Raw genomic sequence first — 52,523 nt, 5'->3', positions numbered from 1 at the left:
TGGTGCAGGTCGGCAACGCTGTAGATCAGGCGCGCACCCCGCTGCGTATCGCGCACGAGCTGGCTGTAGCGCCCAGCGGTATCGACCCGGTGCAGGTACACGAGCGCGAAGGCTCCGGCGTTCCAGCGCAGCACCTCCTCGACCGTGGCGTACCAGGGGTGCAGGCAGCAGGTGATGCCTTCCGCTTCCAAGGCGGCGCCGTTAGCCCAGAGATCGGCCGGCACGAACGTCACCGCGTAGCCGAGCCGCTGCAGCGAGCGCATATGCGACAGGATCGCGTTCGAGCCGGCGTCGCGACCCGCGTCCGGCATCACGGTGTCGACGACGAGTGCGCGCGGCTGATTTTGGCTGGCGGCCAGCGATCCGTGCTGCCCAGCGCGAGCCCGGCGTAGCACCTGAGCTTGGTCCATCAGGAAGGCGAGGCGTCGGTCCGCCTCAGCGTCGTCGACGGGCTCGGCCAGAGCGTGCGCCAGCCGCGCCTGCAGGTCATTGTCGAACGCCGTGATCGGGTCCAGGGCCCGGGGGGAGCCTGGGACCACCGCACCGTCCCCCTCACGTCGGACAGCCACCGTGCATCGGGCCAACGCCGGCAGCGCGCCGTCGGGGAAGGCGAAATCGAAGCCGTGCCGGCCGTGACCAATACCCTCCCGCACGAGGTCGTCACGGGGTCGGTCAGCGAGGCAACGACCCACCACCCGTCCGTCGACCGAAACGAATAGGCTGACGGGGGTGTCGGGCGCAGTGGTATCCTGCGCCCAACCGATCATCTGCCGGCGGGACAGCCAGTCGACGTGCCCGCGTAGCGCCATGGATCAGGCGGCTGCGGCGATCGCGGTCTCAAGCCGCAGCGTGCCGACCACGGCACCGTCGGCCGAGCGACGGACCTCGACCATGTGAGCGGCCTCGAGCGTCAGCGGCTGCAGCAGCTCCAGGTCGAAGGCGTGGCAGCCGTCGCCGATGCCGGCAGCCTCGAGGTCAGCCCGGTAGGTCTCCGCACAGGCCAGAGCGACCACGGCGCCGTCGACGACGATGTCGAGGCAGACCGGGCCATCCGGATGGGCGAGGTCCTGGGCCCAGCCAGAGACGCGCAGGCCGTCGCACAGGTCGAGGTGGCCGAGTAGCTCGCCGAACACCCGGGCAGGTGCCACCGGCAGGCCAGCGCGCAGGGCGAGGCGACGGCGCACGGCCTCCAGGGCATAGCCGTCCTTGACCCGCTCGGCGCAGTAGACTGCCGCGACCGGCCATGCCGGCTGGTTCGGGTATAGGGCGCCGTAGCTGGCAGCGTTGTGGAAGATGGCTCGGCCGTGATCGTCGACGAAGCTCTCGGCTGGCGCACCCTCGGCCAGCAGCACGTCGTGGCTGTCGAGTTCGATGTGCCAGTAGGTGAGGCTCTCGACGCGATCGGCCTTCACGATGGTGGCGCCGTTGACGAGGTGCTCGGCCGGGATGAGCACGCCATCGAGGTAGAGCGCGTGATCGGGCGAAACCCACAGGTCGCGGCTCGGCACGCCGTCGGCGAGCGCTCCAGCCTTCACGCACACGGGCAGGACAGTAGGGTTCGTATTGGCGAAGCGGCCAATATAGCTGCGGTTGCCGATCCAGCGGATCGGGCGGTGCTGGCCCGAGGCGGTCACGACCACGTCGCCGATTGCAAGGGCCTCAACGGCGACCTCGCCGCGGTCGGTGAGGATGCGAGTGCCGGTGCAGTAGCACGGGGCGTTGTTGGCTGGCGGCGCAGCAGCAACTAGGCTTACCCGCGCGCTGCCGTCGCCCGTGCTGATCCCTGCCCCATCGCGGGTCTCTGCGGCATTCACTCTGCCAGCTGCGGCTAAGTATGAGGTTCCGCCGCCCCCACCGTAACCGCCATATATGTTTGCATTGGCACTGCCATCGTAAGAGTTGCCGCCTGCTCCGCCAGTGTTTCCGCCACCGCCGCCGCCAGCACCGTAGTAGAAGCCGCCGCCGCCGCCGCCGCCAAAGCCACCATTACTGTTACCTATGAGTAGGTTCTGACCGCCTGTATAGCTTGGGCCCGTCAAGCCGCCGCTAGCGGTCAGACTGCTTCCACCACCGCTTGTGGCACCTGCTCCACCACCGCCGCCGCCGCCAGGAAAGATAGTGCTTTCGCTAGTGCCCGCAGCACCGCCGACGCCGAGAATGCCTCCCACAGGGTTGGCTTGAGCATTCAGACCGTTGGATGTCGACTGGTTGCTGAAATTCGCTCCCCCGCCGCCGCCGCCGCCCGCAATTAGGAGAGTGGAATAGGGTGTTCCGGCTCCGGAATTAGCCAGAAACGCCGTGAAACCGCCACCGCCGCCACCCTCTTGGCCTTGGCTGCCAACACCACCGACGATGATCTGAAGCTGCTGGCCCTGCACGAAGTTGAAGGTAGCGCCGACCTGCGCGCCGCTGCCGCCGGTAGAGGCAGCACTGGCCCCGCCGCCAGCTCCGAACCCTGACAGGTCATAGGTACCGCTCAACGGCACGGTGTAATTCTGGATAGCGCCAGTGAAATTGAACGTGATCGGGTTCATGGCGTGCCCTGCAGCCGGTGGCCACCGGCGATCTAATCTCTGCCGCCAGCCTGATGCGTCCGAGGGTACCGCGTCGAGAGCAGTTGCAATCACAAATTGCCCAGCTCAAACCAAAAACTGTTTTTGGATCGGCGCCGTGCTGTCTCCGCAACAGAAACGTCGCGTGCCTGATCAGTATAGAACCAGACATATATAAAGAGAGGGAACAGCGGGGATTAGGTTCACGCCTGCTCCAGCAGTTCGACGAGGAAGGATCCGGCGGCCGCCACGACGTTCCCGCGGCCGCCCCAGCGCAGAGGCTCTACCTCGATCAGCGTCGTCACCTCTGGCAGCACGGCCTCGGGCGCCTCGGCCTCTCGGTCCTGATCGTTGCCGCGCAGCCATGTGACTTGGCTACCGGTGTGGTTCTCGGGCGCCGCCAGCGAAGGCTCAGCGTCCCCGCCATCCTCGTCGTCGGCATCCCCGTCCATGCGGTCGAGCACGGCGATGATACGGTCCGCGGCGTCGAGGGCATAGGTGGCTGAGAAGCGGATACGCGACCGGCGCCACTTGAGTGACCGCCGGTCGCCCCCGCCGCAGGGAGGGATCAGAGAGTTCAGGCTGCCGCAGAGGCTTCGACCTGCGCCCATTCAGGGAGGCGGCTAGGACGAGCGAGCAACGCTGTTTCACGGCCCTCGAACCCGGGCTCGTCGCCGAAACCGAGAAAGCCGGCCGGCAGGGTCGTCCCCGTCAGGAGGACGAGGGCGCGGGCGGCGCGAGCATACTCACGGTCGCTGTCACCGCGGAACTGCATCCTGCCCTCGGCATCGATCGCCATGGCGAGCGCCAGGGTCGCCAGCCCATCACGGGTGATCGGTGTGGGCGCCTCGACCACCGACGACACGAGGCGACGCAGCCGGATCTCGACCTTGAGGGCAGCGCGATAGCGCAGAGTGCTGTGGTCGTCCTCCTGCTCGAAGATCGGACGCACGTCCTGCGCCTCAACGTAAGCCACCAGCAGGGCGGCGCGGGTGTCGGACTGGGGTGCGACCGGGGTTCGACGGACCCGCGTCAGGGCGGCGCTCAGCGCGGCGGTACGCTCGGCGAGCGAGATGCGCAGGGACGGGGTGGGGCGAGCGGTGGCGAAGGCATGAGACATCGATCGAACTCCTGTGCAGGTTCGTGAAGGGCAGAGACGGGGGGTGAAAGGGGTCGAGGGCTCAGGGCACCGTGAGGCAGCCGACCCGCTCGGGTGCGGGTCGGTTCAGAGCAGGGAGGCGAGGCCGGTCAGCACCATGCCGCCGCCGATGATGAAGGCCGCGGCCAGCAGCTCGCCGGCCGTGTCGAGGAAGCGGAGGCTGCGGCTGTGCGCGGTGTCCGGGCGGACCGGGGTCACGGCCTGCCAGGGCTCGATCACGCCCAGGACCGGCTCGTTCGGCAGGTTGAGGAAGCGGCCGTCGACCGGGATCCGTCGGCGCGTGGCTACGGGGGCGGCGGTGCTTCGGACCGGGGCGGGCTGGCTGAAATCGGGGATGCGGGCGTGCGTCATCGTTCGGGCTCCTGATGGGGCTCGTGGCAGTGGGTCGGCTGTGGCGAAGGGGAGGTGCGCCGCGGTGGTGCGGGTCAGGTCGGCGCGGTCAGGGGGTCAGTGCGCGGCCATGTGGCGGGCCATCTTGGCGGCGCGCCACGCGGCGGTGAGGCAGACCGACATGGCCTCGCCCCAGGTGCAGCCGAACCGCTCCTGATGGGCGCGGGCGGCAGAGGCGGCGGCCGACATGATGGCCCCGCGATCGAACTGGCCGGCCGCGAACAGCGGGCGGCGCGTGGTGCGCACCGTCATGTCGATGCGGGCCTTCGCAGACAGGAGGCCGGTGGGGATGGCCGGGCGGCTATCGCGGCCAGCGCGGTCGATGGTGGTCCAGGAGACGGGGCGGTGGGACATGGGGTGCAGTCCACGTTGCAGCGGTTGCGACCGCCGATGGACTTGTTATAATACCCATGCCTTGGTGCAGTCAACAGGGCATTGTGTATAAAACCAATTGAGGGTGTGATGTTGTCGACCGGCAATCAGCTTCGAGCGGCTCGCGGGCTCGTCGCTATGGATCAGGTCACGTTGGCCGAGCGGTCGAAGGTAAGCGCCAACACCATCCGAGCGATGGAGGGTAAGGGTGCGAACACGCTGACCAGCGGACTTGATACGGTGCGGGCAGTTCAATCCGCCCTTGAAGCGGCAGGCGTCGAGTTCCTGAACCACGGGCGGCCTGGCGTGCGCCTGAAGGGCGAGGATCAGACGTGACCCCTTCTCACGAACGATTGTCCGAGGTCCTGCGCCTTTGCACCGTGCTCTCGGATCGTGCGCTCGACGCGCTGATCACGGGGGGGGCTGTGCCTGCGGAGCAGACCATTGCACTGGCGAAGGCTGCACGCCTTCTGCAGGATCTTGATGTGGAGTGGCCGCCGCTGCTGACCCACGTGATGCACGAGCTCGCGGACAAGGATGGTCGGTCGGTGCCAGAGCCAGCGGCAGAGCCATCAGACGGCGTTGACCTGCAAGGCTTGACCCGCTTCTTCGCCGGTTTCCGCACCAAGGAACAACAGTGACCTACACCGTGGAGCAACTGGCGCTTGGCAGCTACGACGTGCTGCTCGACGGAGCGCTGATCGCCAGCCTCGTCCGGAATGTCCACCGGGATGGACCGACAGACACGTGGGTGGTCGAGCTGCTCGACGAGGTCCCAGCGATCAAGCGGCCCGAGCCGTTCACGAACCAGCGGCACATCTTCAAATCGCGTCCGGCCGCGCTGGAATGGCTCGGCATCCCGCAGGCCCCTGCAGAGAATGTTGGGCTGGCACCATGAAGGGTACGGTGGAGGCCGGGGCCCGGAGTCGAACCGGACGTGCGGAGCTTTGCAGGCTCCTGGCTGGACACTCACCCACCTGGCCATCGCCTTTTGACCATGACGCCTGTGCAGCCTCAAGGTCGCGCGATGAGGGATCCTCAGATGGCTGCTAAGAAGCTTAGCGAGCTCCTACCGACCATGACCCCCGGCCTGGAATTCATCCCCGAGAACGGCGGCGGGGCCGGGATCCGGTTCCGGGAGCGGAAGGGGTAGGCATTGGAGCGAGCAGGCCGTACCACCGAGCACCTGAGGGCGACGGGCTACCTGAAATAGCCCACCCACATGCGGAGTATGTAGGCCGTGAAGCACATCTACACCTTCGCCGAGGTCGACGGTTCGCGGCTGGCGGCCACCGCAGACCGTGACGGAGCGAACCTGCCTGGCAGCCCGCAGCTGTGGCGGCGCTTGGACAAGCTTGATGTCGAGGAGATGATCGGTAGCTCCGGCATCACTACGATGGGCAACGCCGAGGAGATCCTACGCGACGTGCAGGACCACGGCCTCTATCTCACCCCAAGCCAATCGGTCTGACCTATGCTCGCCAGCCAGCGCTACGTGCGACACTACGAGGATCCAGAAAGCGCGAACTGATACCCTTGCTGAGCACTTGATTACCAAAGGCGGCCTCGCACGAGGCTGATGTCCGTTGGCAAGCACGGAGTGGCCAGATGCGAGCCATCCTCATTGCTGCGGTAGTAGCGATCGCGATTGTCACCGTCTTGGTCCTCGGTGGACTGACGGGTCGCGGCATCGGCTGATCTTTGATTCCTGTGGCCTGGCGATCACGCAAATTCTGAATTGACGAAACCTTAACTTTTGCCGCTAGCGACCGATCCCGGTCTATGGGCAACGATGGATGCGCTTCTGCGGGCCTCCTTCGATGCCGCTCCCTCTGTACGACCGCCTGCATCGCTACATCGTGGTAGCATTGCTGTGCGGCGGCCTGGCGATGATGGGAGCGGTCTGGATGTGGGACGCAATGTGATGAGCCAGCACAACAGTCAGGGCCGATAGGGCAGCTGAGGTGAAGTCGCCGATCACGACGGGCTTAGGCGTCTTCATCGTGGCTGCGGTTTCCTCGAACGTGCTGGACCAGCTCGGAGTCGAGAATGCTCCATTATTGGTTGTGGCGGCTGGGCTCATAGCTATCGGCGCCGTCATGATGCTCAAATGACGCCATCTGGCGCCCTTTAGAAAAGGCGCCAAAGGCGTGACGGTCGAAGCCGAACTCAGGCGCTCTATGTCGTCTACATGCCTACGCTCGGTCTCACGCTCCCACTCCGCATCTGCATCCTTGACGACGCGGCTTGCGTCGAGGATGCCAATGGTCGGCGTACCGGCTTCGTCGCTTGGTCAGATGGTGGTGATGACGCAGGCGATGAACCGTTCACGCGCGCCGAGGCCATTGAGCAGGTCCGTCTGATCGCAAGCGCCTGGGCTGCCGCTTTGGTTAGCGGAGGCACTCTTGATACCGGCCCCTCCCCCGAAGCTGGTGCTGCAGCTGCCGAGCCTTCGCCGGAAGGTTGAAGCCGCCCTCGAAGCCGTCGGCGTCATCTTCATTGAGGAGAACGGCGAGGGGCCGGGCGTGCGGCTACGGAAATCCTGAGGCCCCGCTGTGGCCCGTGAACCACGCGAATTTTGAATTAGCGCAGGGTCAGGTTTTGGACCTAGCGGCCCAACTCAGTTCTCAGGCATCAAAGAGCCGAACTTGGTAGGCGACTGACAATGACCATCGAGCTTTACGATCGCTTTCACCGGTACATCGTGATCGCTCTGGTAAGCGGCGGAAGCGCGATGATGGCGGCCGCCTGGCTCTGGGATGGGCTATGACGGACTGGCTCACTGGCCAGGGCTACGTGAGGCACCGTGAGGATCCTAAGGGAGCGAACTAATGGGATCCCACGTAAGTCGAGTCAACAAAAATAAAGTTATAGCAAGCGATGTAATTATTGCCAAATCTTATGACGACGTTCTCATCGAACTGCCGTCTGTATTTGATAGGCCAATCAAGTTTTTTATAGAGTACGATGCGAAAGAACCGACCTACACTGAATACGAAGATAAAGATTTTGAAAATCTATATGTGAAAGTTGTTACAAAACTCAGGGAGGGCCCGCTAGTATTCGATGCAACCGGCACAGTTGGAGATATCAAGCTGAATTCGCCTTATGGCGGATCAGTGTATTTCAACTATGTCGTAAACTTTGTTGGAAAACTTGACGATTTCGTCTATATTCTGACGTATAATATTGTGCGGGTCGAGAATGAATAAGAAGGCGGCACCAACCCTAGGCGCCGCTGGGAGTGCGGGCCATTCTGAGCGCATCCCGAACGTTCGAGGCGCTAATTCAACAGCTCGCAGAGCGCTTGCGATTACATCCCAGTATGGGGGTAAGGGGCCTCCGGGTCCGCCCTCCATACCGTCGGATCCGACGGACGATCGTGCTAAATTAGTCGAAAACGAGCGCTGGAAGTACTTGGCTACGTGGCTGAACACGATGGCTGCGGGAACCATCGTGGTAGGAGTTCTTACTCCGGTCTTTCATGTGTTATCTGAAGGAGTTGATAAATCGCCACCCATTGATGTGCTGACCGTCGGGGGCTACTTTTGCATCGTACTGGCCATCGCCGTTGTGTTCCATGTGGGAGCACTCGGGGCCCTCGGAAACCTCAGGCCATGACGATCAGCGCTGTGAATTTTGTCGTCTTTGCCGTTCCAGCATTCTTGGCTGTCTCAGGCCTGGTCGTTGCTGCTGCCTCGATCCTTGTCATCCGTTCTGGACGCCCCAAGCCGACTGCGATCTCGGCGGATGCGGAGCCGGTTCGGCAACGCGCCTAAGCCAAGCTAAGCCTCCCGCCATGCGCACAGCCCTCGCCGCCCTCGCCTTCGTCGTCGCTGCCGGCGAGAGCTGAAGCGCCAGGATCAATGTCTCTTCACAAGCCGTAAACGGGCCAGCGCTATCACGGGACTGTGAGCCTTGAGCGGCGCAGGATCCCAGTGATGCCTAAGGTGCTGCAGCGGTTCCTCCGCGACGAGACCGGCGCCACCGCGATCGAGTACGGCATGATCGCGGCCCTGATCGCCGTCGTCATCATCGGCTCGCTCAGGCTCGTAGGTTCGCGGCTCGGCGCCAAGTTCAGCGCGATTGCCGGCAACTTGAACTGATCCGAGTCGAGGGACTGGGGTAGGCAACTAGCCTGGAACGCCCCTTCCGCTCGGCCCCGCTCCGATCTGCTCATGGGGCGGGGCGGAAGTCTGCCGATCAAAAGCGGCGCATGTAATCGCCGAGTTCGAGGCTCATCCCCGCTTGGAAACCGATGTGCCATGCCCGAACTTCATCAGTTCGCATGCCGGCTTCCTGATGCCCCCGGGCCACAATGATCCCGACCTGCTCGATCCGGCGCACGACGCCCTCAACGCTGCCCGTCTCCGGGCTGAGCGTCTTGATCATCTCGCTCGTTGCAAGCCGACCAGCTTTTTCGCCTCGCGCGATGGGTGCTAGCGGCTTGCTATGCGGCGGCATAGATCTCGATTGCCTCACCGGTGTGAGCCGATACGCAACTTGGCTCGGGGGTAGGATGGCCGACGGCGGTTACCGAGGCGTGATGGTTTGCGAACTTAAGCGTCCCAAGCCGGGATTAGGCATGAAAAAGCCCGCGCCGGCGAACCGGGCGGGCTGAGTTCAGGGTCGCTCGGTGCGTTACGCCGAGCGACTGTCGCGACCGTACCAGAGTCGCGAGCACAGGAAAGGCCGTCGTGATGACAGATCGGGCGGCCTGAATGAGTTGAGAGACTAGAACTACTTCCCGCTTGTCGCGGCGTAGCTGCCAGTCGTCCCGTTGCCGCCGCTGCTTCCGGCCGGTGCACCAGGGGTGGTGTTCCGGACGAAGCTAGCCCCGGGGTACTTCCGCTGTGTCCGCATCATCGAGCGTTGGCGCATGCGGTGACGCCTCATCCGAACATTGGTCAGCATATTGGAAGGCGAACTGACGCCAGCTACGGGGCCAGCCGGCACAGCTGAGGCGGGAAGAGCCAGACCGGCAAAGCCACAACCAGCAAGCGCGGCGAGAACAAACAGTCGCATGGAGTTCCTCCTTGCCTCAGCGCAGGAGGATCGCGTCGGCCTACAAGGAAGCGCTGAAGGCGGCTTCCAGTTCAGTAGCCGCGTTCACCCACGACATCGTCCGATGCAGTTCCGCACTGCGTCCATTGCCCCCCCCTCGGGCGGACAGCGTGGCGATGCAGAAATTTATAGATGCAAACACGACAGACCTCGTCGGCTCGTGATTGCATGAGAAATTATGACTGCGCTAATCATACAATTCTAATTGTTGATCGCCTGCTTGTCCGTCAGGATCGGTCATGTCCTGTATTTAGTGGCTAGACGTATAACGATGAATACAACCCGCGAATAAAAGCGATACACCCAGGGCGTGTGCTGATATGCCTAATCGTCGTGCTAAGCTCCGGGTCGAAGCTACTATCGAAGGCCGTGTCGCATTCCCGGGGATCGATGCCGAGGTACGCTGCATCGTGACAAACCACTCGCCCGCAGGCGCATGCCTCGTCTTCACGCCCGGGCTAGCAGTACCCCGCTACTTCGACCTTGCGATTGGCCAAGAGCCGGTTTCGTCGGGTGTTCGTGTGATCTGGCGTCGCGAGGACTCGGTGGGCGTGGCCTATGCTGCCCCACGGGTGGGGGTACCGGACGTCATTCCGGGCTAGCTTGAAGCTTCACAGTCTAGCCGTTTTCGAAGCGCCTCCTGAGGGGAATGGCGGGGGCGGCCCGCCGGGTATCACGCCGCTTGGAGTACCCCGCGTGTTGAACACCCTGTTGGCTCTATTGGCCGTCGTCGTCGTCATGGCCGCTCACGGCGTGGCCAAGCTGGTGCTGCTGCCGTTCCGGGCATTGCGCGGCCTGTTCCGACACAGTGCCAAGCCGGTGCAGGTCACGGCCCGCTAACCAGATCCCGGCACCCTACGCGGACGCCGGTGAGATAGACGACCTCCCCCGCCAGCCCGTGATCAGATCGGGCGGCGGGCCGAGCCGGAGATCAGGAACGTCTCAAGCGCGATGGTCGCGGTTTCAGTGCTCGGTCCCCGGCATGTTCTGCCGTGGCGCGCCGCCGTGATCCTTGATGAGGTTGGAGCGTTCCGGATCGCCCTTCAAGTTAGCGACCTGCTTGCGTGCGGCCAATGCGAGAAAGCCGACGCCGCCGATCGTGCCCAGCGCTAGAAATAACAGAGAGATACCGCTGCCCATGGGGGAGGCCTTTCGTTGAAGAAACCGCCGAAGGAAGGGTGACGGAGAGCATTATGCTACAAGCCAAACTGTGCCTGGAGTCATAGGTTGCAGTTTTAGAAGATATTATGGGCGCGACGTCTTTTCTTAACAAATTTAGGGAGGAGCCACGTGGGCTCAAACTATGTTGATCTAGACAGCAATTGCCGCGGCGCGGAGTTTTATCGTGTACAATCCCATCTTTTCATCGGTATTGCTGGCGATCGAGTCTCAGCGCGTGATCGAGTTACGCATGGTCCGCCTCGCCTCGGGCGGCCGCGAGGGCCGGGCCGAGATGCAATCGATGGTCGTCGAGAAGGTGCACGCCGCCGGCGAGGCCATGACGACGCTGATGCTCGGTGGCTCGCCCGAAGCTGTCATCGCCCGCTACCACGAGCACGTCGCCTTCAACACCACGCGGCTGTCGGCGGCCTAGCACGAAGCGTCAGTCACGCCCCGCTTCGGCGCTCGCACGCTCGACGACAGCCCGCAAGGCTGCGCTGCCTTCCATCACGAACCAGGCGCGCGACATGCTGGTGGTTTCAGGCGTGTCGTCCGATCGCTCGCGGAACAGATCGGCGTAGCGGGCCAACTCGCGCTCCATGAACAGGTCGAGGTAGGAGGCTCCCCTGGTTCGCGCGAGGTCGACGAGGGCGTCACTGACAACGCGCTGCATCATCTCCCCGACCATGGCCGAGACGTACACCGCTTCGGCGCTGCCCTGTTCGGGGTCGCTCATGCTTTGCCCTTATCGCGCTTGTTCCAGTGCGCCCCCCTTCAGAACCCACGGGGGGGCTCCTATCTCGTTATCCGCGAACCCGCTCAAGCCGCCTTCAGGTTCCGTCTCAGCCAGCGCGTTGCCTCCTCCAGGCTCAGAAAAGTCGGAGCCCTCTTCCCTTGCAACCGGCCGAAGCCAACCTCGAAGAACCAGCTTCCAACATCATCGTGCTCCGGCTCGGCGAGGCGGACCAAAACCGCTGTAAGTAGGCCATTGGCGATCACCAGCATGCCGTCCCGATCCGGGCTGCCCGTGTCGACTGCGATCGGTTGAAGCACGACCAACGTCTCGACGTTGCCCTGTTTGGACATCCGCTAGCCCTCCTGGGCGGTGCCTGGCCAACTCAGGTCGCGGCGCTCGCCCCAGCGAGTGTTGCGCAGATGTAGGTAGTTCGGCGCGAAGCTACAGAAGGCCTTCAGTCGCTCCACATCCAGGATGGTGAGCACCCGGCCCTTGAGGTGGATCAGGCCGAGCGCGCGCAGTTCCCGCAAGGTCCGGTTCACATGCACGTCGGATAGGCCCATCGTCTCGGCGATCTCGGTCTGCGTCATCGGAAACGCATAGCTGTTGTCGGTGACACGCCCGACCGCTTCCAGGCGCATGAGAAGTTCGCACAGAAGGTGGGCGATGCGCTGACCTGGGGCACGTCCACCCATATTGACGAGCCATTCGCGCAGGACAGCACCGTCGACCAGGGAGCACCACCAGAAAGCCCGCGCGATACTCGTATGGTGCGCCGTGATCTCGTCGATAGCCCGACGGGGGATGTCTACGACCTGGCACGTCGAGATGGTGCCGATGCTGTGGTCCATCTCATCGAGGATGAAGACGTTGAGGTCGCAGAAATCACCCGGTACCAGGAGGGCCATGATCTGGCGCTGACCGTCCGGGAGCATCTTGTAGCGGCACGCGAAGCCGTCGAGGATCAGCAGGACGTTGTCCGGCTTGTCGCCTTCCTGGATCAGATCCTGGCGTGCACCGACCTGCCGGACCTTGAGCGTCAGCCCGTTCAGAGCCCAGCGAGCCTGCTCGGACAGAGGTTCGAAGCTCTCAAGCTTCCGTGTCAGAGCTTGCTGCATCGGACTGGCCTCATGATTGAGAGAACCCGCTGATCATCCGAAGGTGCCCCTCGACGGAACACCGAGCCGAGCGGCACCGATCCTGAGGGAGCATCGAGGGTACGATTTCGGACGCCCGGCCCCTGCCCGGAAACAGGTGACCCGTACCAAGAAACACCCCGCTACCCGGACCGGGCAACGGGGCTTGAGTTCGCTCGGGTCGGAAGAAGCTGTGCAGGCGATGATCGGGCAAGGAACGCTCGCGCAGCCAACTGCGCTCACTCCATCGCGGCAACAGCCGCATGAGCATGGCAGCGGATGAAGAGATCGATCCGATCAAAAGATGGAATTTGGCGGGTTCGTCCTTGATCTCTGCGGGGGACGCAATCGTCTCTGAAATCCATCTTATGATCGAACATATAGGTAACTTCGTTATATTATAGAACCTATCATCAGTTGGTCCGACTCAGGTTCTGATGACTGGGAGAGCCGCGGGCTTCCACCTGCAATATGAGGTGGAGCAATATGAGTTCAGCCCCTGATCTCCACGCTACGAACCGGCTCATCCGCAAGTTGGAGAGTATCGCCAGCCTATCGGAGGCGGAGCGCCAGGCCATTGAGAGCCTGCCGGTCAGGATCCACAAGCTCAACGTCCGGCAGGACATCGTACGTGACGGCGACAAGCCCTCGCATTGCTGCTTGATCATCGATGGCTGGGCCTGCCGGTACAAGCTCCTCAGCCAGGGCAAGCGGCAGATCCTATCGTTCCACGTCCCCGGCGACATCCTGGATCTTCAGAGCCTGCACGTCCCTACCATGGATCACAGCGTCGGCACGCTGACCAAAGCCACCGTGGCCTTCATCCCGCACGAGAGCCTGCGGGAGTTGACGGCGCACCACTCCGGCATCGCGGCAATCTTTTGGCGTGACACGCTGATCGACGCAGGGATCTTCCGTGAATGGCTGGTCAGCATGGGGCGGCGCTCAGCCTTTGAGCACGTCGCCCACCTGTTCTGCGAGCTGTATCTGAAGCTGCAAGCGGTGGGGCTGGCCGGGAATTACCGGTGCCCGCTGCCGGTCACCCAGGCGGATCTCGCCGATGCGCTGGGGCTCACGCCCGTACACATTAATCGCGTGCTCCAAGAAATGCGCGGCAAGACCCTGATCACGCTCCGAAGCAGCACGCTGGTGATCGAGGCTTGGAATGAACTTTTGCGTGTCTCCGAGTTTGACCCAACATACCTGCATCTGGAGAAGCGAGCGACCGGATGACCCTCCGCTTACAGCCGGTGCAGATCGCCACCGGCAGTTACGACGTCGATGGGCAGCTGGTCTTCGCCGACGGCTTCCTGACTGCGGTCTTGGTGAAGCTGTCGGGCTATCACGACGACATGGCCGGGATGTGGTTCCTGGAAGCTGGCTTCGGGTGGGTCGATACGCCGACGCGGCCCACCTTCGCCGATCTAGATGCTGCACAGACCTGGATCGAGGAGCGGTTGACGTGCGCGGCCTGAGCACAACTCTTGATCTGCCCCCAGAAGAACGCACCGCTCTATTGCAGCCGGTGCGACTGGTTGCGTGATAGCCTTTCGCGAGCGGGGTAGGGCTCGGTCGCGAGATCCGCGAACACGTCATCCGTTGCGAGGATCCTCGTTCCATCTCTGCTGAGATCGGAGATGTTGACTTGGTAGTCATGACGCGGGCCCACTGAGCCTCTCCTGTGCGCCCAAAAATTGACAGTTAGGCATCGATAATATCACTGACGCCAACTTAGTTTATAAAAATAAAGATTGCGCACGACCATTCTATTTCGCCAATTTTACTATCTTTTGATCAATAATCATCAAACTAGATACAATTATAGTTGATACATGTTATTGAAAATATGTATGCTTCAATGCAAAAATCATGAAATCGCTGATCGAATATTTGGGCATCAGCGACTGAGAGACGCGAGTGCTCCCGCCTGTTTGAGGGCTGGATATCTCATGCCACATTTTTTCTTTGATACCGATGACGGTAATTTTCGCAATGTGGACAGCGAAGGCTTCGAACTGTCTGGCATCGAAGCCGCTCGCATCGAGGCATTGGATGCCCTCCCTGATATGGCGCGCAACAGGCTCCCGGACGGGGATCGTCGGACCTATTCGGTTCGGGTGCGCGATGAGGACGGGAGGGTGATCTACTTCGCCTCGCTCGACTTGGTCGGTGAGTGGCATATCCCACACGCCACCAACCTGTGACCGGGTCTGGTGGCGGGGGCGAGCCGTCGTCAACATAGATTAGGGTTCGCCCCTATCCTGTGCGAAGGTGGTGTATCGTGAGCCGTTGCCTCGGGGCAGGCGATTGCGAGATGAAGGCTGCCCTGGCCCTGATCGGCAGCAGAGTTGTGTTCCAGCTTCGGCAATCAGAGATCCGTAACCGTCTCCTCACCACGCTGCCCGCGGACGACTTCGCTTGTCTCTCTCCCGCACTGGAGCGCGTACCGTTGCTGCTACATGAGACGGTGCTCGTCCCGCATCAGCCGATTGAATACGCCTACTTCGTTGAAAGCGGCATCTGCTCGTACCTGGCCGACACGCGCGATGGCCGCATCGAGATCGGCCTCGTCGGTCCCGAAGGTATGGTCGGCACACCGCTGGTACTGGGAGCCGACCGCGGGCCGTTCGCCGTCCTCATCCAGGGCGAGGGCGAAGCGCTGCGCGTCTCAGCTGCAGATCTATGTGAAGCCCTCGATGCAAGTCAGGCCCTGCGCGGCCTGCTCGGGCGCTACGTGCAGAGCTTCATCGCGCAGGTCGGGGGCACCGCCTACGCCAATGCCGAGCTGACCATCGAGGCGCGACTGGCCCGCTGGATCCTGATGTACCAGGACCGCATGGACCAGGATGACCTGCCGATCACGCACGAGTTCCTGTCGCTGATGCTGGGAGTGCGTCGGCCAGGCGTCACGACAGCCACGCATGTGCTTGAGGGCGCGGGCATGATCCGGGCGCGGCGAGGGCATATCACCGTGCTCGATCGCGAGAAGCTGGAGGACATGGCCGGCGACACCTACGGTGCCGCGGAGGCCGAATACGAGCGGCTTATCGCGGACGCATAGAGCCCCACCTGGGGGTAGCCCTCGCTCGGGGCCTGGAAGTCCAGCTGTCCTTCCAACATTCGTCCCCGCCTACCGCAGCAACCACAAGCCTGCGTGGGGGGGCATGGGGCCGAGCTACTGCGAGCCGCCTGGGCCGTCTACCGCGCCCTGTAACCGCATCTGCGGGCACGACGGCCACTACAACGGTGCCGCGAGGATCTGAAACTCGATCGCCTCACGCTCCGTAGAGGGAAAATGGCTCGTAAGCATCGGCTCTCGATGTCGTACCTTACCTCTCGGTCCAACCGGGTGTGCGTAGTGCCGTGCCCCACCCATGCGGGATGCTTCCGGTGGATCATTACCTCGGCTGACGGCCAACGATCGGAGCAATCGTCCTACTCCTATACAACGGCGGCCGGGGCACGGGCGGTCGGCAATATGCGCCGGCGTGAGATCGACGCGAAGGTGTGACAGTTTTCTAGACATCGTCTTCGAAAGCGGTGCCGTGAGCGGCGTTGATGATACCGCCTCAGATCCCGATCTGTACGCAGCCGAGTACGTCTTCGGCACCCTCGACCCGGGAGAGCGGGCCGCCATGATTCGCGCGTTCGCCATCGATGCGGACGCGGCGGGCGGGCGGGGGCATGCCCTGACGCGACCTCCGCTCGTTCAAGAAGGCGGTGGATGCTGGCACAGGCACTCGGATCAAGGCCCGCCGCTGCTACATGATGTCCGGTCTCGGTGGAGCCCGGAGAGAAACCTAGAGCATCCATTGACATCAACCTGCGATAGTACGCAGGACCTACCTATGTTGAAAAAGCTACCTCAAGGCGCGGCCACCTTCTGTGGTCGCGGCCTCGCGTTCGTCCATGGCACCCACATCGTGATGAAGGTGTGCCCGGAGTGTTCGCAGTGGAACGCTCCAGAGGCGGCCGACAGAGGTGTATGCGGTTGGTGTGCCTACGTCCCGTCATGCGAGGACGTAGAGCCTGCTGTGGTGTTTGACGCCGCAGCGTAGATCCCACCCCGCTTTCGTGGGCACGGACCTTCATCGTTGACCCTCAGACTGCGACGCAGCACGATGGCGCGTCCTCACGAGGGACACCCATCGGTCCGGTCCGCATCTTCCCCCCAAGGTGGGCTGGGCCGGTGGGTCTTATTTGCTGATGCTGGGCGCTGGCGAACAGGCTCTCTCGCATAGAACCTGTGACGGCGCACCGAACGGCTCCGCCACAGCTTCAGTCCGCGGCCTCTTATGTGCCCTCAGGCGCCGCTGGCGAGGAACGGACCCGCCGCTGCAAGGACGGCCGCCTTGGTCAAAGGCGCGTCGAAGGCGCCGTCCCAACCGACATAGCCGCGCACCCGCCGCACCTCCGCGGCGTGCCGTGCCTCAACTGAGTGGATCTGCAGCGCCGTCGTCAGCACCGGTGTGCCCTGCAGGTTGCCAGCCTGTCCCTTGTAGGCCGCCACGCCGAGATCCTCGAACGTGCTCGACAATGTCGTGAACGTGTCGAAGTTCGCGAACACTTCCGGGTACTTGCCCTTGGCCGTGAAGTCGAAGGACGGAGACGAAATCGCGGCGGCGCCCAGCGCGCCCTGCAGCAACCGCACATGCGCAGCCTCGTGCTTGGCGAGCTGTGAGAACACGGCTCGGTAGCGCGCCGGGATCAGGTGGGGCGTGGCCAGCGCCGTGCGGTAGAACTCTGCCTCCAGGTACTCCAAGGTCAGGGCGAACCGGAGCACGTCCACCACCTGCCCCGGTAGGCCCTGAGCGAAGACTTCGGTGGAGGCGACGGCGAGCACCGTCGGCGCGCTAGCGAGGGCCCCGAGCGTGCCGACGGCACGGGTGAACAGGCCCCGGCGCGAGGTCATCCGGGCAGTCATGTCGGGATCGAGTGTCTCAATCAGGGTGGGAGTGGCAGGCGTGGATGCGGTCATGGTGGCGTCCTCTGTGGCGGGGGCGAGCATCGGCCGGGCGATCACGGCAGTTGGCTCGCGCTGACGGGGGTGAGGACGAACGGCACCACCTTGGGCAGCACCTGGGAGGGCACGAGCGCGCGGTCGAGGCCGTTGCCGTCCACGATGTCGTTGCCGGCGAATGCTGCACTGTAAGGGTTGAGCATGTCGCGGATCGTGGCGGCGTGGCGCGCCTCGACCGAGACGATCGAGCCGGCCTTGGCGAGGAAGTCCGGGTTGCGCAGGAGTTGGCCGGCGCCGTTGTAGGCGGCGACGCCTAGATCCTCGAAGGTGCGGGCGGTGCCGAGCACGCTCTGACGACTGGCGAAGTTGACCCGGCCGAAGTCGACCTGAAGGTCAGGAATGGCATTGCCGCCGAGCGCGGAGCGGAAGAACTCGCGATGGGCGACCTCGTGTTGCTGGATGCCTGTGAGGCTCTGCTCGTCGGAGGGGTTAAAGCCACGATAGGGCTGCTGCAGCACCTGGGTGTAGAAGGCAGCCTCCAACTGCTCCAGGGCGTAGGCGTAGTTGAGGACGGCGAAGTCACCCTGGCCGAGGTCGACCGTGCCGCCGGCGAGCGTGGCGCCACGCTGCGCGAAGGCTTGGCTGAGGTTCAGCTCCAGGAAGGCTGTTGAAGCGACGAGGATGCCGGCGGCCTTGAGGAAATTGCGACGTGGTCGCGCGGCCGCCTTGTGCGGGTTCTCGGGCTTTAGGCTGGCTGGATTGGTCACGAGCACCTCCCGGATCGCAGCGACAATGCGACACCTGTCCGGAAGAAGTGGGAGAGGTTCAGATCTGACTATATCGTAAGTTAGAAAATCGTTGGCAAAATCCCACCGAACAAAATATTTCTACATCCATTAAAAAATCGACGCACCGCTTGAAACTTATCTCAGCTGCCGTTCGTAGGAAAGCGGTTTGTCTAATTTCATTGGGATGCACAGTTCGAAAAGACTGTTGTATTCAGGAACTTAGGCAGGCTGCCTGGGCTTCTCTGTAGGTTCGGGCGGGAGACCCGCCCTATCTGGGAGATTTCAGATGAAGAAGACGACCCTTGCGCTTACCGCCGTGTTACTAGGCGGCTTTGCCCTCGTTACCGGGTCCGCATCGGCCGCTCCGATGTCCGTCAACGGGCTCCAGTCCGATACCGGCATCACGCAGGTGCGCATGATGCACGGCGATCGCATGATGATGAAGAAGCGCATGATGCGGAAGCGGATGATGAAGCGCCGCATGATGAACCGCATGTGAGGCGGTCACCGCGACCTCGGAAGGGCCTCCTGGGCCCTTCCACCGCGACCCGCTCCTATCGTCGACGAGCTCTCCACTTTGCCCCACACATTCCTGACGCGCTCCGCACCCGACACAGCCGAAGTCGAGCGCCGCCGGTGGATGTTCCGGCATCCCGCCGTCATCCGCATCACGCACTGGGTCAACGCGGCCTGCCTGCTGGTCCTGCTGATGAGTGGCCTGCAGATCTTCAACGCCCACCCCGCCCTATACTGGGGCAAGGTCTCGACCTTCAACACGCCGCTCCTGGCGATGTCCTCGACCGAGGACGACCCGCCCAAGGGCGTGACCACGGTCCTCGGGCATACCTTCGACACCACCGGCTATCTCGGCTCCTCCGCCGGTGCCGACGGCGAGCCAGCGGATCGCGGCTTCCCGTCCTGGCTGACCCTGCCGAGCGACCAGGACCTCACCGGCGGACGCAGCTGGCACTTCTTCTTCGCCTGGGCCTTCGTCCTGAACGGCCTCGCCTACCTGCTCTACGGGCTGGTCAGCGGGCAGCTTCGCTTCCGCGTGATCCCGTCACGCGACCAGATCCGGCACTTCGGCGCATCGGTGCGGGAGCACCTCACCCTACGCTTCCCGCAGGGCGAGGAGGCCAAGCGCTACAACGTCATCCAGAAGCTCACCTACCTCGTCGTGCTGTTCGTGCTCCTGCCGGTGCAGGTACTGGCGGGCCTGGCGATGTCGCCAGCCATGGATGCGGCCTTTCCGTTCCTGCTGACCCTGTTCGACGGCCGGCAATCGGCGCGTACGGTGCACTTCGTCGTGGCGGCGCTGCTGGTCCTGTTCGTGATCGTGCACGTCGCCCTGGTCCTGCTCTCGGGCTTTTGGAACAACATGCGCGGCATGATGACCGGCTGGTTCGTGATCGAGCGCAAGGTCGAGCCGACTGGCGCCACGGGTGAGCCCCGGGCATGAGACGCCCACCGAGCCGACGTGCTCTCCTGAAGGGGGCTTCCGCCGCATCCGCGGCGGCCATGCTCGGCGGGTGCGACCGCCTCAGCAACGCGGTGTGGTTCCAGCGCACGCTCAAGACCGGCGAGGACGCCAACCTGTTCGTCCAGCGCCTGCTCCTTACCGAATGCAGCCTGGCACCGGAATATGCCGAGGCCGACATCTCGCCATGGTTCAAGCCGAACGGCACAGAGACCCCGCCCGACAAGGGCTACAAGGCCCTGGCGAGGGGCAAGTTCGCCAAGTACCACCTGGAGGTCGGCGGTCTCGTGGAGGCGCCCTTCAAGCTGTCGCTGGCCGAGCTTCGCAAGCTACCGGCGCGCACCCAGATCACCCGGCACGATTGCGTCGAGGGGTGGAGCGCCATTGGCAAGTGGACCGGGGTGCCGCTCGCCGACCTCCTGTCCCGGGCCAAACTGAAGCCTGAGGCGCGCTACGTGGTGTTCCATTGCGCCGACACCATGGACCAGGGCGAGGACGACGACGGGGCTGACACCGCGCAGGATGACGGCCCCGACGAGGCGGTCCCCGCGGGCAACGCCAACCCGGCCATGACCAAGCAGTCGGGCGGTGGGGAGAGCAGGAAGAGTTCCGGCGGCCAGCAGGCGTCGGAGGACACCGCGGCCGGCGGCGGATCGCCGGTCCGGTACTACGAGAGCATCGACCTCGTAGACGCGTTCCACCCGCAGACGATCCTCGCCTACGACATGAACGGCAAGGCGCTCCCGGTCTCGAACGGTGCACCGCTACGTTTGCGCGTCGAACGTAACCTCGGTTACAAGCAAGCCAAGTACGTGATGCGCATCGAGGTGGTGGAAAGCTTCGCCGGCATCGGCGAGGGCAAGGGCGGCTACTGGGAGGACCAGGGCTACGCCTGGTATGCCGGCATCTGATCCGAAGGATCGGACGTGAGCTGCGCAACCAGATCCTTGGCAGAGGGGTCTGTAAGCCAGCCTGATGCAGCCGGCCGGGACCAACCGTCGGGCTGCATCCCGGCCTCGCGCACATCCCTACCGCACCGCGGCGGATAATCCTGAAATGGGTTCGAGCTGAGCCACAGGGAAGTCTCGGTGTGTCCCCTGCGCTCTCGCGGAGCGGTGTTTCATCCGGTTGAACGACCGTTTGATCGGACGTGACACCCCGTAAAATCCGCATGACATCTGCCTTCGTCTCCTATCTGCGGGTCTCGACCGAGCGGCAGGGCCGGTCCGGGCTTGGACTAGAGGCGCAGCGGCGGGCCGTCGCCGACTTCCTGGCTGGTGGCGCTTGGCGGCACGTGGCGGAGTTGGTGGAGATCGAGAGCGGCTCCCGGGACAACCGCCCTCGCCTCTCGGAAGCCATGGCGCTCTGCCGACTACACGGGGCCACGCTGGTGATTGCCAAGCTGGATCGCCTGTCACGGGACGCGGCGTTCCTGCTGAACCTTCAGAAGGCCGGCGTCCGGTTCGTGGCGGCCGACATGCCGGAAGCGAATGAGCTCGTGGTCGGCATCATGGCCGTGGTCGCCCAGGCCGAGCGCAAGATGATCTCGACCCGGACCAAGGCTGCGCTGGCAGCGGCGAAAGCCCGGGGCGTGCGCCTGGGGAAGCCGGCGAACCTGTCGAACAGAGAAGCCGGTCAGGTGCGCAGCAGGGCGTGCCAGACCCGGCGGGCCGAGGAACGGGCTATGGATCTCGCCCCGATCATCGACGCCGTGCGGGCGGAGGGCGCTGTCTCGCTGCGCCAGATCGCGGGGGCGCTTAACGCCCGCGGGATCCCGGCGGCCCGCGGAGGGGTGTGGTCGGCCGCGCAGGTGCGGAGAATGCTCCGATCTCTAGAAGATGTGCCCCGGGCGTCCGCAACACATCTTTCGGATGGTTTTCCGATACCAAAAAGATATCCTGCGCATCTCTAAGGGATATGTGTGCGATAGTCAGCCGCCGTCGCGCGCCAGCTTCTCGGCGATAGCCTGAAGCACCCACGTGTTGCGGGGTAGGCGGACCGCGCTGCCCTTACGCGCCCGTTCCAAACGCTCGAACAGATCGCTGTCTGCCGGGAACTTGAGGGGATGCTGAGCACCCTTGGCAGCCGGCTCGGGGGCGGCAAACGGAGCCGGGGCCAACGGTTCGGCTTGGGGCACGCTCCCGCCCTTCGCGATGAACGCCTCTATGGGGTCGGCCGGCTCACTGGGCTTGAGGGCAGGGCGGATCGGTTTTGCACTCAGAGCCATCTATCGGACCTCTTCCGGATGGCTGTTGGATATCTTCTGGGCATCAAACAGATAGCTAAATAGGGCGCCGATCTCCTCGGCGGCCTTAGGATCCTGCGGGCGTAGCTCGGTTACGGATAGGCCGGCGGCCGCCGCATGGGCGAAGGCTTTCCGGGCTCCGAGCGCGGTCGGCACGAACTCCAGACCAGGCTTTGAGCGGATGAGCTCGGCCGCCTCGGCATTCTCTGAACCGCGCGCCTCGGCCCGGTTGATGAAGGCGAGGGCCCGCAGCTCCGGATTGACGGCACGGGCCTCCTCGACGAGCTCGGCCACCTTGTCGAGGGTCCACACGTCGAAGGACCGAGGCGCGAACGGCACCAGGTACGTGTGGCAGATCGAGAGCGCTGCTCGTTGGCTGACGGTATCGCGACCGCCCGTGTCGATGATGACGTGGGCGTGCTTGGGGGCTAGGCGCTGAACGCCGGAGCGCACGGCCGCCCCGGTCAGGGCGACGCAGGTGTAGCCGGCTCCGTCGGGCCGTGCGGCCTCGCGCAGGTTAGTGAAGTCGGTCGACGTCTCCTGGTCGTCCGCATCGACCAGCAGCACGTCGCCCCCCCGTGCCGAGAGCATGATCGCGAGGTTTGTCGCAACCGTCGACTTGCCCGAGCCTCCCTTGGTGCCGCCCACCACCGTGATCATGCCGTTTGCCCTGTCGGTATCTGAACCATACCGATTGGATATCCTGCGGATCTTAATCCGCAATCCCCCGGAGACCCGACGGCGATCCGAAGGAGGTCATTCCGGTATGGGTGTGTTCGCGGCGCCTCGGTTGTAGGGTCTGGCGTCATGGACCAGAGCCGCCACCGGGATCCCCGGACCGTCGTCGGGTACATCCGGCGGGCGAACGCCTTCAAGGGGCACTCGGGGAGTGGGTTCTTGTAGAGGCGGAGCTACAGGAAGAGGAGTCCACAACGACGAGCGTCACAGCCAGAGCATCGTGACCGCCAGGAACGCTACCTGGAACGTAAGCATCACGCTGATGAGGGCCTTGGCTTCGCGGTCGTGGAGCGCCCAGTTTTCGCGCTCCTTCCCAGTCATGTTTGCGCCGTGCCAGCGCGGCCGGAATAGGTGAACACCATGCGCCCTTCAGCGTCGGTGACGGTGGCGACACGGGGTCGGTCGGGCTTGGCGCCGTCGACTTCGTAGGCCGCGATCGTCGCCGCGTCGGCCTCATCCTTCGCATAGTAGATCCGTGGGGCGCTCCGCGGCACTCCGGCCTTCCCGATGCGATTGATCATGACGCGGTATGTCATGCCGGGCGCTCCAGATTGGACGCCTGCGCCGTCCCCACGGGTCGGAGAAAACAGGAGGTCGGCGCAGGCGGTGCCAAGGCCGGCGATCGACGATGACGCGGTAACATTACACATGGCCTGGATCGGAAAAATAAATTTGACGTCTTTTGAATAAACCGTCTGAAAATTACATATCTAGACGTGATACCTGGACTAATTCCCTATTGAGCGCGGAAAAATAATATTGCGCCGCACACACCGGCCGAAAGCCGTACCGACTTTCATGTCGTGGGGCATCCTCAGGGATTGATCAGCGGACTGTGCTTATCGCCGCCCAGCTTACCGGATCCGTCGTCGCTGTCAGAGTTGTAGGGATTTTTCTCGTGCTGCTGATCGCGCACCGGATCGGGATAATCCGTCAGCGCGCGCCAAGGTGTGGCCGGGGTGCCGAGGCGAAGGGCGCTCGGGAGGCGGAACAGCCAGAAGGCGAGTGCCATCCACGGGACGACGAAGAACAGAAAAGCGGTCAGACCCATGGCGATCCTCCTGAAGGTGCCGACTGGCTCTGAGAAGATCAGCGGACAGGTCGTTCCTACGCCCGCTGATCTGTATGGGTGTCGTCAAAAGACCGAAGTCGGAGCCGGATCTACGGTCTCTCGTCAGGCCTCAGCGGCCTCCTTGGCCTTCCGCGGCCGGCCAGCGCGCTTTGGCTTCTCCGAAACGGTAGCCGCGGGCTCAGCAGCCATCGGAGCCGCCTTCTTGCGCTGCTGGCCGAGACCGAAGCTGCGGGCGAGCTTGGAACGCGCCTCGGAGTAGCTGGCGGCCGTGGAGGGGTAGTCGCGCGGCAGCCCGTAGCGCTCCCGGTACTGCTCGATTGTCATGCCGTTGCCGCTGAGGTGCCGCTTCAGCGTCTTGTACGGCTTGCCATCAACGAAGCTGATCAGCGCATCGGACGTGATCGACTTCCGGATCTGCGCAGAGGTGAGCTTCTCCGCTGCCGGGGCTTCAGGTGCGCTGCCCTGACTAAGCCCAGCCAACGCAGCGTGCGTGTTGGCGATCAGCGTCGCAATCTCGCTCGGCTGCAGATGGTTGTTCGAGACGTAGGCCGAAACGAGGCCCGCTGTCAGCTCGATATAGTCGGTCGCCCCACGCTCGATCGTTTCCACGGTTTCGTCCACTTTTCATACTCCAGTGCAAAGTCATCTGTCCCTGCGCTGGTCGTTGCGTAATGGCAAGGTGCCACAGCATCGGTAGACAAGAAAATCGGTTTCCGATTTGCAATTGCCGTAGGGCCTAACCTTTCCGAGTGCTATATCACACGCCAAGGTGGATGATGCTTCGGCTGACAGGAGCGGGCATGACACAGCAACGGGTGCGAGCCGGCGATACCCTTCTTGGAGCATCGCGTTGCCGAGCAGAGGAGCGCGGTCGCCCATCAGGTTATGCCGACCGGCAAGAGGCGGCTGTGAGAGTGCCTGTCGAGGCTCCGGTGCGGGCAGTGGGCGGCGAGCTCGTCCCGGGGGAGGACTTCGCCACCAAGACCCTGCCGGCGATCCTCGACACGCTGGTGAACCCGGATGCGGTGGCAGCAGACGCCAGCCGGGATCGGCTCGATCTGGCCAAGAACGCGGGCTCGCTCGAACTGGCGCTGGACACCGCCGACACGATCCAGGCGGGTGATGCCTTGGAGCGGATGCTGGCGCACCAGATGGCCACCACCCACGTCCTGGCGATGAAGGCCGCAGCCGTGATGGGCCAGCAGCTCGACATCGCAGATCGGACGATGGGCACGGCCAAGCAGGCGGCGTGCGTCGAGGCGGCACGGATGGCGGGTGCGGCGGCCCGGATGAACGGCTCCTTCCAGGCCGGGATGCAGACCCTGCAGCGGGTGAGAGCCGGCGGTCAGCAGACGGTCGTGGTGCAGCACAACTAGGTCGGTGACGGGGGCCAGGCCGTGATCGGCGGCCAGCAGCAGGTGGGGGGAGGGGGTGCGCCGCAGCGGAAGAGAGGGGGGCGGGGTGCCTCCTGATTTCGACAACCTACCCCATGCGCCCGATTGGCGGGCCGCTTTAATCCAGGCGCGTGAGGCGGCTCGGTGCGGAGCCAGGACGCGATCCGGCTGTCCGTGCCAGGGTCCCGCCATGCCGAACGGGCGATGCCGGATGCACGGCGGGAGCAGCACTGGGGCTCGCACACCCGAGGGGTTGGCACGGGTTCGGACAGCGACGTTGGCCCATGGTCGGCGTTCCGCTGAGAGCATCGCCCTACGCCGGCAGATGCGGGCGGCCTTCGTCCACCTGCGTGACATGGTGAGGGCCACGAACACCGAGATGCGGAAGACGGATGCGCTGCACCGAGCGATGCTGCGGCGGCTCGGACGTTAGGCTGGGCGGGTAGGCGTAATCTCGTCCGGCTCGACGAGACGAAGGCCGACGTATTGCCGCCAGTGGGTCATGCTGTGTCGGCAGACGCGGCACCGGGTGTCGTTGATGTTCTCGATCATGCCATCAGCCGTGGCCTCGTGAACCGCCCCGCAGTTCGAGCAGACGATGCGTTCGCCGGGCTTCAGGTCGTGGGCAGCCATCTTCAGTCCGCGAGGATCCAGCAGGGCGCCGGTCCTGGGCGGCTAACGGTGATGTTCTTGGATCCGCGGAACGTGTCGCCGATCATGCCCTGAAGCATGCCGCGCATGGCATCGGCGGTCGCCTCCTCCAAGGTGTCGCTCTGCCCGCAGGCTGGGCACTCCACGGTCTTGCTGTCGTCCGAGCCGATGCGAAGGTTGGCTTTCGCCTGGTCGGTTGCGCAGTAGATATGCTTGGTGTCGGCGTCGCTCATCTGACCTCCCCCGTACCCAAGCCGGGAAGATAGCACGCTGAGCCTACTCGGCGACCTCCTCCCGCAGCTTCAGGTCTCGGGCAACCGACCTATCCGCCGGCTCACGTCGGTGTCGAACCGTATGGCGTGAGGACGGACAGATCGGCGTCGAGTTCGTCGATTGGGGTTGAACCGGTATCCCCAGCGCCAATAACGCCATTCCAAAGTGATACAAAGCCAACATTAGATGAAGCGCTTGAGCCTTAAGTGACCAAAAACGACCTGACACCTTCAGATCAGGCGGCATACATGAACCAGCAAATGCAAATCCCAGCAAATTTCTGGGCCGAGCTTGAGCGCACCGTTTCGGAAAAGGTAGGCGACGCTCTTAACACAGATGAAGTTCCGCACGAGTTGCTGATCTCATATCTGCGCGACCTAGAGGTCATGGCGCGGACTGCATGCCATAGCCGACAGACCGTTCAGATCATCGCTTCCGGGCGTAGCCTTCTCGGCGACCGACAAGTGATTGGGCCGATGGATTGCGCGTTCTCATACGCGCACCTGTGAGCGGGATGGGCTTCGGGGCGATGGGCTATGTCATGACTGAACAAGCGTTCGCCGTCCTGCTGGCCTCCGCTTTCACCTTCGGATGCGCAGCGATCTACCAGTTGCGCGAGCACGCCCGGCATCTCACGCCGATCCTCGCCAGCGTCACGACCGGCTTGGCTCTCCTGGCCGGTATGATGGCGCTCGCGCAGAACGGGGCCATCAGCCCAGCCGACGGTTCGAAACTGGCACCCATGGGCCGCGCCCAAGCGTCCTCGTGGCGCTCGGAGATAAGAATGGCCGCGGCCCAGAAGCCGACCTCGGCCGAAATCCGACAGGCGGCTCGCGGAGAGTAGAGCAGCCTGTACGTCGCGGACGGCGAAGACATCGAAGTTGGGGGCGATGTACTCACGCAACGCCCAGGTAAGCCTCCACTGAAATGCGTCTTGATCCCGTCAAATGCAGGGGCAAGGTTCGGTAAAACGGTCACCAGTTGGGCTTTGCGACGCTCTCGGGATCGCATCATGCCAGACGACGCTGCCACGCTCCCGATTTCATCCTGCCGCTTCATGGACGCGCTCATCGAGCTGCTCGGCGCATTCCCCGCAGGACGCAATAAGAGTCGAGCCGAGGTGCTGTCCGAGCGACTAGATCGGCTGGACGACGAGGCCCGGCAGCACGGCGCTTCATCAACGACGCTGGCAGCCATCCAGGGCGCGCAAATCCTGCTCAGCCTAGCCGAGATGCCGCCTTCACAGCCTCCCCCGGAACAAATGGTTGGGAAGAACTTGTCACGGCCCGGGCGCTTACGAGTGGTCGCAGCACGATCTCCCTCATCCTGGTCGGACGCCCAACGGTGACAATGCTTAAGCCCACAATGGCGCCCGTCGGTGGTTCGCTCGTTGCGCATGGCGGCTTGCCTGTAGCGGCACAGGCGCACGAGACATGCGATCTTCCTCCAATCCTCGCCATGGCCTTGTGGCCGTGGACTGACATCGTCGAGACTGCGACGGGCAGGATGGGCGACGCGGTGCGGCTGACAGCCGAGAACACGGTGGCGAACCTGCGTCGCCGGATCGTACCGACATCCCGACTAGAAACAGCGATGGAGGACGCCCTGGTCGCCTCCGATGCGCTGGCACACGACCTCGATCAATGCGGCTCGTCTCGCTTAGATATGCGAATGGAAGCGCTAGAGCCGTGTCCGGCTGGGTTGAATCGTTGGGGGTAGCGGGCAGTCTGCGGATCTGATTCGATGTTGGGCTTTCCGAGGAGGTCTGGATGCCGTCAGCGCTATCGATGGATCTGCGAGAACGCGTGATCGCGGCGATCGAGGCGGGAGCTTCGCGCCGACAGGCGGCCAAGCGCTTCGGGGTCGGCCCATCCAGCGCGATCCGCTGGCATGAACGCTTCCAGGCGGAGGGCGCGATCGCGCCCCGGCCCTCGTGCGGGCAGCGACCCGCACCGGCCATCGAAGCGCACGCTGAGCGGATCCTTCAGGTCGATCGGGAGCAGCCGCAGGCCTTCCTGCACGAGGTGCGTGATATCCTGGCCGAGCAGGGTGTCCGCACGAGCGTCAGCGGGCTGTGGCGGTTCTTCGCCCGGCATCGGATCACCCGTAAAAAGGGGCTGTCTACGCGGCCGAGCAGGAGCGTCCGGACGTGAGAGCCGCACGGGAGGCGTGGTTCGAGGGTCAACTCGACCTCGACCCCGATGCCGTCGTCTTCATCGACGAGACGGCGACCGCCACGAACATGGCCCGCACCTACGGTCGGGCTCCACGCGGCGAGCGTTGCCGGCTCCTCGTGCCCCAGGGCCATTACAAGACCACCACCGTCACCGCCGCCCTGCGCACCAGCGGCTTGGTCGCCACCACCCTGTTCGACGGGGCCACCAACGGCGCGCGCTTCCGCGCCTACGTCACCGACACCCTGGTCCCGGTGCTGAAGCCGGGTGACACCGTCATCCTCGACAACCTGCAATCCCACAAGGTCGTCGGCGTGCGCGAAGCCATCGAGGCGGCCGGCGCGCGGCTCCTCTACCTCCCGGCCTACTCGCCCGACTTCAACCCGATCGAGCAGGCCTTCTCAAAGCTTAAGGCGCTGCTGCGCACCGCCGCTGCCCGAACCGTCCCAGACCTTTGGGCAGCCATCGCCCGGGCCTTCGCAGCCTTCACTCCAGCGGACTGCCGCAAGTACATCGCCGCCGCCGGATACGACGCTTATGACCCAACCTAAACGACAACAGCTCTAATCGCCCTGAACGCACTGATCTGGCGTCTGGGGAGCGCAAAGCCGACCAAGCAGACGAAAGGGATGGGTCTCGGTTGGTAGGCGCAGCGCTCGCGGAAGCTCATGCTCGGACCTCCCAGCAACCCTTTTCAGGAACTCTCTCTGGATCTAGCCCCATGCCTCCAGGCTATGAATAGCGATCCTGGGCAGGCATAGGCCTACCCCATGCGCCATAAGGTAGCTTCCCGCACTCGGACAGCAGCAAATCTATCTTTTGACGGCGACGGCATCCGTTAGATCGGGGTTGCCTAAGCCATGGATGATACTGCAGCGCTTTTTCGGATCCTCGCGAGAAGTCTCGGCGTCCCGGTAGAGAGCTTCTTCCAGGAGGCGATCACAGATTTGCAGCGCCTCCGTAGCAAAGAGGTGTTTGAGCTTCTGAAGGCCTTCGAGAAGATAGATGGCTACACAGCCCGGCGCCGCTGCATCGAGTTCGTGAAGGCCGAGGCTAACGGAAGTTGGTAGTCATTGGCCTGGTCCACGGTCTCGCCAATACCCAAGCCTTCATCACCCCGGCAATGAGACTTCGCACGGTGCAGTTAGCGAACGCCGTGGCGCGCTTGATGCCGTCGTGTAGGGCTAGGATGTGCGCCAGAGGTGGCACGCGCGGGACGGAGCGCGACTCATGCCGACGGCCCTCGGATCCCGTGCCACGCCATCTCCAGCACGATCGCGCGCCAGCCGGCGTGCGTCGGATCCATCTCGGCTATCTCCACCTCCAACGCCGCGAAGTCCTCGTGCGGGTTGGCGGCATGGAGCGCGTGGCCGATCCGGCGCAGCTCGGCCCGACAGGCGGTGCCGATCGGGTCGGCGGCGAGACCTGGCACGTCCAGAGCATCGGTCGAGGGCGCCGCCAGGGTGTCGGTCCAGGGCCGGCCCTTGGACCATTCGGGGTTGGCTGTGGCGCTGCGCTTCCGCTCGTCCGTGACGACGATGCGCAGGAGGGCATCGGCGGCGGCTTTGATAGGGGTGACAGGTAGGGTCATCATAGCCCCTCCAACTCGGCTTCGAATGCCGCCATCTCCTCGTCGGTCGCTGCCACGGCGCTGCACCAGGCCATGTGAACCGGGATCGGCATCGCGAATTTCGGGATTTTGTACGCGCCGAGGGCATCCCGGCGGGTCTCGGTGCCGACGTCCACGATCAGACCAGTGTCGAGCTGGTTGCGGAGCGTCTTCTGCGAGCAGGCCGGGGGCTCGCCGCATCCGATGCGGTCCAGGGCTCGGCGCTCGGCAGAGGTACGGCCGGGATGGGGGAGGCGGTCGGGGTCGGGCTTGCTGGGCATGCGCAGGCTCCTTTCAGGCTGCATCGTCAGGGGTGCGAGGTTGGGCTGTCGGCCATGGTCGCGAGCGGCTGGTGAGAGCGGGGAGCAACGTCACCTTGTCTCGGCGGCTAATGCGGGCGGCGACACGCTGAGCGTCGGCCAGCGTCGGCACGAACGTCCGGTCGGTGATGACGCCCTCGTCGAGGCGCTCGATGCTCCAGCGATCGGCGACGTAGGCGACGCGAACGCCCGACGCCCTGCCTCGGATACGGTGACGGGGGAGCGGTTCAAGACCAGGTAGAGCAGCTTCAACGCGGCCTCGTCGGTCGGGAAGTGGCCCCGGGCGCGCACGGCCCGGCGCAGCGTGGCGTTCAGGGCCTCGATGGCGTTCGTCGTGTACAGGATCCGCCGGACCTCGCCCGGGAAGGCGTAGAACGGGACCACCTCGCTCCAGGCCCGCCGCCAACTCTGGGCGATGGCCGGGTACTTCCGGCTCCATTGGCTCGCCTCGAAGGCCGCCAAGGCCGCCTCGCCGGTGGCGGCATCGAGGGCGCGGTAGATGTCCTTCAGCGCCGCCGCCACGGCCTTGCGGTCCTTGTAGGAGACGAAGTCCAGGCTGTGACGCAGGAGGTGGACGATGCAGGTCTGGACCATCGCCTCGGGGAATACCGCCCGGATCGCGTCGGGGAAGCCCTTCAGCCCATCGACCACGGCCAGGAGCACGTCCTCGACGCCGCGGTTCCTCAGCTCGTTCATGACCCGCAACCAGAACTTGGCGCCCTCGTTCTGCTCCAGCCACAGGCCGAGGATCTCCTTCGATCCATCGGCGCGCACGCCGAGCGCGATGTGGACGGCCTTGTTCCGGACCACACCCTCGTCGCGCACCTTGATCCGCAGGGCGTCGAAAAACACGATCGGGTAGACTGGCTCCAGCGGCCGGGCCTGCCAGGCGGCGATCTCCTCCAGCACCGCGTCGGTCACTGTGCTGACCAGGTCGGGCGAGACCTCGATCCCGTAGAGCTCGCGCAGGTGCCCGACGATCTCCCGGGTGCTCATGCCGCGCGCGTACATCGACACGATCTTGTCGTCGAAGCCCGGAAACCGGCGCTGATAGCGGGCGATCAGCTGTGGATCGAACGTCGCCTGCCGGTCGCGGGGGATCGCCAGCTCGATCCGGCCGGTCTCGGTGGTGACCGTCTTGCGGCCGTAGCCGTTGCGCGTGTTGCCGGCCTCCTCGGCCGCCAGATGGTGATCCATCTCGGCGTTGAGCGCCCGCTCAGCCAGGGCCTTCTTCAGGGCGTCCAGAAGGCCGTCGGCCTCGAACGCCGTCTTGGGATCGGCGCCGGCCAGCAACTGGTCCAGGAGCGCGTCAGGGATGTGAGGTGCTTTGCGTCGTGCCATCGGGAACCTCCTTCGGATCCACTATGGCCGCCCCCACACGAAATTCCTGACAGTCCCCGTCACGCTCGGCGCGGAGCAGCAGGGCGGACAGATCCTCACCGCGCGGGCCGGTCGACAGGCGAACGATGGCGCGCCGGCGGCGGGACTCATGACCGGCCAGGGGAGTGGTCAGCCGATGATCGAGAACGGCGTTACCTCCCGCCCAGGCAATGATCTCGCGGACGCCCTCTGAAACCATCCTGAACGTTCGGTGCTTCGATTGTGGGGCTGCCACTCGACAGCTACAGCCCCGCCGATGCCCGACAAGTTCAACGCCCTCCTTGAACGCCTGAAAGCGCACCAGCGTACCCTCATCCTGGCGATGGCCGAACACGACGGGCTGCCGGCCGGAAGCGCCTTGCGCCAGGTTGCCGAAATAGAGAACGGCATCGCGGCAGTCGAGGCTGTAGCGGGTGAGGAGGCTGACAGGGAGCGGAAGTCCGGCTGACGGTCACCGGGTCGGCATGACGGCGTTCTTAATTACGCGGGCGGCTACTGCGGCAGGATGAAGAGGGGCGTGATGCGCCTCGAAGCGGTGTCTTACCCGAGAGCGACAGGGGCGCCGGAGCGGGGTTCTGTTCCCTACAGAGCAAGGCACCCGTAGTCACGGATGGTACCGAGAGAGCTGGTCCGCACCCCAAGGTGCACAGGTGTGCAGAGAACATCTCCGAGCGTTTCCGAACAGGCGCGAACGTTCAAGAACGTCGGCGCTGCTTAGGTCTGCGCCGCAGTGCTTCGATCGGCTTCGGTTTGAGGGCGCGGAACGCGCGACATGGGTCCCGGCGCCTTCAGTGCGTATGGTGTGATGCCTTTGGGGTACTGAGCTGTTAATGAGCTTTTGCTGAGGCGCCTGGGCCGGTGCTGAGGTGTCAGCCTTGCTCCTCCAGGATCGCTCCCACAGCTATGCTTTCTTCACGCTCGGTGGCACCGTGCGCCCCATGCGATCCGGGATGCGTCGCCCGCTCAGATATGCCGGAACAGTGCAAGCTCCTGGAGCACGCCCGCCAGCATATCGTCGCCTACGCTGATCGGCTCGTAGCGCCCGTCTGCGCTCATCGCAGGACGGCCGACGCGCCGGACCACCTCGCGCTCAAAGGACACGAAGTTCTCGACCCGCCCATCCGCACTGCGCAACGGCCGGCAGTCGATCTCGGCGCGGTACCGGGTGCCGTCGGCGCGGTAGTTCGTCAGGTAGCCGTGGAAGCGCACACCCGCCGTCATCGCGCGGCGGAAGGAGTCCAATTGCGCCCGACGTGTCTCCTTGCCCTGCATAAAACGCGGGCTCAGTCCGATGAGACTGCCAGGATCGCGCCCTACGAGGCGGCCGAAGGCAGCGTTGACGTACAGGATGGTGGGGCCGGGCAGGTCGATAGTCGCATCGGTGACGACGACACCTACGGGCGCATTGTGGGCGACAGCACGAAGCAGTTCGAGGGCCGTCATCGTGTCAGAGGTGCCGACGTGTGATGGGTCATCTCCAGCATCTAGGGCGTTCCCTGAACCAAACCCTCGGCTCAGTGTCATGCTTCGTTCGCGAGATCGGATGGGTAGGGGACTTTAGCCAAGGCCGTCCCATTCTCGTTCAGGATGGCCACGTGCCAGTGGAACGGGTCTGCGGCACCTGCGGCGCGCTCCCTGAGGATGCGTTTCCAGATCTCCAAGGCTTCGATCTCTGCCGCCTCGAGGTTGGGTAGGTCGATCCCACGGTGGTCACGCGTCACGTCCTCGCCATCGTGCAGGACATCAAAAAAGTAGCGTGGCATCTGCCCTCCCGAGATGCTGAAGCTATCTGCTTTCGCAACACTGGCGCGTGCGTTCAAGGCCTGTCATGCCAAAGTGTTGCAGCGCCCGAGGTCGGGCTGAATTGGGTGCACAGGGCAAGGCACAAGCCCCTATCGTTGCGAGTAGGATCGCCAGCGCTCCGGGTGCCTGTATCAGCCGCTGATAAGGGGTAACGGGGGAGTGCAGGGGTCAGCGGTCAGCAGCTGACTGCAAAGTGCATTACTATCTGTGGTTATCAGCTGAGCTAATCATCTTCGTCAATGCAAGTTCGAGGGCCGCTCGTCGTCCTGCAAAAGCGCGAGTTCTCGACCGATCGCCAGGAGCAACGCATCCACTTTCTGGCGAAGGAGGGGCGAGCCGTGCTGCAAGATCGCCTCGCGGGCCTCTAAACAGCGGTCTGCGGCTTGGATGATCGCATTCTCCTCGTGCACGGCAGGGCGGGCGACATACCCCTCACCCGCATCACTGGCCTCCCGGCTCTCGGTGATGTCGATCATGATGCCTCGGCAGCGTAGGGCTCGCCCATCTTCCCCACGGTAGATCCGGCCTCGGCAAAGGAGCCAGCGTATGCCTAAATCCGGGCATACAACCCGATACTCGGTCAGAAACAGACCACCGCTTAGCGTCTCAAGGATCATGTCGCGCATCATCCACTCGCGATCTGCAGGATGGACGTTGGCGATCGCTGCATGCCCCCTCACGGGATGGCCGGCGAGGCTTCGGTCCCCCGTGTGCAGAGCCGCAGCTTCCTCATCATAGTACACGCAGCGGTTCAGAAGGTCCCACTCCCAAGTGCCGACGACCCCCGAAGCGACAAGGCTGGTTCGCAATTCCTGAGGACGGGCCAGGTTCTTCGGGGCGGTACGCTTGGGCATCCTGTGCGCCTCCTCAGGACCGACATCATCGGTCGCGCACAATCAGACTTAGCGGAGGCCATACACCCGTGTCGATTGCAATTTAGTTTACGCTTGCAACCAGCGGGACTTATGGGCCAGATGCCGGCAGGATCGATAGCCGAGGATCATCATGGGCAGGAAGGCTTGCAAAGCTGCGTCTCAATGCCTTGGCGAGACCAGCCCTAAACCCAAAGGCTCTGTCTCTTCGGCGGCCGCTGAGCGTTTGAAAGTTATCGCATCATCTCTCAACATGCCAGTCGAGACGTTCCGAATGACACATTCGGTCGCACAAATTCCGAAGACATTCAAATCACGCCATGAAGAAGCAGAAGAACTTTTGCGGATATATTTTGCCATTGATGATGTAGCGTCACGGTTGAACTTTCTTGAAATACTTAAGATCATTCCATTGTCGAGATAAAATTATCAAATATTTATTTTTAAGATTGCGCTACTTAAACGCGCACCTCAAAACATTGCACTCCGCTCTGCTGGTGAACCGAACGGCATTTACGCAGTTGACCATCATGCGTTACTCATGAGGGTCGCACGTCTTGCAAATCATTCACATTCTGGCCCCGTGACAGCGCTCGAACTGATCCGGGCCTTTGCCCACGATACTGCTGTCGGCATCGTCGTCACAGAGGTGACAATCGATCCCCCTGGCCCGATCATCCTCTATGCCAATCCCGTCTTTTCGCGGTTGGTCGGACGCGACCTCGATCAGATCATCGGGCAGAGCCCACGCTTCATGCAGGGCAAGGAGACACGCGAGGAAACGCTCGATATCTTCCATCGAGCCCTCGCGGGCGGCAAGCGCTTCCACGGCTACCTGACCAACTACCGCGGGGATGGCACCAAGTACCGGGCCGAGATCGATTGTCGCCCCTTGTGTGATACAACCGGTTGGATCGAGGGCTTCGTTGCCTTCGAGCGAGAGGTGATCAGACGCGTCGGTCGACCCGCTTCCGGCGCTGCGGGTCGCTATGAGCCCGTCGGAGAAAGCTCTGATCCACTGGCGGGTATCCTACAAGCGCTCTCGGTGTTCGGGGAAGCGTAAGCGGAATGCTGGTGGGCTAGCCGACGCTCTCGGCCACCTCGCGGCTTTCTGCCAGCGCTGCCACATGATCCACGACCGGCCAGAGCATCAACGGAGACGGTGGCGCACGCTGTTCCGGCGGAAGGCGATGGGCGACCTGTTTGGTGGGCCCTACGTCTGATCGGACATGAACAGCCCCGATTAGAGCCGTGCCCTTTCAGGTTGGCTCATCGGCATCGTATCTAGCTGCAGTGAGGTAGTTTCGGCATTCGTCCGGTCGGACGGCGGCGAACGCGTCCTCGATGGCGATGGTCAGGTCAGCGGCGGTTCGTGCTGCAGCCGTCCGGAGGAGGGCTTTGACCTTGGCAAAGACCTGCTCGATCGGATTGAAGTCGGGACTGTAGGGCGGGAGGTAGAGAACCCGTGCACCGACCGCCTCGATGGCCTCGCGCACCCCGGCGACCTTGTGGGCGTTCAGATTGTCGAGGATGACGGTGTCACCGGGCCTCAGCACCGGAGCCAGGATGTCGGTGACGTAGGCGCGGAAGCGCATACCATTCGTGGCTCCATCGAAGACGGTCCTGGCGATCAGTCCCGTGGCGCGCAGGGCGGCGGTGATGGTGGTGGTCTTGTAGTGCCCATGGGGCACGGCGATCCGGCAGCGCTGACCGCACGGAGCACGACCATAGCGGCGGACCATTTTCGTCGTGGCCGCCGTCTCGTCGAGGAAAACCAGGCGATCTGGATCAAGGTCGGGTTGCCCATCGAACCAGTCCTCGCGCGCGGCCCTCACATCCGACCGCTCCTGCTCGGCCGCGTGGACAGCCCCTTTTTACGGGTGATCCCATGCCGGGCGAAGAAGCGTGACAGGCTGCTCGTGCTTGCCCGGACGCCGCGTTCCGAGAGCCTGTCGCGCAGTTCCCGCAAGAAGGAGAGCGGGTGTTCTTCGTTGAGCCGAAGGATCAGGGCGGCCTGCGCTTCCAGACGCTGCGAGTTGCGGTCGCCGCCCATGGGCTTGGGCGCGATCTTCCCGTCCTGCCGGAAGCGCTCGTGCCAACGGACCGCGCTGGCCGCCCCGACCCCGAAGCGTTTGGCCGCCTGACGCCGCGATGCACCCGCTTCAATCGCGGCGACCACACGCTCGCGCAGATCCACCGACAGGGCTGAAGGCATGGCAATCCTCCATCACAAGCCCATCCAGTGAATCACAGGCCAGCCAGATCGCCTACCCCAAGCGATTCAACCCGCCAGGGCACGGCTCTAGTGCGGAAACACAACCATGTTATCTAAGCTTAGCAGCCTGATGCGCTGAGCTTGAGGAGCGATGTTGGACCGTCCCATCATAGGCCTTGCGGTGTGGCTCTCGAAGCCTGTCGGCTTCCTGGTAACCTGCTTCACGGTCGCGGCAGGTCTCGGCGCTGGTGCTCTCCTCAGCTTCAACGACCATTGGGCGCTGGTCTTCAACCTGTTCTTGTCCATCGCCGCCATGCTCCTGGCAGGCGTGATTTTGGTGGCCGGCGCCCGTGACACCTCCGCGATCCAGATCAAGCTGGACGAGCTCATCCGTGCAGTTGAGAACGCTGATGATCGCCTAGTCGGCATCGAGGAGCGTAGCGCCGAGGAGCTGGAGTTGATCAGGCAGGACCGGCAGCCGCCATTGGGCGCAAACGTCGGGAACGAGGCCGAAGGAATGGCTGAGCACGGCGTTGCTCGCCCGAGCTCGGTTTGACCGCTATGGGCGGTGTCGTCATGGATGCGGCCCTCGTTCGGGGTGGTCCGTAGGTCTGACTGAATGGGACCGAACATGCCGAACACGTTTGGCCTCAACCGCACGCTGGGCGGCGCCATCGGCGTCATCGCGCTGGTGTCGGTCCTCAGCAGCAGTGCGGTCCTGCTCACGCGGAACCGGCTGCAAGACGCGACAGACGCCCTCGACCGATCAACGCAGGTGGCCCGCAGCCTCGACACCTTCCGTACCGCCATGCTCAATCAGGAAACCGGGCTGCGCGGCTACCTCATCACCGGACGCGAGAGCAGTCTCGAACCCTATCGATCGGGTCGGCCTACCCTGGATGAGACGATCAACCGCTTGAGGACCTTGATCGGTAGCGATACAGAGCGGTCGCACCTCCTGGCCGATGCCGTAACAGCAGCCCGCGCTTGGCAGAGCGATATCGGCGAGACTGCCATCCGAGACGCAGCTGATCCAACGACACGATCAGAGGCGGTTCGGATCGAGGCTGAAGGCAAGGGCAAGCAGTTCTTCGATACCCTGCGTGACACGCTCGCCACCATCGACGCTCTGGAAGAGCAGGCCCGTGCGGCGCAAACCCTGCGCGTGGCACAGGCGGGGCGCGACGAGAGCCTCGCTCTGTGGAGCGGCACGCTGCTCACCCTCCTGATCTGCGTGGGTATATGGATCGCGATCAACCGCCTGATCGTGCGGCCGCTCGTGCGCGTGATGACCTTCGTCGAGGGGGTGGGCGTGGGCGACCTGTCGGGCAAGCTGGAAATGCGCGCCGGCGGTGAAGTCGGCCGGCTGGGCGCCACCCTTAACACCATGGTGGGCGGTCTCTCCGACCTAGCGCGGACCAACCGGGCGGCGACCGCGGACCTAAACGCGGCGGCGGCGGAGATCCAGGCATCGGCGCAGGAGCAGGCGGCCTCGGTCGAGGAGCAGTTCGCCGCCGTGCAGGAAACCGCCGCCACCATGGATGAGATCACCCATACGGGTGAGCAGATCGGCAAGCGCGCCACCGAGGTGATCGCCACCGCCCAGGCCACCGCCCAGACCTCGCGGCAGGGCCTGCGCGCCGTCTCCGACACCGCCAAGGCCATGGACGCGATCCGCGAGCAGGCCGAGGCGGTCGCCGGCAACATCGTCAGCCTGTCGGAGAAGACCCAGACGATCGGCGACATCATCGAGACGGTCAACGACATCTCGGAGCGCACACATCTGCTCGCGCTCAACGCCGCCATCGAGGCGGCGGCGGCCGGCGAGAGCGGGCGCAGCTTCGCTGTGGTGGCCTCGGAGATGAAGCTGCTGGCCGATCAAGCGAAAGCGGCCACCGGCCAGGTGCGGGGGCTCCTGGGCGAGATCCAGCGGGGCATCAACACCTCGGTGATGCTGACCGAGGAGGCGGTCAAGCGGGCGGCGGCCGGCAAGACCCGCTCGGACACGACGCAGCGGACGATCGAGGAGATTACCGCCAAGGTGGAAGAAGGTGCGCAGATCTTCCAGCAGATCGTGGCCTCGACCAACCAGCAGCAGCTGGGGATCGAGCAGGTGATGGGCGCGCTGCAGAACATCCGGCAGGCCAGCCAGCAGACGGCAGCGGGCACCCGGCAGGTCGAGGCGGCCTCGGCCAACCTCACCGACCTCGCCCAGGCGCTGATGGCCCTGGCCGAACGATACCGGCACTGAGACCGCTACCGCCGATCCGCTCGGGCTAATTCACCTATGGCTTGGCTTCGAGGAACACCTGAGCCTGCGCGATAAACAGGTCGATCTGCACGATGCCATCGTTGATCGCGGTGATCAGGTTGGCGTTGGCTTCGTCAATTTGAGCGTTACCGCTTGGCTCCCGTCCGCGCAGGTCAGCGAGCACGGCCGTCATCTGCTCCCGTTGCTCTCGTAGGTCGGCGAGGATGATCCCAGCCCGTGCCGCCTGCAGGCTCGTCGCTTGGCCGGCGACTAGCAGCTTGACCGCGTTGGCATCAACTCGGTCGAGGGCAGACCGCGCCTGATCTCTCCTGCGTAGTGGGACGATGCCTTCGCTCATGATACTGCGCCAGCGGGTATCCGGCCCCACAAAGGTGGATGTCGTTTCGGCTAGAATACACGCTTGGAGCTCGACATCGTTATGGCGGCTGTCATCAAATTCCCTCGGCCTGATTGCCTGCCTGCGACGCGCGCCGTTCCATCGCCAAGCTGAAGGCGAAGGCCGACGCCGCCGCCCGAACCGCCGAGGCCACCAGAGTTTTGCGCGGCCAGGTGCAGGCCGGGTTGAAGCCGCCCGCCGGGAAGCTGTTCTCCGTAGACGTCACCGCCCTGGCTCTCTGTGGCCCCGCCGGCAGCCTTGGCACGTCGGAGAGGATGGCGAAGACGTTGGCGCCGCTGGCTGCAGAAGGCAGGCATTCCTCCGCGGTCTTGATGGCCGCGGGAGCCTGGGGCGATGAGGCAGCCCTACGGGCGGCTCTCGCAGTCCTCGCCCCGAAGCTTGAGGCGGTTGGCCTGAGAATTTGCCGGCAGAAGACAGGCCTACGAATGGCGAAAATGGCCCCGAGAACAGCTCGACCGTAAATGGAGGAACGGGTTCATCGACGCGCGATTGCCTTGTTACCGCCTGGCGGCCTTCTGCGCTCGATCGGCGGATACATAAGGGAGATACGCCTATGAAAGCACTTCTCGCCCTCGCAGCCATCCTCGCCCTGGGCAGCCCGGCATTCGCTGTTGAAGGTGGCTCAAGCCGTTCAGGGACCGCAAACAGCACGGGCGCGAACGACGCCGGCTCAGGCTCGTCACCCGGTGCAGCCGGCAGTGGCCCTTCGACCGGCGGCATGAGCCGCTCTGGCACAACCAATAGCACAGGGGCCAATGACGCTGGATCGGGATCGAAGCCCGGGGGGACCAGCGGAACGCCTGGGAACCGCTAAGCGTCGGTCGAGTGGGGCGGCCTAACCGCCTCCCCATTCACCGCTCAGCGATTTCGGTTCAGCGCGCGGTCGCAGCTGCCTAGTTGTTACACGGTCCTGTAGACACCAACCGTTAACCCGATTGTCACTCGCTCGCCGCATGTCGGCGGTAGGCACTCTCGCTCCCGCAACAGCTGTGAGCAGAGCATGACGCGAGCCGACCTCGATAAGCGCGCAGAGCTGACCGTGTGGCCTGGCCGGGGGCCAGCGCACGTCGCACAGGGTCACGAGTTCCCGACGCTACGCCAGGCTCTTGCGGCTGCGGCTGAGGCCATAGACGCAGAAGATGCGCAGCCTTGGATCATCACAGAGGACGGCGACATTCTCTCGCCCCGATGGATCAGAGCCAGCACAGGATCAAGCCGCCCGCAATAATGGGCCGTAAGCCGGCGCGCACGGTGCCCAGTTCTCCCGGCATACCGACCCTCACGCCACAGCCCGGCCGAGGCTTCACGGGCGTCCTACGGGGAACTGGCCCGGAGAGCGCCTGTCGTCGCGTGCTTGCCCGCCGCATGCCGTGCAGTGTCGCGAACGCCTCGCGCGCACTGATGGGAAGAACTGCCGTGTAGCAGGCCCGAGACCGGCAGTCGCTGCTCAAGAAGCCGAAGTGCTTCGAGCGCCCAGCCGCTCAGCCGCTCAGCGTCGTCCCGCCACGCATCGCGCTCGGCCTGAACTGCCTCGATCGACGCATGTAGGTTCCCGGGATCGATCGCGGTCTCCGTCGATATGTCCCAAATCTCGGACAAATGCTGGCGCAACTCGGTGTTCTGCCCGCTCAGCTACGCTGCAGTCGATGGTTGGCGCGTATGTTGTTCACGCCCCTGGAAACGTGCAGCGAACTCCGCTGCGGGCAACGGTCGTCCGAATAGATAACCCTGTGCCTCCGGGCAGCCCTTCGAGAGCAAGCGCTGGCGCTGCTCTTCGGTCTCAACGCCCTCGGCGATCACTTCGAGACCGAAGCTGCGGCTCAGATTGATTACCGCCCGCACTACCGCCGCATCCTGCCGATCAGTGCATAGACCACTCACGAAGCTACGGTCGATCTTCAGCCGCGTCAGTGGGAAGCGCTTGAGCAGGCTAAGCGAGGCGTAGCCTGTACCGTAGTCGTCGAACGCGATGCCGACGCCCAGGGTGCGTAAGGCCTGGAGCGTGGCGACCAACCTTGGGTCGTGACGCAGGATGATCGTCTCGGTGATCTCCAACTCCAGATCCTCAGCCGGCAGTCCAGTCTCTGCGAGCACGGCTGCGACCCGCTCAACCAAATCACCATCTCGAAATTGGGCCGCGCAGAGGTTCACCCCAATCCGGAAGGGATGCAGGCCACTTTGCCGCCAAGCCTGTGCCTGGACGCAGGCGGTGCGCAGAACCCAGTCACCGACCCGAGCTGCATCAGGACCGTTGTCGAGCACCTCTAGGAACGCGGCGGGCATGAGCAGACCGAGTTCAGGATGCTGCCACCGGATCAGGGCCTCGGCGCCGACGAGTGCGCCGTCCGATAAGTCTACCTGCGGTTGGTAATGCAGGACGAACTCGCCGTTCTCGATGGCGCTACGCAGCCCGTCGCGGCACGTCCGCTCACGTTGTGCGACCTCGCGCAAGTTCGGCGTGAACAGACAGACGCGTCCGCGTCCATCTACCTTCGCACGGTAAAGGGCGGCATCGGCGCAAGCCAGTAGCTCGTCTTCGCGCTGTCCATGAGCGGGACTCAGGGCGATGCCAACGCTGACACCGAGACGCACGACGAGGTCATCGACATGGTAAGGCTCAGCGAGGGCCTCGATCACCGCCTGGCCGGTGGCAGTCGCCACCAAGGGATCACCGACGCCGGGAAGTACGGCTGCGAACTCGTCGCCACCATAGCGTGCCACTACGCCCATGGTGTCGATGCAGGTACGCAGGCGAGTTGCCGCCAGCTGAAGAACGACATCGCCCACGGCATGCCCGTGCGCGTCGTTGACCTCCTTGAAGCCATCGAGATCGAGCATCAGCACCGTCGCTGGACGATCTTCCAGGATCGCGGCCCCTATCCGACCGCGCAGAACGGCTCGGTTGGGCAGCTCAGTGAGGGGATCGAGATGCGCAAGACGGAACATGCGTTCCTCGAACACGTGCCGTTGGCTGACATCGCGCACGATCACCCCGAAGGCTGCGTGGCCATTCTCGGTCCAAGAGGACAAGGACAGCTCGACCGGAAATTCCCGGCCGTCCTTCTGCAGGCCGATGAGTTCGACGGTACGACCCATCATCCCTGTCGCCGCCCCATGTGCGATACGGCGCAGCTCGCCCTCGTGGCCGCCACACATTCGATCGGGCACCAGGATTGCAATGGACTGGCCCAGAGCTTCGAGCGCCGTATGTCCGAACAAGCGCTCGGCAGCCGCACTCCAAAAGCTCACCCGCCCCAGCGCGTCCGCGCAGATGATGGCGTCGGACGAGGTTTCGGCGATGTGCTCGAAGCGCGACTGAGTCGCTCGCCGGGCCGCCTCGACGCGGCGCAACTCCAGCCGGTCCAGCACGAGACGGGCGAGGTCGACGAGGATACGCCGGTCTCGGCCCGTAAAGGAACGTCGCGGTTTGGGACCGGCGAGGCAGAGCGTACCGATGGCATGCCCGTCCCCGGTACGTAGCGGCACACCTGCGTAGAAGCGGATGAACGGGGCGCCGGTGACCAGGGGATTGTCGCGGAACCGTGGATCTTGGGAGGCGTCGAGCACGACGAGGATGTCGGCTTGCGCGATCGTCCGAGCACAGAATGCGACGTCGCGGTCGGTCTCGCACAGGCTTAGGCCGACCTTGGCGTGGAAGACCTGCCGGTCCCGGTCGACGAAGGAAACGAAGGCAGCCGGTGCGCCGAGCAGGCGGGCGGCGAGTTCGACGATGTGGGCGAGCGACGGGTCTGGCTCGGCATCGAGGATCTCGTGCTCGGCCAGCGCCTGAAGCCGAGCCTCCTCGTCATTCTGTACGGGTGTAGATCGCACGGGAGGGCTCCGGATCGAACGGGTGAGCGCGGCTGAGTCAGCGGATGGGGTCACCTTTCATGTCGGGCGCTGCGCCGACATTCGGATCGGGGTAGGCGCGGGCGAGAGCAGCGAGCCGCTCAACCTTGGTGAGGCAATCGTTCAAATCATCGTTCGCGCCGATCTGCGCGAGTTCATGGCGCAGAGCCCCCACCAGTGTCTCCAACGACAGGCCTAAGCTGTGGATCTGCGCCCCACGCGGGCCGGTGACGCCCTGCTCGATCATCTCAGCCAGAGAAGCGCTCAGCCGACGCGCGCCCTCGACGCTGATCTGAGGTGTCATGGTGCGGATCTCGGCCATGACGGCCTCACGCCGCCCGGACAGTGGCGAGGAAGCGCCCGACCTCGGCCGCGAGGTGCTCGCACTGGCGCGATAGCTCGGAGGATGCATCCAGTACCTGGCTCGCTGCTGCCCCTGTCTCTTCCGCAGCACTAGCTACGCCCGAGATGTTGCTCGTCACCTCACCCGTCCCCATCGCCGCCTGGCTGACATTGCGGACGATCTCCTGGGTCGCCGCGCCCTGCTCCTCCACGCCCGCCGCGATCGAGGTCGCCACGCCGCTGATCTCGCGGATCCGCCCGGTGATGCCGCCGATCGCCGTAACCGCTTGGCTGGTCGAGGCCTGGACCTGGGCGATCTGGCCTGAGATCTCACTCGTGGCCTTGGCGGTTTGCTCGGCCAGGGCCTTCACCTCGGAGGCCACCACCGCGAAGCCTTTGCCCGCGGCACCGGCACGTGCGGCTTCGATCGTAGCATTGAGCGCTAGCAGGTTGGTCTGTCCCGCGATGTTCGAGATCAAGCCAACCACATCGCCGATGCGTGCCACGGCGCTGCTCAGCTCCTGCACCAAGGCGCTGGTTTGGTCGGCCTCGACCACCGCGAGGTGCGCGAGGCTAGCCGATCCATCGACCTGCCGCCCGATCTCCTGGACGGATGAACCGAGCTCCTCCGCTGCTGCCGCCACGGTGTTGACGTTGCTGGCGGCCTCCTCGGCCGCGGCTGCCACCGCGCCGGACTGGGCGGAGGTCTCACCCGCCATCGCCGACATTGCGCCGGCCGTAGCCTGCAATTCGGTTGCGGCAGCGGACACGAGACCGATGATCCCACCGACTGCGGCCTCGAAGCTGTCGGCCATCTGGCGCATGCCGGCCTTGCGCTGCTCATCGGCGGCCAGTCGCGCCTGCGCGGTTTCAGCCTCTAGCTGGCGGGTGCGGATCAGATTGTCCTTGAACACCTGCACGGCAGAGGCCATCGCGCCGATCTCATCGCGGCGCGCACGATACGGCACCTCGGCTTCTGCGTTGCCGCCGGCGAGCACACCCATCGCCTGGGTCATGGTTTGGATCGGACGAGAGACGCGCAGCAGTCCAAAGGCAGCGGCGGCGCAAGCGGCGGCGAGTGCCAGTGCCACGGCGATGTAGGCGGCCAGTGAGGCGGCATCGGCTTCGGACATGGCCGCGTCAGCATCGCGACGAGCTCCCTGCTCGTTCAGGGTGACGTCGCGCGAGAGATCGGCGCGGGCTTCGTCGTAGAGGTTTGCGGTCTCGGGTGCGCTCATCAGCTTGAGAGCAGCCGGCTGCTGACCGGCCTCCATCAGGCGCCGCATCTCGGCATCTACCTGTTCGAAGCGTCCCCAGGCAGAGGCGAAGGCACCATAGAGAGCGCGCTCCTCCTTTGAGGAGATCAGTGGCTCGTAGGTCTTTCGGGCCTGAGCAAGTTTCTCATGGGTTGTGGCGAGCTTGGCCTCGTTCTCGGCCAGATGAGCTTGCGTATCGGACAATATGAGCAGACGCAGCTGCTTGATCCGGACCTCGGAGGCTAGCTCTCGCATCTGACCAGCAGCGACAACGGACGGCAGCCAGTTCGCCGCAACCTCGGCGACGGAGTGACGGATCCCTGCGAGCTTGACGATCGAGAGTGCGCCCTGGCCGGCAGCGATGAGGGCGAGCAAGCCGAAGGCGGCCGAGAGTGCCGCCTTGAGGGAGAGTTGGAGGCGCATCATTCAGCTTTTCGCAGGAATAAAAACAGTCCTCGCACTATAGTCGGCGGCGAGATTAGACAAAAATATTGAGTGCATTCGTTAATTAATGGTTTATTCCCGTCTATATCGAACCAATCGGCCAATATGCAGCGCCAAACAGACGCTAAATCACATCAAATGACGGTTTTCTTACCTGCTGCATCCAGCTTCAACCACTAATTGCGCGTTCACTCGCGGGATAAAGCCCATTACCTCGTCGTCGACAAATCCGTCATTTGATAATTTCCCGACGTCTCGCTCAGGATGGAGCGTGCAATCTGACGGAACGCTGCACCTTCCCGCATCTGCGGATGCCACAATCCTCTGATCAACTGCCTTGCCGCAGAAGCATAGGCTGATACGGAAAACGACCATCGGCTTCCGTTCGTCATACCGTCCGACCGCAGACCCTCACCGCATGGCTCGCCCCGCCCCACCACCCGCGCGGATTCTCGCTCTGGGTGATCGGTGGAAGTCGTCAGCCGCTTGTCGGCAGCCCTTCTTCGATTCCGTATCCACAACCTGCCTCTGTGGATCTCCTCTATCCGTGGGGTGAATCGGTTTGCACCCTATGCTGCCCCAGAGAGCAGGCGCCGCGGATCGTCCTCCCCGCCGAAGCCAAGCGAGCCACTCCCGGCTGATGATGCGGATCACGTTCGGATCCGACTTCCGGCCCTGGTGACGCCGCTCCTGAATGGTCAGCAGCCCGTCACCCTCGGCCAACCGGATAGCTCCTTGAGCCAGCCGCCGGCAGACACCGGCACGCGCTGCGATGGCGTCGATGCACAGCCCGCAGGCGCCGTTCCTGGCGACCTCGTCGCCGACGATACGCAGGACCGCGAGCTGCCCGGTGGTGAACCGGGATCCGAGCGCAGGCGGCATCGGGCCGGAGAAGGCCAACCGGCGACGGCGCTCAATCGCTACGGATCGCTCAGGAGGACGCTGGAGGCGCTTGGGTGGAAACAGCGTCACACGGCCGAGCGGAATGCCAACGGGCGCCACGGCCTCCCGTATCGCAGTCCTACGGGCATGCAGCGCCTCGGCGAGACCCTGCGCCTCGGTATCGGTGACGGTCTCGGCGGCGTGAGCCTGCCAGATCTTGCGCGACAGGTCGTCGAGCTGCGCAAGTGTCCGTGCGCCCTCGATCGCCTCCCGCATGGTGGCGTGAAACATCGGTCCCGGTCCCTCACGGGCCGCGGCAGGGTCCAGGCAAAGCCTTCCCGTTGACGGAAACGAGTTCCGTCTTGACACCCCGGGGGGTCTCATGGCTTGTGGGGGGTATTCACTCCGGCCCCACAGGCCCTCGGAATTTTCAGCAGCCTCTTCCTTGCCGGGAAGGGGCTGTTGGCTTTTCAGGGTCTATCTCGCGGCGACGGTCTCCTGAATTGCCGGCTCTCGACTCGCCGAGGCGTGTCAGACCGGAACACCCCATGTCGACCGGGGCGCATAGCTAAGTCAACGTTGGGACCCAAGTCGATAGCCCACGCATTCCCGGTGGTGCACACAGGGCCCCACTGAGCATGATCGCGCCGACCCCATCGGACATCGGTCGCACGGTCGCCTACCACGACCGACCAGAAGCGAAGCCTGAGCTGGGCATCGTCACATCGTTCGACAGGTTCTTCGTGTTCGTCCGGTATGGCGCCGACCTCCACAGCCGGGCGACCAAGGCTAGTCACCTCGAATGGGCTGGCTCCACCTCATCAAATCGCTCGCAAGGCTGATTGGAGAACTCGTCGAGACGGTGTGCCTGCCACGACGGGTATCCAAGGGTGCGCGATTAAGCCCACGTTCGTTCAAGGTGTTTATTCCGTGGTCAGGCCGTTAACAGGGTCTGGAACGGACAGGCGGTGTCGATGGAACGGTCAGCGCATCCTTTGGATACTTCGTCCTCGGGAGACGATAGGCAGGACGCGGTGGTTGAGGCTGCTGAAGAAGCCGTCCTAGAGCCATTGGCTGACTTCCCGCGCATCGACCTACGGACAGGCGTAGAGCCGTGGGACAAGCGTCGTGCCGCGGGGAAGACCCTCCGGCTCGAACTTCCCCATGCCGCTCACGCTGCACTAGAGGTCGGTACCGATCGCCCCGACCCAGTAGCGCTGATTGAGGAGGCCCACGAAGGGCGGCAGTCGCACCTAATCCCCCTACGTGTCGCCCGCATGGCATCCTCGTCGTTCGCATTCCTACGGGGCGCGGCTCAGGTCATGGCATGGGATCTCGCTCAGGGCCCGCGTGGTGCGATCCAAGTAGTGATGAACGGCGATGCCCACATCTCGAACTTCGGGCTATTCGGCTCGCCACAGGGTGACGTCGTACTTGACCTCAATGACTTCGATGAGGTCACCGTCGGGCCGTGGGAGTGGGACCTAAAGCGGCTCTGCGCCAGCATTGAGGTCGCGGCTCGGGACGCTGGCGCAGCCGTGCGTGAGCGTCGCCAGGCGGTCTTGAGCGCTGTCTCAGGCTATCAGCACACGATGGACGATCTGGCTCCCCGTGGATCCCTCGACGTATGGCAGCGGGCAGCCCGAGCCGACGACCTTGAGTTCACAGGCATCGAAATCGACACGCATTCACAAGCCGTCGTGCGCAAAGCCGTCGAGAAGGCACGCCGCAAGAATAACAAAAGCCTGCTCGATCGAGTGGGCGAGCGACGAACCGATGGCGGTTGGCGCTTCCGCGAGGAGCCGCCGATCCTCGTCCGAGTCGACGAGGCGACCCGTCAGGGCGTCACCTCAGGCTTGGAGCATTACGCCGAAACCCTGCCGCGTGAGCGCCGGTTCATGCTCAGCCGCTATCACGTCGTGGATGTGGCTCACCGCGTGGTTGGTGTTGGCAGCGTCGGGACGCGGGCCTACGTTGCGCTGCTGTGCGGCAACTCGGACCAAGACGTTCTTTTCCTGCAGGTGAAGGAAGCGGTTCGCCCAGCTCACGCACCCTACCTGCGCGGCATGCCGGACCCCTACGCAAGTCACGAGGGCGAGCGGGTAATCTACGGCCAGCGCCTGCTCCAAGCGGTCGGCGACCCGCTACTCGGCTGGACCACCATCGACGGGCGGCCGTTCTACGTCCGCCAGATGAAGAATATGAAGGGTGAGATCCCGGTGGCCCGCATGGTGGGGCAATCGCTCTCCTTCTTCACCCATGCCTACGGAGCGCTGCTAGCCAAGGCGCATGCTCGGACGGGCGACGCCGCGGCGATCGCCGGGTACTGCGGCCATGATGGGCGTTCCGACCTGCGCGAAGCTCTCGCGGACTGGGCACACGCTTATGGTGATCAGAATGAGGCGGATTATCAGGCATTCCGTACTGCCATCGCCTCCGGCCGGCTTCATGCCGCCGCGGATCCACACCTATAGTGTGGTGTGTGCGACGCCTGTTAGGTCGACACATACGCCGCAGCGAAGCTTCTGTGTATAGGCATGATCCGATCTGAGCTCATCGCCCGCGTTGCGGAGCAGAACCCGCACCTCTACGAAAAGGAAATTGAAGCGGTCGTCTTAACGATCCTCCGTGCGATGTCAGATGCCCTGGCTCGTGGAGACCGTGTAGAACTGCGCGGCTTCGGTATGTTCGAGGTCCGGGAGCGGGACGCGCATACTGGACGGAACCCGCGAACCGGTCAGACGGTAGCAGTCGAGGCTAGAAGTGCCATCTATTTCAAGCCTGGCAAAGGGATGCAGACGCGGCTCAATCAGAGTACGGTCAGCAGTGAAGAAATGGCGGGCGTTCTCTCAGTATCTTGAGTATCAGGGATAGCCTCAGCCGGCTCGCCAGGATCGGGGCCAAGCTGCCCAATTCAGTCAGCGTTCACGATTGGGTTCTTGTCCTAGCTTCGCGTCCCCTGAGAGGCGTGATGCATACAGAGGACGCCCCTCGGCCCGGTTCGCCTCAATCCGTTCACGCAGCAAAACCGCTCTGCGTGCGATCGCTTCCGCGTCGCACGTTCGGCATGGGCCACCACGGCCGGCAGCACGACAGTTACCGGGGTTCTTGCAGGACGAACGGGGCATTGTTGCCCATCATAGGCACCTCGCTCAATCACCGCCACGCTCGGGCAGCTGCATTCCGCGACCTAGTTCTGCCGAGCTTGCCGGCCTATTGAGGCCCGCATGGCCAAGCGCACACGACAGCTCCCGCAGGATCGCGGCACCGTCCTGTTCGATGTCGTCTTCGAAGATGGCAGCCGCGCCTCGAACCGGCATGTGCCGATGGAGATCCTCGGTGGCCTAGATGGCGATCAGCCGGCCCGCGATCTCATCGAGCAGCAGGAGGCTGAGATCGCCGAGAAGGCCGGTCGAGCGCCGCGAGCGATCCAGACCCTAATGCGAACGGCTAATACCAACCCTCGTTGAGCAGGACTCACGGGGTAGCATCAGCGGCTGAGGGGTGATTCTATCTTCGGGTTTGGAGCCCGAGGAGGATGTCATGGCTGCTCCGCTACCGCTGCGGTCAGACTTTGACGCTGACGGTCTGCGCACCTTGGCCAAGTGCGCGCGTGATCCCGCCCAAACACGGCGCCTGCTGGCTTTGTCGGCGATCTATGCGGGCGGCTCGCGCTCGGCCGCTGCCGCTCTCGGCGGGGTTGGGCTTCAGACGGTGCGGGACTGGGTCGTAGCGTTCAACGCGCACGGTCCGGACGGGCTGATCGGCGGCAAGGCGCCTGGGGCCCGCCCGCGCTTGAACGTCGGGCAGCGGGAGGCGTTGCGCGCGTTGATCGAGCAGGGGCCGATGCCGGCCGCCCACGGGGTGGTGCGCTGGCGGCTGGTCGATCTCGCCCAGATCCTGTTCGAGGATCACGGCGTGTCGGTGTCCGAGCAGACGCTGAGCCGGGTCCTGCGAGCCATGGGCTACCGCAAGCTCTCCGCCCGCCCGCGCCATCACGCCCAGGACCCGGACGCCATCCCCGCTTTTAAAAAGCCTTCCCCGCCCGCATGGCGGAGATCGCGCAGGCCGTCGGCGGCAAGCCGATAGAGGTCTGGTTCGCCGACGAGGCTCGGGTCGGCCAGAAGAACACGATCACCCGCCGCTGGGCCAAGCGCGGCACGCGACCTGCGGCGCCGAAGGACCAGCGCACCGCCTCCGCCTACATCTTCGGTGCGATCTGCCCCGCCCTCGGCAAAGGGGCCGGCCTCGTCATGCCCCGCTGCACCACCGAGGCGATGGCCTTGCATCTCGAAGAGATCGCCCAGGTCGTCGCCCCCGGTGCGCACGCCGTACTGCTGCTCGATCAGGCGGGCTGGCACACAACCAAGAAACTCGTCGTGCCCGCCAACATCACCCTATTGCCCCTGCCGGCTCGCTCCCCCGAACTCAACGCCGTGGAGAACCTCTGGCAGTTCATGCGCGACAACTGGCTCGGCAACCGCGTCTTCAAATCCTACGCCGACATCCTCGACCACTGCTGCCACGCCTGGAACACCCTCATCGACTTACCCTGGCGCATCATCTCCATCGGACTGCGCGCCTGGGCTCATGGGTTTTGATCAATGAGGATCGGTATCAGCCGGTCTCCCAGCCGAAGCTGCCGCAATCGTTCGCGCCTATCGGTAGGCCAGCAAGGCTGATGCAACCGTGCGGGCCTACACGTCAGACGCCCGAGTGTTTCAGAAATGGTGCATCCGGTCGGGTTCCGATCTCTGCCAGCGAGCACCGAGGTCGTAGCCGCCTTCATTCTCTCAGAGGCGGAGGAGGGGCGAGCGGCTTCGACGCCGGGTCGCCGGCTTGCTGCGATCCGATATGCACACAAATTGGCTTGTGCCACCGACTCGACAGAGGATGAGGGCGTTCGGGCCGCGATAAAGGGTGCTCGGCGCAAAGTTGGCGTCTCGCCGATCCAGAAGGCGGCCGCAACGGCCGAGATCCTGGCCGCGGTGCTAACGCAACCGTTGGTGTCGGCTCAGAGGCCGCTGGATGATTGGTCATGAGCGGCCATCCCAAGAGCCCTGTCCAAGCCTACCATCGGTTTCCCCAGGATATCTCGCTCTGTCACCGTAAGGGCCTCCGCACGCCGGCTCCAAGCCCCGCGCGGGCCGACAAATTCAAATTGTACCACCCGCTCGGCGGGCCTCCTCATCCGACTACGGGTGCCTTGGTCTGTAGAGGCTGAAACCCGGCTCCTGCGCCCCTGTCGTCCCCGGATGTGGCACCGCTCCAGCCCCTCTGGCGCCCCTCTCCTCCCGCCAAAGAGTGCGTGCTGATGCCCGCCGTGACAAAGGATGCGCCGCCATTTTCGCAAGAGCCCGAGTTAGCGACCGGCGGCTCGAACCATGGGTGACACGGCATCGAACACGTGAATGAGCCGCGCCTCTTGCTACCTTCGCCGATCTGGGCCTGACCGATGAACTTGGCGGCCTTCTGCCAGCGCTGCCACACGCTGCACGACAGGCCCAAGCACCGGCGCCGGCGCTGGATGACGCTGTTTCGCCGGCGCGCGATGGGTGACCTGTTCCGGGGGCCCTACGTGGGCCTATGAACCGATCGACCGTCCTGTCCGATGCCCAGAAAGGTCGGGCTCAGTTAGGGTCTTCAGGGTTTGAAGGGTTTTTCTAGATCGGAGCCCTGGAATTGGCAGGGCTTGCGGTCGTGCAAGTTTGGGCGAGGGGATCCAGGGCAACCCTGAAAACCCCTCAAACCCGAACCTACTCGGCAGCTTCGAACCGCCGCGGCGCCTCCTCGGCACGCACCAGCATGTACCGGTTGCCGTTGTGGGTGTCGGGGCGCACCTCCAGCCGGAAGCCGTCGAAGACCCGGCCGCAGATCCGCTTGAGCCACTTGCCGAGGCGCCGGATCGAGATCGTCCGACCCTCACCGGCCTGGCGCTGCAGCAGGTCGCGGAACTCCGGATGCTCGAAGCCCGTATCGCCGCCTCCGTAGGCCGGTGCCATGGCGTTCACCTTCGCGATGAGGGCGACCGCCGTGTAGCCGGTATTGAGGGCCAGCACCTCCTGCCAGTGCGCGTACAACTCGCGCACCGCCAGGGCCTCCAGATCGCCTTCGCGTGCCGTGTCCATGGTCTTGGCCGGATCCTCGTGACCGAGCCAGACCAGGGCGCTGCGCACGGTATCCGACCACTGCTCGTACGAAGCGAGGCGCGGCAGCTGCCCCGGCCTTGCCGGCTTTCTTATCCTCGAACAGCCGTTCGCAATCGAGAGACGACGGCATATTCGATAAGCGTGTCGGGACGGCGCCAAAACACCGTTTATCCGGCAATAGAAAAGCCGACACGTTTTTCCGACAGAATCGGGACTGTTTCGGGTGGTTCGCGACCCGCCGCTTCGGATCGTCGGGAAAACGATCGTTTTTCGTACACAACTGATCGCGCTACCTACCGTTGCATTCCAATAGGGCTCGCTGACTAGAACTATCCCGCTGGAACGTGGCCGTTCCAATAGGGCAAGATCCTTGGAACGCTGCCGTTGGAAC

71 protein-coding genes and 1 tRNA gene (1 of these 72 running past the window's edge) are annotated in these 52,523 nt (G+C 64.1%); 35 read left to right on the top strand and 37 right to left on the bottom strand.

Translation table 11 applies throughout. The features are described from left to right. From MKK67_RS11465 to MKK67_RS11435, 7 genes are all read right to left on the bottom strand, one after another. A protein-coding gene (locus MKK67_RS11465) for a glycosyltransferase family 4 protein (RefSeq protein ID WP_243964541.1) crosses the window boundary here: on the bottom strand, positions 1 to 809 show its 5' portion. 775 nt of this gene lie to the left of the window's left edge; only the first 809 of its 1,584 coding nucleotides appear in the window; it begins with the start codon at positions 807 to 809; the stop codon falls past the left edge of the window. A gap of 3 nt (positions 810 to 812) precedes the next feature. Next, positions 813 to 1,814, bottom strand: coding sequence for a Hint domain-containing protein (locus tag MKK67_RS11460; RefSeq protein WP_243964540.1), 1,002 nt, complete (start codon positions 1,812 to 1,814; stop codon positions 813 to 815). A 239-nt stretch (positions 1,815 to 2,053) separates the two neighbouring features. Further along, the gene (locus tag MKK67_RS32610; RefSeq protein WP_279601586.1) at positions 2,054 to 2,185 is read right to left on the bottom strand and encodes a hypothetical protein; all 132 of its coding nucleotides are present in this window, start codon (positions 2,183 to 2,185) and stop codon (positions 2,054 to 2,056) included. A gap of 570 nt (positions 2,186 to 2,755) precedes the next feature. Continuing rightward, positions 2,756 to 3,016, bottom strand: a complete 261-nt coding sequence (locus tag MKK67_RS11450; protein WP_243964539.1) for a hypothetical protein — start codon at positions 3,014 to 3,016, stop codon at positions 2,756 to 2,758. A 113-nt stretch (positions 3,017 to 3,129) separates the two neighbouring features. Next, entirely contained in the window at positions 3,130 to 3,672 is a 543-nt protein-coding gene (locus MKK67_RS11445; protein WP_243964538.1) for a hypothetical protein, read from the bottom strand. A gap of 105 nt (positions 3,673 to 3,777) precedes the next feature. Further along, complete coding sequence (locus tag MKK67_RS11440) at positions 3,778 to 4,062, bottom strand: hypothetical protein (protein ID WP_243964537.1); 285 nt, start codon at positions 4,060 to 4,062, stop codon at positions 3,778 to 3,780. 96 nt (positions 4,063 to 4,158) lie between these two features. Next, complete coding sequence (locus MKK67_RS11435) at positions 4,159 to 4,455, bottom strand: hypothetical protein (RefSeq protein WP_243964536.1); 297 nt, start codon at positions 4,453 to 4,455, stop codon at positions 4,159 to 4,161. Positions 4,456 to 4,563: 108 nt separating this feature from the next. Between MKK67_RS11435 and MKK67_RS11430 the strand changes: the two genes are divergently transcribed. The 3 genes from MKK67_RS11430 to MKK67_RS11420 are packed head-to-tail and all read left to right on the top strand — an operon-like array spanning position 4,564 to position 5,371. Then, a complete protein-coding gene (locus MKK67_RS11430; protein WP_243964535.1) occupies positions 4,564 to 4,809 on the top strand; it encodes a hypothetical protein in 246 nt (81 codons plus the stop codon). Next, positions 4,806 to 5,114 carry a hypothetical protein gene (locus tag MKK67_RS11425; RefSeq protein WP_243964534.1) on the top strand — a complete coding sequence of 103 codons (309 nt, stop codon included), beginning with the start codon at positions 4,806 to 4,808 and terminating at the stop codon, positions 5,112 to 5,114. The genes MKK67_RS11430 and MKK67_RS11425 overlap by 4 nt, the downstream gene beginning before the upstream one ends. Next, complete coding sequence (locus tag MKK67_RS11420) at positions 5,111 to 5,371, top strand: hypothetical protein (RefSeq protein WP_243964533.1); 261 nt, start codon at positions 5,111 to 5,113, stop codon at positions 5,369 to 5,371. The genes MKK67_RS11425 and MKK67_RS11420 overlap by 4 nt, the downstream gene beginning before the upstream one ends. Positions 5,372 to 5,380: 9 nt before the next feature. Here MKK67_RS11420 and MKK67_RS11415 read toward each other — a convergent pair. Continuing rightward, positions 5,381 to 5,456, bottom strand: a tRNA-Cys gene (locus MKK67_RS11415). A 257-nt stretch (positions 5,457 to 5,713) separates the two neighbouring features. On the opposite strand from MKK67_RS11415, the gene MKK67_RS11410 reads away from it, so the two are divergent. The 5 genes from MKK67_RS11410 (at position 5,714) to MKK67_RS11390 (ending at position 8,579) form a co-directional block, all read left to right on the top strand. Further along, positions 5,714 to 5,944 carry a hypothetical protein gene (locus MKK67_RS11410; RefSeq protein ID WP_243964532.1) on the top strand — a complete coding sequence of 77 codons (231 nt, stop codon included), beginning with the start codon at positions 5,714 to 5,716 and terminating at the stop codon, positions 5,942 to 5,944. A gap of 493 nt (positions 5,945 to 6,437) precedes the next feature. Beyond that, a complete protein-coding gene (locus MKK67_RS11405) occupies positions 6,438 to 6,587 on the top strand; it encodes a hypothetical protein (RefSeq protein ID WP_243945138.1) in 150 nt (49 codons plus the stop codon). A 291-nt stretch (positions 6,588 to 6,878) separates the two neighbouring features. Then, positions 6,879 to 7,019: a hypothetical protein gene (locus tag MKK67_RS32900; RefSeq protein ID WP_409568393.1), complete on the top strand. Its 141-nt coding sequence runs from the start codon at positions 6,879 to 6,881 to the stop codon at positions 7,017 to 7,019. Positions 7,020 to 7,304: 285 nt separating this feature from the next. Then, positions 7,305 to 7,685, top strand: a complete 381-nt coding sequence (locus tag MKK67_RS11395; RefSeq protein WP_243964531.1) for a hypothetical protein — start codon at positions 7,305 to 7,307, stop codon at positions 7,683 to 7,685. A gap of 729 nt (positions 7,686 to 8,414) precedes the next feature. After that, the gene (locus tag MKK67_RS11390) at positions 8,415 to 8,579 is read left to right on the top strand and encodes a Flp family type IVb pilin (protein WP_243964530.1); all 165 of its coding nucleotides are present in this window, start codon (positions 8,415 to 8,417) and stop codon (positions 8,577 to 8,579) included. Positions 8,580 to 8,676: 97 nt separating this feature from the next. On the opposite strand, the gene MKK67_RS11385 is transcribed toward MKK67_RS11390, so the two are convergent. Further along, on the bottom strand, positions 8,677 to 8,865 hold the full coding sequence (locus MKK67_RS11385; RefSeq protein WP_243964529.1) for a hypothetical protein: 189 nt from the start codon (positions 8,863 to 8,865) through the stop codon (positions 8,677 to 8,679). 1,368 nt (positions 8,866 to 10,233) lie between these two features. Here MKK67_RS11385 and MKK67_RS11380 point away from each other — a divergent pair. Beyond that, positions 10,234 to 10,377, top strand: a complete 144-nt coding sequence (locus MKK67_RS11380) for a hypothetical protein (RefSeq protein ID WP_243961028.1) — start codon at positions 10,234 to 10,236, stop codon at positions 10,375 to 10,377. A gap of 123 nt (positions 10,378 to 10,500) precedes the next feature. Here MKK67_RS11380 and MKK67_RS11375 read toward each other — a convergent pair whose 3' ends face one another. Continuing rightward, positions 10,501 to 10,677 (bottom strand): hypothetical protein, encoded by a 177-nt coding sequence (locus tag MKK67_RS11375; protein ID WP_167367844.1) that lies wholly within the window; start codon positions 10,675 to 10,677, stop codon positions 10,501 to 10,503. Positions 10,678 to 10,882: 205 nt separating this feature from the next. Here MKK67_RS11375 and MKK67_RS11370 point away from each other — a divergent pair, with 205 nt between their 5' ends. After that, entirely contained in the window at positions 10,883 to 11,131 is a 249-nt protein-coding gene (locus MKK67_RS11370; RefSeq protein ID WP_243964528.1) for a hypothetical protein, read from the top strand. 9 nt (positions 11,132 to 11,140) lie between these two features. On the opposite strand, the gene MKK67_RS11365 is transcribed toward MKK67_RS11370, so the two are convergent. From MKK67_RS11365 to MKK67_RS11355, 3 genes are all read right to left on the bottom strand, one after another. Next, the gene (locus MKK67_RS11365; RefSeq protein WP_243964527.1) at positions 11,141 to 11,434 is read right to left on the bottom strand and encodes a hypothetical protein; all 294 of its coding nucleotides are present in this window, start codon (positions 11,432 to 11,434) and stop codon (positions 11,141 to 11,143) included. 83 nt (positions 11,435 to 11,517) lie between these two features. Beyond that, positions 11,518 to 11,784, bottom strand: coding sequence for a hypothetical protein (locus MKK67_RS11360; protein ID WP_243964525.1), 267 nt, complete (start codon positions 11,782 to 11,784; stop codon positions 11,518 to 11,520). A gap of 3 nt (positions 11,785 to 11,787) precedes the next feature. Beyond that, on the bottom strand, positions 11,788 to 12,552 hold the full coding sequence (locus MKK67_RS11355; RefSeq protein ID WP_243964522.1) for a Crp/Fnr family transcriptional regulator: 765 nt from the start codon (positions 12,550 to 12,552) through the stop codon (positions 11,788 to 11,790). Positions 12,553 to 13,056: 504 nt separating this feature from the next. Between MKK67_RS11355 and MKK67_RS11350 the strand changes: the two genes are divergently transcribed. The 4 genes from MKK67_RS11350 to MKK67_RS11335 all read left to right on the top strand — a co-directional run bounded on the left by MKK67_RS11350 (position 13,057) and on the right by MKK67_RS11335 (position 15,631). After that, positions 13,057 to 13,803 (top strand): Crp/Fnr family transcriptional regulator, encoded by a 747-nt coding sequence (locus tag MKK67_RS11350; protein WP_243964520.1) that lies wholly within the window; start codon positions 13,057 to 13,059, stop codon positions 13,801 to 13,803. Next, positions 13,800 to 14,045, top strand: coding sequence for a hypothetical protein (locus tag MKK67_RS11345; RefSeq protein WP_243964512.1), 246 nt, complete (start codon positions 13,800 to 13,802; stop codon positions 14,043 to 14,045). Before MKK67_RS11350 ends, MKK67_RS11345 begins: the two co-directional genes overlap by 4 nt. 474 nt (positions 14,046 to 14,519) lie before the next feature. After that, positions 14,520 to 14,774, top strand: coding sequence for a DUF6894 family protein (locus MKK67_RS11340; RefSeq protein ID WP_243943974.1), 255 nt, complete (start codon positions 14,520 to 14,522; stop codon positions 14,772 to 14,774). Positions 14,775 to 14,920: 146 nt separating this feature from the next. After that, the gene (locus MKK67_RS11335) at positions 14,921 to 15,631 is read left to right on the top strand and encodes a Crp/Fnr family transcriptional regulator (protein ID WP_243964546.1); all 711 of its coding nucleotides are present in this window, start codon (positions 14,921 to 14,923) and stop codon (positions 15,629 to 15,631) included. 1,242 nt (positions 15,632 to 16,873) lie between these two features. Here the strand turns inward: MKK67_RS11335 and MKK67_RS11325 are convergent. Then, positions 16,874 to 17,548: a ferritin-like domain-containing protein gene (locus MKK67_RS11325; protein ID WP_243964508.1), complete on the bottom strand. Its 675-nt coding sequence runs from the start codon at positions 17,546 to 17,548 to the stop codon at positions 16,874 to 16,876. Between the two features lie 41 nt (positions 17,549 to 17,589). Then, positions 17,590 to 18,297, bottom strand: coding sequence for a ferritin-like domain-containing protein (locus MKK67_RS11320; protein ID WP_243964506.1), 708 nt, complete (start codon positions 18,295 to 18,297; stop codon positions 17,590 to 17,592). Positions 18,298 to 18,604: 307 nt separating this feature from the next. Between MKK67_RS11320 and MKK67_RS11315 the strand changes: the two genes are divergently transcribed. From MKK67_RS11315 to MKK67_RS11300, 4 genes are all read left to right on the top strand, one after another. After that, a complete protein-coding gene (locus MKK67_RS11315; RefSeq protein ID WP_243964504.1) occupies positions 18,605 to 18,817 on the top strand; it encodes a hypothetical protein in 213 nt (70 codons plus the stop codon). A gap of 78 nt (positions 18,818 to 18,895) precedes the next feature. Continuing rightward, positions 18,896 to 19,777: a cytochrome b/b6 domain-containing protein gene (locus MKK67_RS11310; protein ID WP_409568392.1), complete on the top strand. Its 882-nt coding sequence runs from the start codon at positions 18,896 to 18,898 to the stop codon at positions 19,775 to 19,777. Continuing rightward, entirely contained in the window at positions 19,774 to 20,706 is a 933-nt protein-coding gene (locus MKK67_RS11305; RefSeq protein ID WP_243964502.1) for a molybdopterin-binding protein, read from the top strand. The genes MKK67_RS11310 and MKK67_RS11305 overlap by 4 nt, the downstream gene beginning before the upstream one ends. Positions 20,707 to 20,966: 260 nt before the next feature. Next, positions 20,967 to 21,707: a recombinase family protein gene (locus MKK67_RS11300; RefSeq protein ID WP_243964500.1), complete on the top strand. Its 741-nt coding sequence runs from the start codon at positions 20,967 to 20,969 to the stop codon at positions 21,705 to 21,707. A gap of 18 nt (positions 21,708 to 21,725) precedes the next feature. Here the strand turns inward: MKK67_RS11300 and MKK67_RS11295 are convergent, their stop codons facing one another. The 5 genes from MKK67_RS11295 to MKK67_RS11275 all read right to left on the bottom strand — a co-directional run bounded on the left by MKK67_RS11295 (position 21,726) and on the right by MKK67_RS11275 (position 24,471). Further along, positions 21,726 to 22,022: a hypothetical protein gene (locus MKK67_RS11295; protein ID WP_243964491.1), complete on the bottom strand. Its 297-nt coding sequence runs from the start codon at positions 22,020 to 22,022 to the stop codon at positions 21,726 to 21,728. Beyond that, positions 22,023 to 22,700: an AAA family ATPase gene (locus tag MKK67_RS11290; RefSeq protein WP_243964489.1), complete on the bottom strand. Its 678-nt coding sequence runs from the start codon at positions 22,698 to 22,700 to the stop codon at positions 22,023 to 22,025. 395 nt (positions 22,701 to 23,095) lie between these two features. Then, complete coding sequence (locus MKK67_RS11285) at positions 23,096 to 23,314, bottom strand: hypothetical protein (protein ID WP_243964479.1); 219 nt, start codon at positions 23,312 to 23,314, stop codon at positions 23,096 to 23,098. 278 nt (positions 23,315 to 23,592) lie between these two features. Further along, positions 23,593 to 23,829 (bottom strand): hypothetical protein, encoded by a 237-nt coding sequence (locus MKK67_RS11280; protein ID WP_243964477.1) that lies wholly within the window; start codon positions 23,827 to 23,829, stop codon positions 23,593 to 23,595. Positions 23,830 to 23,952: 123 nt separating this feature from the next. After that, entirely contained in the window at positions 23,953 to 24,471 is a 519-nt protein-coding gene (locus MKK67_RS11275; protein WP_243964475.1) for a MucR family transcriptional regulator, read from the bottom strand. A 287-nt stretch (positions 24,472 to 24,758) separates the two neighbouring features. On the opposite strand from MKK67_RS11275, the gene MKK67_RS11270 reads away from it, so the two are divergent. Both MKK67_RS11270 and MKK67_RS32605 read left to right on the top strand, forming a co-directional pair. Then, positions 24,759 to 25,226, top strand: coding sequence for a hypothetical protein (locus MKK67_RS11270; protein WP_243964473.1), 468 nt, complete (start codon positions 24,759 to 24,761; stop codon positions 25,224 to 25,226). A gap of 55 nt (positions 25,227 to 25,281) precedes the next feature. After that, entirely contained in the window at positions 25,282 to 25,677 is a 396-nt protein-coding gene (locus MKK67_RS32605; RefSeq protein WP_313899013.1) for an HGGxSTG domain-containing protein, read from the top strand. On the opposite strand, the gene MKK67_RS11265 is transcribed toward MKK67_RS32605, so the two are convergent. Together MKK67_RS11265 and MKK67_RS11260 are read right to left on the bottom strand one after the other, a co-directional pair. Continuing rightward, complete coding sequence (locus tag MKK67_RS11265) at positions 25,674 to 25,877, bottom strand: hypothetical protein (RefSeq protein WP_243964466.1); 204 nt, start codon at positions 25,875 to 25,877, stop codon at positions 25,674 to 25,676. The genes MKK67_RS32605 and MKK67_RS11265 overlap by 4 nt on opposite strands. Before the next feature lie 2 nt (positions 25,878 to 25,879). Then, positions 25,880 to 26,128, bottom strand: a complete 249-nt coding sequence (locus MKK67_RS11260) for a hypothetical protein (RefSeq protein ID WP_243964457.1) — start codon at positions 26,126 to 26,128, stop codon at positions 25,880 to 25,882. Positions 26,129 to 26,374: 246 nt separating this feature from the next. Between MKK67_RS11260 and MKK67_RS11255 the strand changes: the two genes are divergently transcribed. The 4 genes from MKK67_RS11255 (at position 26,375) to MKK67_RS11240 (ending at position 29,412) form a co-directional block, all read left to right on the top strand. Next, entirely contained in the window at positions 26,375 to 26,677 is a 303-nt protein-coding gene (locus MKK67_RS11255; protein WP_243964455.1) for a hypothetical protein, read from the top strand. A gap of 20 nt (positions 26,678 to 26,697) precedes the next feature. Next, a complete protein-coding gene (locus MKK67_RS11250) occupies positions 26,698 to 27,012 on the top strand; it encodes a hypothetical protein (RefSeq protein WP_243964453.1) in 315 nt (104 codons plus the stop codon). A 925-nt stretch (positions 27,013 to 27,937) separates the two neighbouring features. Then, positions 27,938 to 28,893, top strand: a protein-coding gene (locus tag MKK67_RS11245) for an IS630 family transposase (RefSeq protein ID WP_243964451.1) whose coding sequence is annotated in 2 segments (ribosomal slippage) — positions 27,938 to 28,289 and positions 28,289 to 28,893 — 957 coding nt in all. Because the reading frame shifts where the segments join, the coding sequence is not laid out codon by codon here. 309 nt (positions 28,894 to 29,202) lie between these two features. Continuing rightward, positions 29,203 to 29,412, top strand: coding sequence for a hypothetical protein (locus MKK67_RS11240; protein WP_243964435.1), 210 nt, complete (start codon positions 29,203 to 29,205; stop codon positions 29,410 to 29,412). 158 nt (positions 29,413 to 29,570) lie between these two features. On the opposite strand, the gene MKK67_RS11235 is transcribed toward MKK67_RS11240, so the two are convergent. The 4 genes from MKK67_RS11235 to MKK67_RS11220 form a co-directional block, all read right to left on the bottom strand. After that, positions 29,571 to 29,936 carry a hypothetical protein gene (locus MKK67_RS11235; RefSeq protein WP_243964433.1) on the bottom strand — a complete coding sequence of 122 codons (366 nt, stop codon included), beginning with the start codon at positions 29,934 to 29,936 and terminating at the stop codon, positions 29,571 to 29,573. Further along, positions 29,933 to 30,232 carry a hypothetical protein gene (locus MKK67_RS11230; RefSeq protein WP_243964431.1) on the bottom strand — a complete coding sequence of 100 codons (300 nt, stop codon included), beginning with the start codon at positions 30,230 to 30,232 and terminating at the stop codon, positions 29,933 to 29,935. Before MKK67_RS11230 ends, MKK67_RS11235 begins: the two co-directional genes overlap by 4 nt. Positions 30,233 to 30,322: 90 nt before the next feature. Continuing rightward, entirely contained in the window at positions 30,323 to 31,612 is a 1,290-nt protein-coding gene (locus MKK67_RS11225; RefSeq protein ID WP_409568391.1) for an IS256 family transposase, read from the bottom strand. Then, a complete protein-coding gene (locus MKK67_RS11220) occupies positions 31,581 to 31,850 on the bottom strand; it encodes a hypothetical protein (protein ID WP_243964429.1) in 270 nt (89 codons plus the stop codon). The genes MKK67_RS11225 and MKK67_RS11220 overlap by 32 nt, the downstream gene beginning before the upstream one ends. Positions 31,851 to 31,907: 57 nt before the next feature. Between MKK67_RS11220 and MKK67_RS11215 the strand changes: the two genes are divergently transcribed. After that, the gene (locus tag MKK67_RS11215; protein ID WP_243964427.1) at positions 31,908 to 32,099 is read left to right on the top strand and encodes a hypothetical protein; all 192 of its coding nucleotides are present in this window, start codon (positions 31,908 to 31,910) and stop codon (positions 32,097 to 32,099) included. Positions 32,100 to 32,614: 515 nt separating this feature from the next. On the opposite strand, the gene MKK67_RS11210 is transcribed toward MKK67_RS11215, so the two are convergent. The 3 genes from MKK67_RS11210 to MKK67_RS11200 all read right to left on the bottom strand — a co-directional run bounded on the left by MKK67_RS11210 (position 32,615) and on the right by MKK67_RS11200 (position 34,308). Further along, positions 32,615 to 33,094 carry a PAS domain-containing protein gene (locus tag MKK67_RS11210; protein ID WP_243964420.1) on the bottom strand — a complete coding sequence of 160 codons (480 nt, stop codon included), beginning with the start codon at positions 33,092 to 33,094 and terminating at the stop codon, positions 32,615 to 32,617. A gap of 77 nt (positions 33,095 to 33,171) precedes the next feature. Next, entirely contained in the window at positions 33,172 to 33,414 is a 243-nt protein-coding gene (locus tag MKK67_RS11205) for a DUF6894 family protein (RefSeq protein WP_243964417.1), read from the bottom strand. A gap of 276 nt (positions 33,415 to 33,690) precedes the next feature. After that, positions 33,691 to 34,308: a PAS domain-containing protein gene (locus MKK67_RS11200; protein ID WP_243964409.1), complete on the bottom strand. Its 618-nt coding sequence runs from the start codon at positions 34,306 to 34,308 to the stop codon at positions 33,691 to 33,693. A 601-nt stretch (positions 34,309 to 34,909) separates the two neighbouring features. Between MKK67_RS11200 and MKK67_RS11195 the strand changes: the two genes are divergently transcribed. Then, entirely contained in the window at positions 34,910 to 35,389 is a 480-nt protein-coding gene (locus MKK67_RS11195; RefSeq protein WP_243964402.1) for a PAS domain-containing protein, read from the top strand. A gap of 196 nt (positions 35,390 to 35,585) precedes the next feature. Here the strand turns inward: MKK67_RS11195 and MKK67_RS11190 are convergent. After that, a protein-coding gene (locus MKK67_RS11190) for an IS630 family transposase (protein WP_243964394.1) occupies positions 35,586 to 36,541 on the bottom strand; the annotation gives its coding sequence in 2 pieces (ribosomal slippage) (positions 35,586 to 36,190 and positions 36,190 to 36,541; 957 coding nt in all). Between the two features lie 151 nt (positions 36,542 to 36,692). On the opposite strand from MKK67_RS11190, the gene MKK67_RS11185 reads away from it, so the two are divergent. After that, entirely contained in the window at positions 36,693 to 37,097 is a 405-nt protein-coding gene (locus MKK67_RS11185) for a low affinity iron permease family protein (protein ID WP_243964384.1), read from the top strand. Between the two features lie 75 nt (positions 37,098 to 37,172). Then, the gene (locus MKK67_RS11180; protein WP_243964375.1) at positions 37,173 to 38,792 is read left to right on the top strand and encodes a methyl-accepting chemotaxis protein; all 1,620 of its coding nucleotides are present in this window, start codon (positions 37,173 to 37,175) and stop codon (positions 38,790 to 38,792) included. Between the two features lie 34 nt (positions 38,793 to 38,826). Here MKK67_RS11180 and MKK67_RS11175 read toward each other — a convergent pair whose 3' ends face one another. Together MKK67_RS11175 and MKK67_RS11170 are read right to left on the bottom strand one after the other, a co-directional pair. After that, entirely contained in the window at positions 38,827 to 39,150 is a 324-nt protein-coding gene (locus MKK67_RS11175; RefSeq protein ID WP_243964367.1) for a hypothetical protein, read from the bottom strand. Positions 39,151 to 39,244: 94 nt separating this feature from the next. Further along, positions 39,245 to 39,415, bottom strand: coding sequence for a hypothetical protein (locus MKK67_RS11170; RefSeq protein ID WP_243964365.1), 171 nt, complete (start codon positions 39,413 to 39,415; stop codon positions 39,245 to 39,247). 348 nt (positions 39,416 to 39,763) lie between these two features. Between MKK67_RS11170 and MKK67_RS32775 the strand changes: the two genes are divergently transcribed. Further along, positions 39,764 to 40,024 (top strand): hypothetical protein, encoded by a 261-nt coding sequence (locus MKK67_RS32775; protein WP_313899012.1) that lies wholly within the window; start codon positions 39,764 to 39,766, stop codon positions 40,022 to 40,024. 186 nt (positions 40,025 to 40,210) lie between these two features. Further along, positions 40,211 to 40,438, top strand: a complete 228-nt coding sequence (locus MKK67_RS11165) for a hypothetical protein (protein WP_243964363.1) — start codon at positions 40,211 to 40,213, stop codon at positions 40,436 to 40,438. 404 nt (positions 40,439 to 40,842) lie between these two features. On the opposite strand, the gene MKK67_RS11160 is transcribed toward MKK67_RS11165, so the two are convergent. From MKK67_RS11160 to MKK67_RS11145, 4 genes are all read right to left on the bottom strand, one after another. Continuing rightward, on the bottom strand, positions 40,843 to 43,041 hold the full coding sequence (locus MKK67_RS11160; protein ID WP_243964361.1) for a putative bifunctional diguanylate cyclase/phosphodiesterase: 2,199 nt from the start codon (positions 43,039 to 43,041) through the stop codon (positions 40,843 to 40,845). A gap of 37 nt (positions 43,042 to 43,078) precedes the next feature. Then, on the bottom strand, positions 43,079 to 43,381 hold the full coding sequence (locus tag MKK67_RS11155; RefSeq protein ID WP_243964347.1) for a hypothetical protein: 303 nt from the start codon (positions 43,379 to 43,381) through the stop codon (positions 43,079 to 43,081). Between the two features lie 7 nt (positions 43,382 to 43,388). Beyond that, on the bottom strand, positions 43,389 to 45,080 hold the full coding sequence (locus tag MKK67_RS11150) for a methyl-accepting chemotaxis protein (protein ID WP_243964544.1): 1,692 nt from the start codon (positions 45,078 to 45,080) through the stop codon (positions 43,389 to 43,391). A gap of 432 nt (positions 45,081 to 45,512) precedes the next feature. Continuing rightward, on the bottom strand, positions 45,513 to 46,274 hold the full coding sequence (locus tag MKK67_RS11145) for a hypothetical protein (RefSeq protein ID WP_243964338.1): 762 nt from the start codon (positions 46,272 to 46,274) through the stop codon (positions 45,513 to 45,515). A gap of 347 nt (positions 46,275 to 46,621) precedes the next feature. Here MKK67_RS11145 and MKK67_RS11140 point away from each other — a divergent pair, with 347 nt between their 5' ends. The 5 genes from MKK67_RS11140 (at position 46,622) to MKK67_RS11120 (ending at position 50,584) form a co-directional block, all read left to right on the top strand. Beyond that, a complete protein-coding gene (locus tag MKK67_RS11140; RefSeq protein ID WP_243964329.1) occupies positions 46,622 to 46,825 on the top strand; it encodes a hypothetical protein in 204 nt (67 codons plus the stop codon). Between the two features lie 132 nt (positions 46,826 to 46,957). Then, entirely contained in the window at positions 46,958 to 48,457 is a 1,500-nt protein-coding gene (locus MKK67_RS11135) for a DUF2252 domain-containing protein (RefSeq protein ID WP_279601577.1), read from the top strand. Between the two features lie 63 nt (positions 48,458 to 48,520). Then, positions 48,521 to 48,844: an integration host factor subunit beta gene (locus MKK67_RS11130; RefSeq protein ID WP_243964325.1), complete on the top strand. Its 324-nt coding sequence runs from the start codon at positions 48,521 to 48,523 to the stop codon at positions 48,842 to 48,844. A gap of 366 nt (positions 48,845 to 49,210) precedes the next feature. Continuing rightward, on the top strand, positions 49,211 to 49,453 hold the full coding sequence (locus tag MKK67_RS11125) for a hypothetical protein (protein WP_243964316.1): 243 nt from the start codon (positions 49,211 to 49,213) through the stop codon (positions 49,451 to 49,453). A 73-nt stretch (positions 49,454 to 49,526) separates the two neighbouring features. Beyond that, positions 49,527 to 50,584, top strand: a protein-coding gene (locus tag MKK67_RS11120) for an IS630 family transposase (protein ID WP_243964314.1) whose coding sequence is annotated in 2 segments (ribosomal slippage) — positions 49,527 to 50,019 and positions 50,019 to 50,584 — 1,059 coding nt in all. Because the reading frame shifts where the segments join, the coding sequence is not laid out codon by codon here. 1,155 nt (positions 50,585 to 51,739) lie between these two features. Here MKK67_RS11120 and MKK67_RS11115 read toward each other — a convergent pair. Then, positions 51,740 to 52,159: a hypothetical protein gene (locus MKK67_RS11115; RefSeq protein ID WP_243964305.1), complete on the bottom strand. Its 420-nt coding sequence runs from the start codon at positions 52,157 to 52,159 to the stop codon at positions 51,740 to 51,742. Positions 52,160 to 52,523 lie beyond the last annotated feature (364 nt).

Origin of the sequence: Methylobacterium sp. J-072 (assembly GCF_022829425.1) — a bacterium.
GTDB lineage: Bacteria > Pseudomonadota > Alphaproteobacteria > Rhizobiales > Beijerinckiaceae > Methylobacterium.
This window is presented reverse-complemented; position numbering and strand designations above follow the sequence as displayed.

What these genes read in the sequence shown, in the direction of transcription:
- MKK67_RS11125 (WP_243964316.1), top strand. Translation starts at nt 49,211, where the DNA reads ATGGCCAAGCGCACACGACAGCTCCCGCAGGATCGCGGCACCGTCCTG.
- MKK67_RS11155 (WP_243964347.1), bottom strand. Translation starts at nt 43,381, where the DNA reads ATGGCCGAGATCCGCACCATGACACCTCAGATCAGCGTCGAGGGCGCG.
- MKK67_RS11240 (WP_243964435.1), top strand. Translation starts at nt 29,203, where the DNA reads ATGGATGATACTGCAGCGCTTTTTCGGATCCTCGCGAGAAGTCTCGGC.
- MKK67_RS11250 (WP_243964453.1), top strand. Translation starts at nt 26,698, where the DNA reads ATGGGCTATGTCATGACTGAACAAGCGTTCGCCGTCCTGCTGGCCTCC.
- MKK67_RS11130 (WP_243964325.1), top strand. Translation starts at nt 48,521, where the DNA reads ATGATCCGATCTGAGCTCATCGCCCGCGTTGCGGAGCAGAACCCGCAC.
- MKK67_RS11145 (WP_243964338.1), bottom strand. Translation starts at nt 46,274, where the DNA reads ATGTTTCACGCCACCATGCGGGAGGCGATCGAGGGCGCACGGACACTT.
- MKK67_RS11445 (WP_243964538.1), bottom strand. Translation starts at nt 3,672, where the DNA reads ATGTCTCATGCCTTCGCCACCGCTCGCCCCACCCCGTCCCTGCGCATC.
- MKK67_RS11150 (WP_243964544.1), bottom strand. Translation starts at nt 45,080, where the DNA reads ATGCGCCTCCAACTCTCCCTCAAGGCGGCACTCTCGGCCGCCTTCGGC.
- MKK67_RS11180 (WP_243964375.1), top strand. Translation starts at nt 37,173, where the DNA reads ATGCCGAACACGTTTGGCCTCAACCGCACGCTGGGCGGCGCCATCGGC.
- MKK67_RS11210 (WP_243964420.1), bottom strand. Translation starts at nt 33,094, where the DNA reads ATGACGGCCCTCGAACTGCTTCGTGCTGTCGCCCACAATGCGCCCGTA.
- MKK67_RS11165 (WP_243964363.1), top strand. Translation starts at nt 40,211, where the DNA reads ATGACGCGAGCCGACCTCGATAAGCGCGCAGAGCTGACCGTGTGGCCT.
- MKK67_RS11385 (WP_243964529.1), bottom strand. Translation starts at nt 8,865, where the DNA reads ATGATCAAGACGCTCAGCCCGGAGACGGGCAGCGTTGAGGGCGTCGTG.
- MKK67_RS11290 (WP_243964489.1), bottom strand. Translation starts at nt 22,700, where the DNA reads ATGATCACGGTGGTGGGCGGCACCAAGGGAGGCTCGGGCAAGTCGACG.
- MKK67_RS11315 (WP_243964504.1), top strand. Translation starts at nt 18,605, where the DNA reads ATGAAGAAGACGACCCTTGCGCTTACCGCCGTGTTACTAGGCGGCTTT.
- MKK67_RS11355 (WP_243964522.1), bottom strand. Translation starts at nt 12,552, where the DNA reads ATGCAGCAAGCTCTGACACGGAAGCTTGAGAGCTTCGAACCTCTGTCC.
- MKK67_RS11260 (WP_243964457.1), bottom strand. Translation starts at nt 26,128, where the DNA reads ATGAGCGACGCCGACACCAAGCATATCTACTGCGCAACCGACCAGGCG.
- MKK67_RS11265 (WP_243964466.1), bottom strand. Translation starts at nt 25,877, where the DNA reads ATGGCTGCCCACGACCTGAAGCCCGGCGAACGCATCGTCTGCTCGAAC.
- MKK67_RS11375 (WP_167367844.1), bottom strand. Translation starts at nt 10,677, where the DNA reads ATGGGCAGCGGTATCTCTCTGTTATTTCTAGCGCTGGGCACGATCGGC.
- MKK67_RS11205 (WP_243964417.1), bottom strand. Translation starts at nt 33,414, where the DNA reads ATGCCACGCTACTTTTTTGATGTCCTGCACGATGGCGAGGACGTGACG.
- MKK67_RS32775 (WP_313899012.1), top strand. Translation starts at nt 39,764, where the DNA reads ATGAAAGCACTTCTCGCCCTCGCAGCCATCCTCGCCCTGGGCAGCCCG.
- MKK67_RS11135 (WP_279601577.1), top strand. Translation starts at nt 46,958, where the DNA reads ATGGAACGGTCAGCGCATCCTTTGGATACTTCGTCCTCGGGAGACGAT.
- MKK67_RS11390 (WP_243964530.1), top strand. Translation starts at nt 8,415, where the DNA reads ATGCCTAAGGTGCTGCAGCGGTTCCTCCGCGACGAGACCGGCGCCACC.
- MKK67_RS11285 (WP_243964479.1), bottom strand. Translation starts at nt 23,314, where the DNA reads ATGACATACCGCGTCATGATCAATCGCATCGGGAAGGCCGGAGTGCCG.
- MKK67_RS11300 (WP_243964500.1), top strand. Translation starts at nt 20,967, where the DNA reads ATGACATCTGCCTTCGTCTCCTATCTGCGGGTCTCGACCGAGCGGCAG.
- MKK67_RS11430 (WP_243964535.1), top strand. Translation starts at nt 4,564, where the DNA reads ATGTTGTCGACCGGCAATCAGCTTCGAGCGGCTCGCGGGCTCGTCGCT.
- MKK67_RS11215 (WP_243964427.1), top strand. Translation starts at nt 31,908, where the DNA reads ATGCCCGACAAGTTCAACGCCCTCCTTGAACGCCTGAAAGCGCACCAG.
- MKK67_RS11220 (WP_243964429.1), bottom strand. Translation starts at nt 31,850, where the DNA reads ATGGTTTCAGAGGGCGTCCGCGAGATCATTGCCTGGGCGGGAGGTAAC.
- MKK67_RS32610 (WP_279601586.1), bottom strand. Translation starts at nt 2,185, where the DNA reads ATGCTCAAGCCAACCCTGTGGGAGGCATTCTCGGCGTCGGCGGTGCTG.
- MKK67_RS11340 (WP_243943974.1), top strand. Translation starts at nt 14,520, where the DNA reads ATGCCACATTTTTTCTTTGATACCGATGACGGTAATTTTCGCAATGTG.
- MKK67_RS11295 (WP_243964491.1), bottom strand. Translation starts at nt 22,022, where the DNA reads ATGGCTCTGAGTGCAAAACCGATCCGCCCTGCCCTCAAGCCCAGTGAG.
- MKK67_RS11225 (WP_409568391.1), bottom strand. Translation starts at nt 31,612, where the DNA reads ATGGCACGACGCAAAGCACCTCACATCCCTGACGCGCTCCTGGACCAG.
- MKK67_RS11230 (WP_243964431.1), bottom strand. Translation starts at nt 30,232, where the DNA reads ATGCCCAGCAAGCCCGACCCCGACCGCCTCCCCCATCCCGGCCGTACC.
- MKK67_RS11360 (WP_243964525.1), bottom strand. Translation starts at nt 11,784, where the DNA reads ATGTCCAAACAGGGCAACGTCGAGACGTTGGTCGTGCTTCAACCGATC.
- MKK67_RS11175 (WP_243964367.1), bottom strand. Translation starts at nt 39,150, where the DNA reads ATGAGCGAAGGCATCGTCCCACTACGCAGGAGAGATCAGGCGCGGTCT.
- MKK67_RS11345 (WP_243964512.1), top strand. Translation starts at nt 13,800, where the DNA reads ATGACCCTCCGCTTACAGCCGGTGCAGATCGCCACCGGCAGTTACGAC.
- MKK67_RS11185 (WP_243964384.1), top strand. Translation starts at nt 36,693, where the DNA reads ATGTTGGACCGTCCCATCATAGGCCTTGCGGTGTGGCTCTCGAAGCCT.
- MKK67_RS11200 (WP_243964409.1), bottom strand. Translation starts at nt 34,308, where the DNA reads ATGCCCAAGCGTACCGCCCCGAAGAACCTGGCCCGTCCTCAGGAATTG.
- MKK67_RS11280 (WP_243964477.1), bottom strand. Translation starts at nt 23,829, where the DNA reads ATGGGTCTGACCGCTTTTCTGTTCTTCGTCGTCCCGTGGATGGCACTC.
- MKK67_RS11435 (WP_243964536.1), bottom strand. Translation starts at nt 4,455, where the DNA reads ATGTCCCACCGCCCCGTCTCCTGGACCACCATCGACCGCGCTGGCCGC.
- MKK67_RS11235 (WP_243964433.1), bottom strand. Translation starts at nt 29,936, where the DNA reads ATGATGACCCTACCTGTCACCCCTATCAAAGCCGCCGCCGATGCCCTC.
- MKK67_RS11140 (WP_243964329.1), top strand. Translation starts at nt 46,622, where the DNA reads ATGATCGCGCCGACCCCATCGGACATCGGTCGCACGGTCGCCTACCAC.
- MKK67_RS11365 (WP_243964527.1), bottom strand. Translation starts at nt 11,434, where the DNA reads ATGAGCGACCCCGAACAGGGCAGCGCCGAAGCGGTGTACGTCTCGGCC.
- MKK67_RS11440 (WP_243964537.1), bottom strand. Translation starts at nt 4,062, where the DNA reads ATGACGCACGCCCGCATCCCCGATTTCAGCCAGCCCGCCCCGGTCCGA.
- MKK67_RS11395 (WP_243964531.1), top strand. Translation starts at nt 7,305, where the DNA reads ATGGGATCCCACGTAAGTCGAGTCAACAAAAATAAAGTTATAGCAAGC.
- MKK67_RS11305 (WP_243964502.1), top strand. Translation starts at nt 19,774, where the DNA reads ATGAGACGCCCACCGAGCCGACGTGCTCTCCTGAAGGGGGCTTCCGCC.
- MKK67_RS11350 (WP_243964520.1), top strand. Translation starts at nt 13,057, where the DNA reads ATGAGTTCAGCCCCTGATCTCCACGCTACGAACCGGCTCATCCGCAAG.
- MKK67_RS11325 (WP_243964508.1), bottom strand. Translation starts at nt 17,548, where the DNA reads ATGACCGCATCCACGCCTGCCACTCCCACCCTGATTGAGACACTCGAT.